This is a genomic window from Kitasatospora sp. NPDC101447 (assembly GCF_044767225.1).
Lineage (GTDB): Bacteria > Actinomycetota > Actinomycetes > Streptomycetales > Streptomycetaceae > Kitasatospora.
In genome coordinates this window covers 56,666-112,520 of sequence record NZ_JBIWNL010000027.1, presented here as the reverse complement: position 1 = coordinate 112,520, position 55,855 = coordinate 56,666, and the positions used below count along the sequence as shown (strand labels likewise).

The 55,855-nt window shown below is 75.0% G+C and carries 52 protein-coding genes, 1 tRNA gene and 1 riboswitch (2 of these 54 cut by a window edge); of the genes, 31 read left to right on the top strand and 22 right to left on the bottom strand.

What is annotated here, in order from left to right:
• On the top strand, positions 1-130 hold the end of the coding sequence (locus tag ACIRST_RS30300; RefSeq protein WP_350525368.1) for a helix-turn-helix domain-containing protein. Its footprint begins 761 nt before the window's first position; the window shows 130 of its 891 coding nt (coding positions 762-891); its start codon lies off the left edge, out of view; the stop codon is at positions 128-130.
• Between the two features lie 338 nt (positions 131-468).
• On the top strand, positions 469-2,808 hold the full coding sequence (locus ACIRST_RS30295; RefSeq protein WP_402805980.1) for a sigma-70 family RNA polymerase sigma factor: 2,340 nt from the start codon (positions 469-471) through the stop codon (positions 2,806-2,808).
• Between the two features lie 55 nt (positions 2,809-2,863).
• On the opposite strand, the gene ACIRST_RS30290 is transcribed toward ACIRST_RS30295, so the two are convergent.
• The 3 genes from ACIRST_RS30290 to ACIRST_RS30280 all read right to left on the bottom strand — a co-directional run bounded on the left by ACIRST_RS30290 (position 2,864) and on the right by ACIRST_RS30280 (position 6,526).
• Positions 2,864-3,568 carry a DsbA family oxidoreductase gene (locus ACIRST_RS30290; RefSeq protein WP_350525370.1) on the bottom strand — a complete coding sequence of 235 codons (705 nt, stop codon included), beginning with the start codon at positions 3,566-3,568 and terminating at the stop codon, positions 2,864-2,866.
• Between the two features lie 95 nt (positions 3,569-3,663).
• On the bottom strand, positions 3,664-4,185 hold the full coding sequence (locus tag ACIRST_RS30285) for a universal stress protein (protein ID WP_396552910.1): 522 nt from the start codon (positions 4,183-4,185) through the stop codon (positions 3,664-3,666).
• Between the two features lie 169 nt (positions 4,186-4,354).
• On the bottom strand, positions 4,355-6,526 hold the full coding sequence (locus tag ACIRST_RS30280) for an asparagine synthase-related protein (protein ID WP_402805975.1): 2,172 nt from the start codon (positions 6,524-6,526) through the stop codon (positions 4,355-4,357).
• A 741-nt stretch (positions 6,527-7,267) separates the two neighbouring features.
• On the opposite strand from ACIRST_RS30280, the gene ACIRST_RS30275 reads away from it, so the two are divergent.
• From ACIRST_RS30275 to ACIRST_RS30240, 8 genes are all read left to right on the top strand, one after another.
• Complete coding sequence (locus tag ACIRST_RS30275; protein ID WP_350525373.1) at positions 7,268-8,695, top strand: MFS transporter; 1,428 nt, start codon at positions 7,268-7,270, stop codon at positions 8,693-8,695.
• 654 nt (positions 8,696-9,349) lie between these two features.
• On the top strand, positions 9,350-10,927 hold the full coding sequence (locus tag ACIRST_RS30270) for a TROVE domain-containing protein (protein WP_402805972.1): 1,578 nt from the start codon (positions 9,350-9,352) through the stop codon (positions 10,925-10,927).
• A 265-nt stretch (positions 10,928-11,192) separates the two neighbouring features.
• On the top strand, positions 11,193-12,431 hold the full coding sequence (lhgO, locus tag ACIRST_RS30265; protein ID WP_402805969.1) for an L-2-hydroxyglutarate oxidase: 1,239 nt from the start codon (positions 11,193-11,195) through the stop codon (positions 12,429-12,431).
• Positions 12,432-12,486: 55 nt separating this feature from the next.
• Entirely contained in the window at positions 12,487-13,317 is an 831-nt protein-coding gene (gene trmB / locus ACIRST_RS30260; protein WP_350525376.1) for a tRNA (guanosine(46)-N7)-methyltransferase TrmB, read from the top strand.
• A 301-nt stretch (positions 13,318-13,618) separates the two neighbouring features.
• Positions 13,619-14,800, top strand: coding sequence for a PrsW family intramembrane metalloprotease (locus ACIRST_RS30255; RefSeq protein ID WP_402805965.1), 1,182 nt, complete (start codon positions 13,619-13,621; stop codon positions 14,798-14,800).
• A gap of 94 nt (positions 14,801-14,894) precedes the next feature.
• Positions 14,895-14,968, top strand: a tRNA-Met gene (locus tag ACIRST_RS30250).
• Between the two features lie 196 nt (positions 14,969-15,164).
• The gene (locus ACIRST_RS30245) at positions 15,165-15,956 is read left to right on the top strand and encodes a hypothetical protein (RefSeq protein ID WP_402805962.1); all 792 of its coding nucleotides are present in this window, start codon (positions 15,165-15,167) and stop codon (positions 15,954-15,956) included.
• A 468-nt stretch (positions 15,957-16,424) separates the two neighbouring features.
• The gene (locus ACIRST_RS30240) at positions 16,425-17,558 is read left to right on the top strand and encodes a hypothetical protein (RefSeq protein ID WP_402805959.1); all 1,134 of its coding nucleotides are present in this window, start codon (positions 16,425-16,427) and stop codon (positions 17,556-17,558) included.
• A 229-nt stretch (positions 17,559-17,787) separates the two neighbouring features.
• On the opposite strand, the gene ACIRST_RS30235 is transcribed toward ACIRST_RS30240, so the two are convergent.
• The 4 genes from ACIRST_RS30235 to ACIRST_RS30220 form a co-directional block, all read right to left on the bottom strand.
• Positions 17,788-18,234 carry a GNAT family N-acetyltransferase gene (locus ACIRST_RS30235; protein ID WP_402805956.1) on the bottom strand — a complete coding sequence of 149 codons (447 nt, stop codon included), beginning with the start codon at positions 18,232-18,234 and terminating at the stop codon, positions 17,788-17,790.
• Positions 18,235-18,281: 47 nt separating this feature from the next.
• Positions 18,282-19,070, bottom strand: a complete 789-nt coding sequence (locus tag ACIRST_RS30230) for a hypothetical protein (RefSeq protein ID WP_402805953.1) — start codon at positions 19,068-19,070, stop codon at positions 18,282-18,284.
• A gap of 123 nt (positions 19,071-19,193) precedes the next feature.
• Positions 19,194-19,934, bottom strand: coding sequence for a sensor domain-containing protein (locus ACIRST_RS30225; protein WP_402805950.1), 741 nt, complete (start codon positions 19,932-19,934; stop codon positions 19,194-19,196).
• 114 nt (positions 19,935-20,048) lie between these two features.
• A complete protein-coding gene (locus ACIRST_RS30220; RefSeq protein ID WP_402805947.1) occupies positions 20,049-20,660 on the bottom strand; it encodes a GNAT family N-acetyltransferase in 612 nt (203 codons plus the stop codon).
• A gap of 42 nt (positions 20,661-20,702) precedes the next feature.
• Here ACIRST_RS30220 and ACIRST_RS30215 point away from each other — a divergent pair, with 42 nt between their 5' ends.
• Positions 20,703-21,578, top strand: a complete 876-nt coding sequence (locus ACIRST_RS30215) for a hypothetical protein (RefSeq protein ID WP_350525384.1) — start codon at positions 20,703-20,705, stop codon at positions 21,576-21,578.
• Positions 21,579-21,656: 78 nt separating this feature from the next.
• Here ACIRST_RS30215 and ACIRST_RS30210 read toward each other — a convergent pair whose 3' ends face one another.
• Positions 21,657-22,490 carry a M23 family metallopeptidase gene (locus tag ACIRST_RS30210; protein WP_350525385.1) on the bottom strand — a complete coding sequence of 278 codons (834 nt, stop codon included), beginning with the start codon at positions 22,488-22,490 and terminating at the stop codon, positions 21,657-21,659.
• A gap of 12 nt (positions 22,491-22,502) precedes the next feature.
• Positions 22,503-22,661: riboswitch (cyclic di-AMP (ydaO/yuaA leader) on the bottom strand.
• 197 nt (positions 22,662-22,858) lie between these two features.
• Between ACIRST_RS30210 and ACIRST_RS30205 the strand changes: the two genes are divergently transcribed.
• The 10 genes from ACIRST_RS30205 to ACIRST_RS30160 all read left to right on the top strand — a co-directional run bounded on the left by ACIRST_RS30205 (position 22,859) and on the right by ACIRST_RS30160 (position 30,776).
• Positions 22,859-23,149 (top strand): YiaA/YiaB family inner membrane protein, encoded by a 291-nt coding sequence (locus ACIRST_RS30205; RefSeq protein WP_350525386.1) that lies wholly within the window; start codon positions 22,859-22,861, stop codon positions 23,147-23,149.
• A 130-nt stretch (positions 23,150-23,279) separates the two neighbouring features.
• On the top strand, positions 23,280-24,107 hold the full coding sequence (locus ACIRST_RS30200; RefSeq protein ID WP_402805942.1) for an alpha/beta fold hydrolase: 828 nt from the start codon (positions 23,280-23,282) through the stop codon (positions 24,105-24,107).
• Between the two features lie 140 nt (positions 24,108-24,247).
• Positions 24,248-24,814 (top strand): TetR-like C-terminal domain-containing protein, encoded by a 567-nt coding sequence (locus ACIRST_RS30195; RefSeq protein WP_350525388.1) that lies wholly within the window; start codon positions 24,248-24,250, stop codon positions 24,812-24,814.
• Positions 24,815-25,228: 414 nt separating this feature from the next.
• A complete protein-coding gene (locus ACIRST_RS30190) occupies positions 25,229-26,440 on the top strand; it encodes an ATP-binding protein (RefSeq protein ID WP_402805989.1) in 1,212 nt (403 codons plus the stop codon).
• Between the two features lie 57 nt (positions 26,441-26,497).
• Positions 26,498-26,911, top strand: a complete 414-nt coding sequence (locus ACIRST_RS30185; protein WP_350525389.1) for a roadblock/LC7 domain-containing protein — start codon at positions 26,498-26,500, stop codon at positions 26,909-26,911.
• The gene (locus ACIRST_RS30180; protein WP_350525390.1) at positions 26,908-27,255 is read left to right on the top strand and encodes a DUF742 domain-containing protein; all 348 of its coding nucleotides are present in this window, start codon (positions 26,908-26,910) and stop codon (positions 27,253-27,255) included. The genes ACIRST_RS30185 and ACIRST_RS30180 overlap by 4 nt, the downstream gene beginning before the upstream one ends.
• On the top strand, positions 27,233-27,868 hold the full coding sequence (locus tag ACIRST_RS30175; protein WP_350525391.1) for an ATP/GTP-binding protein: 636 nt from the start codon (positions 27,233-27,235) through the stop codon (positions 27,866-27,868). Before ACIRST_RS30180 ends, ACIRST_RS30175 begins: the two co-directional genes overlap by 23 nt.
• Positions 27,865-29,337, top strand: coding sequence for a cytochrome P450 (locus ACIRST_RS30170; protein WP_402805937.1), 1,473 nt, complete (start codon positions 27,865-27,867; stop codon positions 29,335-29,337). The genes ACIRST_RS30175 and ACIRST_RS30170 overlap by 4 nt, the downstream gene beginning before the upstream one ends.
• Positions 29,301-30,434, top strand: coding sequence for a cytochrome P450 (locus ACIRST_RS30165; protein ID WP_402805935.1), 1,134 nt, complete (start codon positions 29,301-29,303; stop codon positions 30,432-30,434). The genes ACIRST_RS30170 and ACIRST_RS30165 overlap by 37 nt, the downstream gene beginning before the upstream one ends.
• An 84-nt stretch (positions 30,435-30,518) precedes the next feature.
• Positions 30,519-30,776 (top strand): hypothetical protein, encoded by a 258-nt coding sequence (locus ACIRST_RS30160; RefSeq protein WP_396552924.1) that lies wholly within the window; start codon positions 30,519-30,521, stop codon positions 30,774-30,776.
• Positions 30,777-30,897: 121 nt separating this feature from the next.
• Here ACIRST_RS30160 and ACIRST_RS30155 read toward each other — a convergent pair whose 3' ends face one another.
• Both ACIRST_RS30155 and ACIRST_RS30150 read right to left on the bottom strand, forming a co-directional pair.
• The gene (locus ACIRST_RS30155) at positions 30,898-31,707 is read right to left on the bottom strand and encodes an isocitrate lyase/phosphoenolpyruvate mutase family protein (RefSeq protein ID WP_402805932.1); all 810 of its coding nucleotides are present in this window, start codon (positions 31,705-31,707) and stop codon (positions 30,898-30,900) included.
• Between the two features lie 11 nt (positions 31,708-31,718).
• Positions 31,719-32,219 carry a carboxymuconolactone decarboxylase family protein gene (locus ACIRST_RS30150; RefSeq protein ID WP_350525396.1) on the bottom strand — a complete coding sequence of 167 codons (501 nt, stop codon included), beginning with the start codon at positions 32,217-32,219 and terminating at the stop codon, positions 31,719-31,721.
• A 128-nt stretch (positions 32,220-32,347) separates the two neighbouring features.
• Between ACIRST_RS30150 and ACIRST_RS30145 the strand changes: the two genes are divergently transcribed.
• From ACIRST_RS30145 to ACIRST_RS30135, 3 genes are all read left to right on the top strand, one after another.
• A complete protein-coding gene (locus tag ACIRST_RS30145; protein WP_402805930.1) occupies positions 32,348-33,148 on the top strand; it encodes an NRDE family protein in 801 nt (266 codons plus the stop codon).
• 152 nt (positions 33,149-33,300) lie between these two features.
• Complete coding sequence (locus tag ACIRST_RS30140; RefSeq protein ID WP_350525398.1) at positions 33,301-33,474, top strand: hypothetical protein; 174 nt, start codon at positions 33,301-33,303, stop codon at positions 33,472-33,474.
• Between the two features lie 116 nt (positions 33,475-33,590).
• A complete protein-coding gene (locus ACIRST_RS30135) occupies positions 33,591-34,508 on the top strand; it encodes an undecaprenyl-diphosphate phosphatase (RefSeq protein WP_350525399.1) in 918 nt (305 codons plus the stop codon).
• Here ACIRST_RS30135 and ACIRST_RS30130 read toward each other — a convergent pair.
• Positions 34,493-35,257 carry an alpha/beta fold hydrolase gene (locus tag ACIRST_RS30130; RefSeq protein ID WP_402805926.1) on the bottom strand — a complete coding sequence of 255 codons (765 nt, stop codon included), beginning with the start codon at positions 35,255-35,257 and terminating at the stop codon, positions 34,493-34,495. The genes ACIRST_RS30135 and ACIRST_RS30130 overlap by 16 nt on opposite strands.
• Before the next feature lie 57 nt (positions 35,258-35,314).
• Between ACIRST_RS30130 and ACIRST_RS30125 the strand changes: the two genes are divergently transcribed.
• Entirely contained in the window at positions 35,315-36,067 is a 753-nt protein-coding gene (locus tag ACIRST_RS30125) for a glucose 1-dehydrogenase (protein WP_402805923.1), read from the top strand.
• 64 nt (positions 36,068-36,131) lie between these two features.
• Here ACIRST_RS30125 and ACIRST_RS30120 read toward each other — a convergent pair whose 3' ends face one another.
• On the bottom strand, positions 36,132-37,070 hold the full coding sequence (locus tag ACIRST_RS30120) for a sigma-70 family RNA polymerase sigma factor (RefSeq protein WP_402805920.1): 939 nt from the start codon (positions 37,068-37,070) through the stop codon (positions 36,132-36,134).
• Between the two features lie 81 nt (positions 37,071-37,151).
• Between ACIRST_RS30120 and ACIRST_RS30115 the strand changes: the two genes are divergently transcribed.
• Complete coding sequence (locus ACIRST_RS30115) at positions 37,152-37,598, top strand: carboxymuconolactone decarboxylase family protein (protein WP_350525437.1); 447 nt, start codon at positions 37,152-37,154, stop codon at positions 37,596-37,598.
• A 36-nt stretch (positions 37,599-37,634) separates the two neighbouring features.
• Positions 37,635-39,068 (top strand): PLP-dependent aminotransferase family protein, encoded by a 1,434-nt coding sequence (locus tag ACIRST_RS30110; protein ID WP_402805918.1) that lies wholly within the window; start codon positions 37,635-37,637, stop codon positions 39,066-39,068.
• A gap of 167 nt (positions 39,069-39,235) precedes the next feature.
• On the opposite strand, the gene ACIRST_RS30105 is transcribed toward ACIRST_RS30110, so the two are convergent.
• The 9 genes from ACIRST_RS30105 to ACIRST_RS30065 all read right to left on the bottom strand — a co-directional run bounded on the left by ACIRST_RS30105 (position 39,236) and on the right by ACIRST_RS30065 (position 50,072).
• Complete coding sequence (locus ACIRST_RS30105; RefSeq protein ID WP_350525404.1) at positions 39,236-39,439, bottom strand: DUF6126 family protein; 204 nt, start codon at positions 39,437-39,439, stop codon at positions 39,236-39,238.
• A 32-nt stretch (positions 39,440-39,471) separates the two neighbouring features.
• Positions 39,472-40,107 carry an XRE family transcriptional regulator gene (locus tag ACIRST_RS30100; RefSeq protein ID WP_350525405.1) on the bottom strand — a complete coding sequence of 212 codons (636 nt, stop codon included), beginning with the start codon at positions 40,105-40,107 and terminating at the stop codon, positions 39,472-39,474.
• 105 nt (positions 40,108-40,212) lie between these two features.
• The gene (locus tag ACIRST_RS30095) at positions 40,213-41,946 is read right to left on the bottom strand and encodes a pyruvate dehydrogenase (RefSeq protein WP_402805914.1); all 1,734 of its coding nucleotides are present in this window, start codon (positions 41,944-41,946) and stop codon (positions 40,213-40,215) included.
• A 30-nt stretch (positions 41,947-41,976) separates the two neighbouring features.
• A complete protein-coding gene (locus ACIRST_RS30090; RefSeq protein ID WP_402805913.1) occupies positions 41,977-44,535 on the bottom strand; it encodes a glycoside hydrolase family 65 protein in 2,559 nt (852 codons plus the stop codon).
• Positions 44,536-44,611: 76 nt separating this feature from the next.
• Positions 44,612-45,358, bottom strand: a complete 747-nt coding sequence (locus tag ACIRST_RS30085; protein ID WP_402805911.1) for an HAD family hydrolase — start codon at positions 45,356-45,358, stop codon at positions 44,612-44,614.
• Between the two features lie 98 nt (positions 45,359-45,456).
• On the bottom strand, positions 45,457-46,257 hold the full coding sequence (locus tag ACIRST_RS30080; protein ID WP_402805909.1) for a VOC family protein: 801 nt from the start codon (positions 46,255-46,257) through the stop codon (positions 45,457-45,459).
• 188 nt (positions 46,258-46,445) lie between these two features.
• Positions 46,446-46,895, bottom strand: a complete 450-nt coding sequence (locus ACIRST_RS30075) for an SRPBCC domain-containing protein (RefSeq protein ID WP_402805906.1) — start codon at positions 46,893-46,895, stop codon at positions 46,446-46,448.
• 126 nt (positions 46,896-47,021) lie between these two features.
• On the bottom strand, positions 47,022-48,773 hold the full coding sequence (locus ACIRST_RS30070) for an LCP family protein (RefSeq protein WP_350525411.1): 1,752 nt from the start codon (positions 48,771-48,773) through the stop codon (positions 47,022-47,024).
• Between the two features lie 312 nt (positions 48,774-49,085).
• Positions 49,086-50,072 (bottom strand): LuxR C-terminal-related transcriptional regulator, encoded by a 987-nt coding sequence (locus tag ACIRST_RS30065; RefSeq protein WP_350525412.1) that lies wholly within the window; start codon positions 50,070-50,072, stop codon positions 49,086-49,088.
• 368 nt (positions 50,073-50,440) lie between these two features.
• Between ACIRST_RS30065 and ACIRST_RS30060 the strand changes: the two genes are divergently transcribed.
• The 3 genes from ACIRST_RS30060 (at position 50,441) to ACIRST_RS30050 (ending at position 52,519) form a co-directional block, all read left to right on the top strand.
• Positions 50,441-50,683, top strand: a complete 243-nt coding sequence (locus ACIRST_RS30060; protein ID WP_402805903.1) for a hypothetical protein — start codon at positions 50,441-50,443, stop codon at positions 50,681-50,683.
• 301 nt (positions 50,684-50,984) lie between these two features.
• Positions 50,985-51,854, top strand: coding sequence for a hypothetical protein (locus tag ACIRST_RS30055; protein WP_350525414.1), 870 nt, complete (start codon positions 50,985-50,987; stop codon positions 51,852-51,854).
• On the top strand, positions 51,788-52,519 hold the full coding sequence (locus tag ACIRST_RS30050; RefSeq protein ID WP_402805900.1) for a VOC family protein: 732 nt from the start codon (positions 51,788-51,790) through the stop codon (positions 52,517-52,519). The genes ACIRST_RS30055 and ACIRST_RS30050 overlap by 67 nt, the downstream gene beginning before the upstream one ends.
• 147 nt (positions 52,520-52,666) lie before the next feature.
• Here ACIRST_RS30050 and ACIRST_RS30045 read toward each other — a convergent pair whose 3' ends face one another.
• Complete coding sequence (locus ACIRST_RS30045) at positions 52,667-55,162, bottom strand: AAA family ATPase (protein ID WP_402805897.1); 2,496 nt, start codon at positions 55,160-55,162, stop codon at positions 52,667-52,669.
• Positions 55,163-55,401: 239 nt separating this feature from the next.
• Between ACIRST_RS30045 and ACIRST_RS30040 the strand changes: the two genes are divergently transcribed.
• Positions 55,402-55,855, top strand: the 5' end (the start) of a protein-coding gene (locus tag ACIRST_RS30040) for a TOMM precursor leader peptide-binding protein (protein WP_402805895.1). 1,823 nt of this gene lie beyond the right edge of the window; 454 of the gene's 2,277 nt are visible here — the first part of the coding sequence; its start codon is at positions 55,402-55,404; its stop codon lies beyond the right edge, outside the window.

Below are 55,855 nucleotides of genomic sequence, written 5' to 3'. Positions count from 1 at the left end.
CCGCCCGTCGGTCTCGACGCCGGCGGCGGGCGGCTTCTCGCCGGTTGCTCCGCAGACGGACGGTCAGGCGCTCACCGGTCCCGCGGACCGGCTGCTGCAGATCCTGCTGGACGGTCTGCGGGCGCGCTGACTTCCGGCGGCGGGTGTGGCCGCCACGCTTGGCGGGCAGGGCAGTTGGACGGATCACCGGCGCGCGGGGCAGGCGCGCGCGCCGGGTGCGGGTGTCGCGCGACCGGGCGCCGCACGCTGGGCGAACACATCCGCGACGGCCCCACGGAAGAGTGGGGAACGGCCGGTCCGGCTACCGCGCGTCCCTGCGCTATGCCATCCTTTGCCCGTGGTTGGAGCCAATGTCCGAATGCGCGCCCTTCGCGCGCCGTCGGCGCCGCACGCCGGGGAACCGTGCGCCTACGCACGTCCGCGCGCCCTGCCACACTACGGGGGCTGTCGTGGAATCTGGGGTCCGTTGTGAGCGCCGAGGAACAGAACGACTACGGGTACGGCCTCGACTTCGGAGGCCTCTCGGGTAGTACCGCCGAAGGGTCCGCCGCAGGCTCCGGCGGGCTCGGCGGTACGGGCGGGCTCGGCAGCCCGGGCGCGGCCGGCGGACCGGCCCAAGGCCCGGGCGCCGCACCGGGTTCCGCGGCCGGACACGTCCCCGACCAGGCCGGGATGCCCAGCCGTGAGTCGCTCTCCGCATCGGCCGCCGCGCTGCCCTCCGGCCGGGTGCCCGGCCAGGCCCCGGCGGGCCGCGGCGGCGTCGCCCCCGAGGCGTTCGTCGGCGAGCAGTTCGGCGGCGGCCGGCCCGTGCGCCCGACCGTGCCCGCGCCCGCCGACCCGGTGGACGGTGAGCGCCCGCCCTCCGACGCCGAGTTGACCGCCCGGGTGCGGGCCGGCGACGACACCGCGTACGAGGAGATCTACCGCCGGCACGCCGAATCGGTCCGCCGCTACGCGCGCACCTGCTGCCGGGACAACTTCACCGCCGAGGACCTCGCGGGCGAGGTCTTCGCCCGCACCCTGCAGGCGCTGCGGGCGGGCAAGGGACCGGAGTTCGCCGTCCGCGCCTACCTGCTGACCGCCGTGCGCAACGTCGCCGCCGCCTGGCACCGCAGCGAACGGCGCGAGCAACTCGTGGACGACTTCGCCGTCTTCGCGCAGACCTCGGCCGCCGTGGCCGACCCCGACCTGGCCGACCCGGGCGCCGACGCCTGGGCGATGGCGATGGCCGACCAGCGGATGGTCATGCAGGCCTACGCCGAACTGCCCGAGGACGACCGGGTGGTGCTCTGGCACACCGAGGTCGAGCGGGAGTCCCCCAAGACCGTCGCGGTGATGCTCGGCAAGACCGCCAACGCCACCGCCGTCCAGGCCCACCGGGCCCGTGACCGGCTCGCCGCCGCGTTCCTGCAGGCACACGTCTCCGGCAGCCAGGACCGGGCGTGCGAGGGGTACGCCAACCGGCTCGGCGCGTACGCGCGCGGCTCGCTGCGCAAGCGGGCCTCGGCGGAGGTCGGACGGCACCTCAAGGAGTGCGACCGCTGCACGGCGGCCTGCCTGGAACTGACCGAGATCAACACCGGCCTGCGCGCGCTGCTGCCCGGCGGCGTGCTCGTCTGGGTCGGGGTCGGCGGGTTCGGTGCCGCCGCGGCCGCCGTCGGCGGTGTCGCCGCGGTCGGCGGAGCGGCCGCGGGGACGGCGGCGGCGACCGCCGGGTCCTCGGGCGCGGCGGCCGGCTCGGCTGCGGGCGGTACGGCGGGTGCGGCCGGGTCCGTCGGTGCCGCGGGCTCGGGCGGTGCCGCGGGCGGAGGGGCCGCGGGGGCCGGTGCGGCCTCCGGCGGGCACGCGGCCGCCCTGGCCGGCGAGGGCCTGGGCGCGGCCGCCAAGGCCGGGATCGCCGCCGCCGTCGCGGTGGCCGCGGCCGCCGTCGCCGCCTACGCGCTGACCGGTTCGTCCGAGCCGACTCCCCCGGCGGCCGCTCCCCCCGCCATCAGTGCCCCGGCCGCGCCGTCCCCGGCGGCCCCGTCGCCGGCGGCTCCCCCTCCGGCACCGGCGCCCCCCGCGCCCGCCCCGGCACCCGCGCCCAGCAGCGCCGCGCCGGCCCCGGAGCAGCCCGCGCCGAGCCCCAGTGCGCAGCCGCCCGTCAAACCCGCTCCGGCACCGCCCGCGGCCAAGGCGCCGAAGCCCGCCCCGGCCGCGCCCAGCAGCCCGGCGGCCCCGAAGCCGACCTTCGTGCCCCCGGTCGTGCCCGCGCCGACGCTGCCGCCGGTGCCCGTGCCCGAGCCGCCCGTCGTCCCGACGCCCACCCCGCCGCGGGTGCCGACCCCGACCGTCACACCGCCCACCCCGCCGCTGCCCACCGACTTCTGGGCCGACGCACTGCCCGTGATCAAGCCCGGCCACAACCGGGTGCCGCCGCCCCAGCCGAGCATCCGGCAGAAGGGCAGCGACGACTTCTGGCAGCGCGTCGGCGGCTGGATCGGCGGTGACCACCACGCGCACGTCCTCACCGTGCGCGCCCCGGCGACCACCCTGATCGACCTCAACCGCAGCTGCACGTCCTTCGACGCGGTGGCCGGAGTGGACGACGCCACGCTCTCGCCCGGCGGGGTGGTCTTCTCCGTCGAGGGCGGCGACGGCCGCACCCTGTGGCGCTCCCGGGCGCTCGCCGTCGGTGACGACGCCGTGCCGGTGCACGTGCCGCTGGCCGGGCAGAAGTCCATCCGGCTGGTGGTCACGCCGGCGAACGGGATCTGGTCGGCGCTGAACGTCGCGGACTGGGCCGAGGCCCGCTTCCGGTGCTCCTGAGGCAGGTGCACCGGAAACGGGCCTCGGGCTCCGGGCCGCCGGGGCCCGGAGGGGGTCAGATGGCGCAGGCGCCGTCCGCGCAGGCCTCCCCGGCCGGGGCGACCTGCACCGGGGCGGGCCGGCGCTCGCCGATCTCGGTGGCGACCTGGTCCAGCACCTTGCGGAAGGTCTCGGCGTCCTGGCCGCCCTGGACCGCCCACTTGCCCTCGAACACGAAGGTGGGAACGGCGGAGATCCCCAGCTCCCGGCCCTCGGCCAGCTGGGCGTCGACCTCGGCGGTGCCCTCGTCGCCCGCCAGGTAGGCGGTCACCCGCTCCCGGTCCAGGCCCACCGCCACGGCGACGTCGACCAGCGCGGCGCGGTCGCCGACGTCGACGCCGTCGGTGAAGTGCGCCTTGAGCAGCGCCTCCTTCAACCGGCCCTGGGCCTCAGGGCCGTACTCGGACTCGGCGAGGTGCAGCAGGCGGTGGCCGAGGAAGGTGTTGGCGTGCAGCGCGGCGTCGAAGTCGTACGCGATGCCCTCGGCGAGGCCCAGCTCGGCCACCCGGGCGTCCATCGCCACGGACTGCGGCCCGTAGCGCTCGGCCAGCCAGGCGCGGTGCGGGCTCGCCGTCGCGGGGGCGTCCGGCACCAGCTGGTACGGGCGGTAGACGACCTCGACCTGCTCCTTGCCCGGGAAGTCCGCGAGGGCCTGCTCGAAGCGGCGCTTGCCGATGTAGCACCAGGGGCAGGCGATGTCGGACCAGATCTCGACCTTCATGCGGGGTCTCCAGGGGGCGTCTTGTCAGATGTGTACGAGATGGGTGAACGATGAACCATCTCGGTACATTCCCGACAACTCCCTGACCTGCCGGTTCAGCCGGCCGGCGGCGCCGGGACCACCAGCACCGGGCACGCCGCGTGGTGCACCATCGCCGAACTGACCGACCCCAGCAGCAGCCGGGCGAACCCGCCGTTGCCCCGGGTGCCGACCACCATCGTGTGCTGCCGGGGCGCCGCCTCCAGCAGCACCTCGATGACGTTGCCCAGCACCACGTGCAGCGACATCTCCCCGGCGTACGGCGTCGGGCGCTGCCGCTGGACGGCGACCACCGAGCGGCGCAGCCCGTCCGCGGTGCTCTCGACCAGCGTCTCCACGCTCTCCTGCACCAGCTCCGCCATCCCCGGCGGATAGCCGGCCGGCGCCGGGTTCACCACCGCCAGCACGTACAGCGGCAGGCCGAACAGCTCCGCCTCCGTCATCGCCCGGTCCAGCGCCCACAGCGACCCGTCCGACCCGTCGCACGCCGCCAGCACCCCGGCCGGTCGGCCGGCCGGCGGCCGCCCGAGCACCGACAGCACCACGGGCACGTCCCGCCCCGCGCTCCCACCGGCCACCGCACACCCTCCTCGCCCCGGATCCACAACCCCGCCATCATGGGCGCCCGGACGACGCCGCCGCCGCAACCGCGCCGAGAGAAGGGGGCGGGTCGGTGGGTGCGGCCCGGTCGACGGGCGGAGGAGCGCGGAGGCGGCCCACCGCGCGGCACGGCCGTCCTGCGTCGGGTCAGGGGGTGAGGGCGGGGGGCTGGGGGTGCGGGAGGCCGGTCCAGCAGGCGCCGTGGCGGCGGGCGCGGACGCGGCGCAGCCAGAGTTCGGCGGAGACGAGCTCGGCCAGGCCGGCGAGCGCACCGGGAGAGATCGGGGAGGCGGGGTCCGCGGAGTCGGCGAGGCCGGCGCGGACGGCGGGGAGGTCGATGAGGCCGGCTTCGGCGAGAAGGGGGGCGTCGAAGAGTTCGGCGAGGCCGTCGGCGGCCAGGCGCAGTCCGGCGCGGGCGGGGGCGGTGCGGTCGGGGCGGGGGCCGCGGCCCCAGTCGGGGGGCAGGTCGGTGCGGCCGGCACCGGTGAGGACGGCGTGCAGGAGGGCGTGCCGGGCGCCGGGCTGGAGGCGGACGTCGTCGGGGAGGAGGCGGGCGGCGCGGACGACCTGGTTGTCGAGGAAGGGCGCGTGCAGCCGTTGGCCGGGCTGTTCGGCAGCGTGCACGAGCGTGCGGAAGGAGCGTGCCTGCCGGTAGAGGGCGTGCCGGGCGCGGTGCGCGCCGGGGCGTTCGTCGGGCGCCGGTTTGCGCGCCGCCAGGCGGAGCCGCAGGGCCACGGAGGAGAGCGCCTCGTCGGAGAGCCAGCGGGCGGCCGGCCCGGGAACGCACCAGGCGAGGTCGACGGCCGAGCGGCTCCCCGCCGTCCCGCCGCCGTCCGGGACGTGGCGGGCGGTCAGTTTGGCGGCGGCCTCGTCCAGCGCCTCGGCGTAGCCGACCCGGGAGAGCCGGTGGGCGGCCCGGACCACGGTGAGCGGTGTGCGCAGCGCGCCGGTCAGGACGCCCGCGACGGCCCGGTCGGCCCCGGCCAGCGCGGCGACCGGGGGCAGGAGTTCGCGCGGGCGGCCGGCCCGGATGAGGTCGGCGAGGCGGGCCGGGTGGCCGTCGAGGACCTGGCGGGCCCCGTAGCCGGTGAGGTGGTCGGTGCCGCCGGCGTCGAAGCGGGCCTCGGCGCGGGCGGCGGCGACGAGTTCGGGCCCGGGCTCGTCGGTGAGCCGGCCGGCCTGCGGGTCGGTGCGCAGCCCGGCGTACGGGAGGGTGTCGGGGCCGGGGTCGAGCACGGTGTGCCGCAGTCGCGGGGTGTCGGGGGCGAGTGCGAGGGTGGCCGGCGGCTCGGTCTCGCCGAGCGTGACGGCGGCCAACTGCTCGGGCGCGGCGGGCTCCCGGACGGCGGCCCGGGCCCAGGAACCCTTGACGGCGCCGTTCCTGGCCCCCGGTGCGACTCCGGGAAGCCCCGCGGTCCCTGCGGCCCCCGGTGCCCTCGGGGCCGGGACGGTCGCCGCGGGCACCGGCGGCAGCGGTACGGCCGCGGCGAGCAGCGCGACGGTGGCGGAGGCGGTGCCGTACGAGAGGTCGACGCCGAGCCGGGCCCGCCCGGCGGGGTCGAGGACCGGCGCGGTGGTGCGGACCCGGGAGCGGACGGATTCCAGCAGGGCGCGGGTGAGTTCGCGGACGGCGGGCGCCTCGTCGCGGGGCTGCTCGGCGGAGACCGGGTCGTCGTAGCCGGACAGGTACGGGCGGCCGCCGCGGATCCCGAGCACGTGGCCGGGCGGCACCTGCTGGACGCCCAGGTACGGCGTTCCGGTGCCGAGCGCCTCGGGGGACTCGGGGCAGGCGAGCCGGGCGGCGAGGTGGCCGGTGTCCAGGGCGGCGCCGACCAGGTCGGCCAGCGGGAGGGCGGCGGTGGCGTACGCCGTGCCGCCGGCCCAGGGGGTGTGGAAGACCGGCTGGGCGCCGGCGAGGTCGGTGAGCAGCAGGGTGGAGCGGGTGCCGGCGCGCAGCACGACGGTGTAGCTGCCGGGCCAGGCGGTGAGGTGGCGGACCGCGCCGCCGCGGGCGGCCGCGAGGCCGGCGGCGAGCTCGGCGTCGGTGGCGCCGCAGTGGCCGAGGACGGCGAGCCGGGTGGTGGCGGGGGTGTCCTCGACCGGGTCGGGGGCGGTGGGGCCGGTGCTGACCGCGGCGGGGGCGCCGGGGCGGAGGGTGACCAGGCGGATCTCCTCGGGGCGCCAGTCGCCGACGGCCCAGAGCGGGTCGGGTCCGGTCCACAGCGGGCGCGCGGCGATCGGCGCGACCGTGCCAGGCGTCCCGTGCACGGGCGTGCCCGCCCGGGGCCCGCCCGTGCACCAGCCCGTCAGCCACCGCATCGCGCCTCCACCGGACGAGGACCTGCATCCGCGCGGCGTGCCGAACGCCGGGTGGGTGTGCCGTGGCGGCCCGTGCGCGTCCCGACGTGCCCCCGCAGCTCGATGCGCCGTCAGGGACATCGTGCCACCGCTCGGCGTCGCTGTGGCCGGTGTTGCGGGTTCCGCTTCGGTGGCGGCCTTTCGGCGGCGGGACGGAACCGGGGCTGAACTCCCCGCCGCGGCGGGGCGGAACGGGGGCGGAGTGCGCCCACGGCGGTGGGACGGGGCCGGGCGGGCCGGGCCTCCCCCTCCTTGGCCCGGACCGCCCGCGGGCCGCCTTGGCATGGGCATCGCGAGATGGCCGAAAGGCGTCGCCCAGCCCGGGAGGGCATCCGCATGCCCTCCCGGACTTCACCGCCGCCCGCGGGGATTGAGGCGGCGGCATCCCCCGGCCCGCCGGGTCCTCGACGGCGGGCCGACCCACGACCACCAGCGAATCGCCGACCAGCCGGTGCGGCCAGGGGGCACGGCCGGGCGCACGTGAACACGGGACCGGAGCACGACGCTCCGGCGCGCGGCGCGATCGGCCGGATCCGAGTGGTCCGGACCAACCCCCGTGCGGCGCCGCCGAGTGCGCGATCCCGCCATCCGGAATGCGACCTCTTAACCGTCGGAACGCGTCCGACTACTCTAGGTACAGCAGCTACGGCCCGGTGCCGCCCGGGCCCCGCGCACAAGGCCGCAGGAGGTGCCGCCGCCACCATGACCGTCAGCCCACGTGGACCGAACGAACGGCTCGGCACGCTCCTGACCCTCGCCCAGATCAGCAACGCCGGACTGGCCCGCCGGGTCAACGACCTGGGCGCCCAGCGGGGGTTGACCCTGCGGTACGACAAGACCTCGGTGGCCCGGTGGGTCAGCAAGGGCATGGTCCCGCAGGGGCCCGTCCCGCACCTGATCGCCACCGCGATCGGCGGCAAGCTCGGCCGGCCCGTCCCGCTGGAGGAGATCGGCCTGGGCGATACCGACCCGGCGCCCGAACTCGGCCTGGCCTTCCCGCGCGACGTCGCCGAGGCCGTCCGCTCCGCCACCGACCTGTGGCGGGTCGACCTCGACCTGCGCCGGGGCCCCGGCGGCGGCCGGTGGAGCGACAGCCTGGCCGGCACCTTCTCGGTCGCCGCCTACGCGACGCCCGTCTCCCGCTGGCTGATCACCCCGGCGGACGGCTCGGTGGCCCGCGAGGTGCCGCGCTCCCCCAGCGACACGTCCTCCTACCGGGTCGGCCACTCGGACGCCGCCAAGCTCCGCGAGGCCGCCCAGGAGGCCCGCCGTTGGGACTCCAAGTACGGCGGCGGGGACTGGCGTTCGTCGATGGTGCCGGAGTGTCTGCGGGTGGAGGCGGCGCCGCTGCTGCTGGCCTCGTACAGCGACGCGGTCGGCCGGGCGCTGTTCGGGGCGACGGCCGAACTGACCAGGCTGGCCGGGTGGATGGCCTTCGACACCGGGCAGCACGAGGCCGCCCAGCGGTACTACATCCAGGCCCTTCGGCTCGCCCGGGCCGCCGCCGACGTGCCGCTCGGCGGCTACGTGCTGGCCTCGATGAGCCTGCAGGCCGGCTACCGGGGCTTCGCCGAGGAGGCGGTGGACCTGGCGCAGGCCGCCCTGGAGCGCAACCGGGGCCTGGCCACCGCCCGCACCATGAGCTTCTTCCACCTGGTGGAGGCGCGGGCCCAGGCCAAGGCCCGCAACGCGGCGGCGTGTGCGACGGCGCTCGGGGCGGCGGAGAGCGCACTCGAACGAGCGCGCGCCGGGGATCCCGATCCGGCGTGGATCGACTTCTACGCCTACGACCGGCTCGCCGCCGACGCCGCCGAGTGCTTCCGCGACCTCGGAGTGCCCTCCAAGGTGCGGCAGTTCACCCGCGAGGCACTGGCCAAGCCCACCGAGGGCTTCGTCCGCTCGCACGGCCTGCGGCTGGTGGTCTCGGCGATGGCCGAGGCGGAGGCGGGCAACCTGGACGCCGCGGTCGCCGCCGGCGAACGCGCCGTCGAGGTGGCCGGCCGGATCTCCTCACAGCGCAGCCGGGAGTACGTGGTGGAGATGCTGCGGCGCCTGGAGCCGTTCCAGGGCGAGCGCCGGGTGCGGGAGCTGACCGAGCGGGCGCGGGCGGTGATCGTCGCTCCGGCTTGAGGAGCGCCGGGCGGGCCCGCCACCGAGCCGGGCGGGCCTCCCACTCCGCCGGGCGGGCCTCCCCCTGCACCGGACGGGCCGGCCGCCGCACCGGCTGATACCTGACGGTAAATGAGGTGCGCCTGCGAGAGGGGCCTGGCTAAGGTCTCTCTCGTCCAGGTGCGCAGGCAGAGGTTACTTCCAACTCCCAATTGGGCAGGTCGCGGGTTCAAATCCCGTCATCGGCTTCGGGCCGGTGTAGCTCAGTGGCCAGAGCAGCTTCGTCACCTCAGCCGTCCTCGAACTCTGGACACCCATACGTGAATAGTTCGTCCGCACCTCCCGGTGCGACGGCAGCGGTTACTTCGGTCGAGTGCCCCCCGTGGGCGCGGTGAAGCTGAGTTCCATCGACCGCGGCCACCTTTGATCTCGGGAGGCAGTGCGCTTCGGAGTGCCCGGTGCGCAGGCGGGGGTTACTTCGGATCTTGTGGTTCCGGGTTCGAGTCCCGGGCGTGCCGTGCGCGAGCGCGGGCGCTAGCTCAAATGGACAGAGCACAAGGCATACAAACCTCCGCCGACGCCGGCCGTCCTCGCGACGGTCGGCACGATCTCGGGCACCCCGGACGCAGCACGCCTCCCTCCCACTGACACCGACACGCCGAGGGGGGCTGTCCCATGTCCAGGTTCAACATCCGCAGGGCGAAGGCGGGCCCGAGCTCGCCGGTGACCACCACCGGACGGCTCACCCGCAACCACAACGGCGGCACCGGCCACGTCCGGGACGCCCGGTCCGAGCTGTTCCTGCTCGCGGTGGCCGACATGGTCGGCAAGGACACCTACTACGAGCGCGGCGGCGAGCGCGACGACCGCTACACCGCGCTGGTGCGCGAACTCGCCGTCTCCGATCCCGAGTGGACCGTCGGGCTACTGCGCTGGCTGCGCTACGGCGCCCACATGCGCACCGCCGCCCTGGTCGGCGCCGCCGAGTTCACCCGGGCCCGGCTCGACGCGGGTGCCCACGGGCACTCCCGGCAGGCCGTCGCGGCGGTGCTGCGGCGCGCCGACGAGCCCGGGGAGCTGCTCGCCTACTGGACCTCGCGCTACGGCCGGGCGCTGCCCAAGCCGCTCAAGCGCGGTGTCGCGGACGGTGTCCGGCGTCTCTACGACGCCCGTTCGCTGCTCAAGTACGACACGGCGGGCAAGGGTTACCGCTTCGGTGACGTGATCGAGCTGACCCACCCCTCGCCGGACCCGGACAAGCCGTGGCAGGGCGCCCTGTTCGCGTACGCGCTGGACCGCCGGCACCGGCCGGACGCGGCCGTCCCGCCCGCGTCCGAGCCGCTGCTGACCGCCAACCGCGAGCTGCTCGCGCTGCCCGTGGAGGAGCGGCGGGCAGCGGTGACCGCCGAGGACGGCGCCGAGCGGCTGGCCGCCGCCGGGCTGACCTGGGAGGCGCTGGCCGGGTGGCTGCAGGGGCCGTTGGACGCGCCGGTCTGGGAGGCGGTCATCCCGTCGATGGGGCCGATGGCGCTGGTGCGGAACCTGCGCAACTTCGACCAGGCGGGGGTGTCGGACGCGGTCGCGGCCGACGTGGCCCGGCGGATCTCCGACAAGGGCGAGGTGCGGCGCTCGCGCCAGTTCCCGTTCCGCTACCTGTCGGCGCACCGGCACGCGCCCTCGCTGCGCTGGGGGCACGCGCTGGAGACCGCGCTCGGCCACTCACTGGCCAACGTGCCGGAGCTGCCGGGCCGGACGCTGGTCCTGGTGGACCGCTCGGGCTCGATGTTCGACCGTTCCGGCGGCCCGACCGAGCTCAACCGGGCCGATTCGGCGGCGATCTTCGGCACCGCGCTGAAGGTCCGTGCCGCCGACGCGGACCTGGTCGAGTTCGGCACCACCAGCCGGGTGGTCGAGGTCGGCCGGGGCGAGGCGGTGCTGCGGGTGCTGGATCGTTTCTCCAGCCTCGGCGGCACCAACACCGCCGACGCCGTGCGCGCCCACTACCGCGGCCACGACCGGGTGGTGATCGTCACCGACGAGCAGACCGGCCCGAACCACTGGGGCGGCGACCCCCTCGCCGCCGTGCCCGCCCACGTCCCCGTCTACACCTGGAACCTGGCCGGCTACGCGCCGGCCCACGGCCCCAGCGGCGGCGCCCACCGCCACACCTTCGGCGGCCTGAGCGACGCCGCCTTCCGCCTCATCCCGCTCCTGGAGGCCGGGGCGAACGCCCACTGGCCCTGGGAGGAGTGAGGGGGCCGGCGGCCCGCGCGGTCGCCGGCCGTCCCGCAGCACCGGTCGTGGGGGCCGGGGCTGCGGGACGGGACCGCACCGGACACCCGGCGGGGCCGTGCCCGGCATCGGGCACCGCCGGGGGCGGGCGGCCGGGAAGGGACCCACGGGGGTGGTTCCTTCCCGGCCGCTCGCCGTTCCCGCGCGGGCCGTTCGCACTCTCGACCCGGCCCGGCCGCCGTGGCAGCATCGGCGGTGGGGGCGGGCCGGGCGAGGCGAGGAGCCTGTGGTGGCGGACGAGATCGATGTGCTGGTGGTGGGCGGCGGGATCGTCGGGCTGGCCACGGCGTACGCGCTGACCGGGGCGCGGCCGGGGCTGCGGGTCGCGGTGCTGGAGAAGGAGACCGGCTTCGCGGCGCACCAGACCGGGCGCAACAGCGGGGTGATCCACAGCGGCGTCTACTACAAACCGGGTTCGTACAAGGCCCGGTTCGCCGTCGAGGGCGCCGCCGAGCTGGTGGCGTTCTGCCGCGAGCAGGACATCCCGTACGAGGTGACCGGCAAGCTGATCGTGGCCACCGGCGCCGCCGAGCTGCCCCGGCTGGCGGCCCTGGCGGAGCGCGGACGGGCCAACGGCATCCCGGTCACCGAGCTGGACCGGGCCGGGATCGCCCGGTACGAGCCGGAGGTGTCCGGGCTCGCCGGGCTGCACGTCGGCACCACCGGCATCTGTGACTTCCCGGCCGTCGCCACCGCCTACGCCCGGCTGGCCCGGGAGGCCGGGGCCGAGCTGCGGCCCGGCAGCGAGGTCCGGACGGTGGCGCGGCGCAGGGACGGGGTGACGGTGGGCACCGCCACCGGCGAGCTGCGGTGCCGGGTGCTGGTGAACTGCGCCGGGCTGCACAGCGACCGGATCGCCCGGATGGCCGGGGACGAGACCGGGGTGCGGATCGTGCCGTTCCGCGGCGAGTACTACGAACTGGCCGAGCACCGGAGGGACTTGGTGCGCGGCCTGGTCTACCCGGTGCCCGACCCGGCGTTCCCGTTCCTCGGCGTGCACCTCACCCGGGGGATCCACGGGGACGTCCACGTCGGCCCGAACGCGGTGCCCGCACTGGCCCGCGAGGGCTACGACTGGCGCACCGTCCGCCCGCGCGACCTGGCCGGGACCCTGGCCTTCCCCGGCACCTGGCGGATCGCCCGCCGGCACTGGCGGTACGAGCTGGGCGAACTGCACCGCTCGCTGTCCAAGCGGGCGTTCACCACGGCCGTCCGACGGCTGCTGCCCGCCGTCTCCGCCGAGGACCTGGTGCCGGCCACCGCCGGGGTGCGGGCCCAGGCGGTGGCCCGGGACGGCTCGCTGCTGGACGACTTCGCCTTCGCCGGCTTCGACCCGCAGGACCCGCGCTCCCCGCGCCGCGCGGTGCACGTGCTGAACGCGCCCTCCCCGGCCGCGACGGCCTCGCTGCCGATCGGCCGGGAGGTGGCCCGGCGGGCCCTGGCCGCGCTGGAGGCGGGTGGATGAGCCCCGTCACACACCCCGCCGGGGGCCCCGCACGGCCCCGTAGACTCGGGGGATTGTGACTGCCACCGCCCCGATCCCCCAGCCCTCGCCGTCCGCCCGGCTCTCCGCCGCGCCGGCCGGCTACCCCGCGCCGATGTACCCGCACAAGGCCACCGAGGAGCAGCACCGGGAGCGTCGCATCCGCAGCTTCCAGCCGCGCCGGGGCCGGATGACCAACGCCCAGGCCGGTGCGCTGGACCGCGGCTGGGAGACGTACGGCATCCCGATCGACGGCACCCCGCTCGACCTGCGGGAGCTGTTCGGCGAGCTGCCGGTGACGCTGGAGATCGGCTTCGGCATGGGCGAGACCACCGCCGCGATGGCCGCCGCCGACCCGGGCACGGGCATCCTCGCCGCGGACGTGCACACCCCGGGCCACGGCAACCTGCTCGGCCTGCTGGAGCGCGACGGCTCGGACAACGTCCGGCTGGCCGCCGGCGACGCGGTGATCCTGCTGCGCGACATGCTCCCGGACGCCTCGCTGGCCGGCCTGCGGGTCTTCTTCGCCGACCCGTGGCCCAAGCCCAAGCACCACAAGCGCCGGCTGGTCCAGGAGTCCTTCCTCGACCTGGTGCTGCCCCGGCTCGCCCCCGGCGCCCTGGTGCACTGCGCCACCGACTGGGAGCCGTACGCGGAGCAGATGCTGGCGGTGCTGTCCGCCTCGCCGGAGCTGGAGAACCTGCACCCCGAGGGTGACGGGACCGGCTGGCTGGAGCCCGCGGACCACCCGGACGGCAGCATCCCGGGCTACGCACCGCGACCGGAGTGGCGGCCGGTCACCAAGTTCGAACGGGCCGGGATCGCCAAGGGCCACGTGGTCCACGACCTGCTGTTCCGCCGGCGCTGACCCACCGGCCGCCGTTCGAACGGCGGCCGCGCGGCGGCCGTACGGACGTGCCCCGAACGGACGTTTCGTCCCGAGTCCTCCCGACGGGCGGCTGCCGTGGCCTACCCTGTGCCGCATGGGCAGCCCGTCCGGCGGCGGGTCCCGGCCGACCGCCCTGACGACGGTTCGGACGGCTGTTCGGGTCGCCGCCGACGCACCGGAGACGGTCCCGAGCACCGGCGACACCCGGACGATCCCGGGGCCCCGGTGGCGCCGGGACCGACGGCTGCTGCCCCGGCCGGGGGGCTCGTCACCGCCGACCGTGAGGGTCCCCGCCACCGCTTCCGCCGCCGTCGGCGCAGCCGACGCCCCCGGAGGACCGCCGGGCCGCAGCCGCTCGACGGTGCTCTCCTCGGTCACCGCGACCGCCGTCCTGGTCCTGCTCGGCTGCGGCGTGCTGATCCTGCACCTCGTCCAGCGGCAGACCGGCACCGTCGGACTGCTGGTCGGCCTGGGGCTGGCGATGGTGCCGCTGCCCTTCGTGCTGGGCGGCCTGGCCTGGCTCAACCTCACCGCCCGGGTGCCGCTGCGGCACACCGCGTTCTGCCTCGCCTGGGGCGCCTGCGCCGCCACCACCGTCGCCATCCTCGCCAACAACTGGACGGCCAGCTACCTGACCAGGCACCGGGGCCCGCTCGGCGCGCTGCTCGGCGCCGGGATCGCCACCCCGGTGATCGAGGAGACCGCCAAGGCCACCGCCCTGCTGGTGCTGCTGCTGCCGCTCGGCCGACGCCTGCGCTGCCGGGGCCTCCGCACCGGGCGCCCCTGCGCGCCGCTGCTGCACCGGTCGCCCGCGCCCCGGCGCCCCCGCCCGTACCCGCGCCGCGAGGTCGGGCCGCACGCCCGGGGCCGGCTGCGACTGCGCCCCTACCTGCGGCCGCTGCCCTACCTCTGCCCCGCCCCGCCGTCCGGCGGCGCGGCGCACCGCCGCTCCCGGCCCCGCACCCTGGCCGCCGGGGTGGTGCTCGGCGGGACGACCGCCTGCGGCTTCGCCTTCACCGAGAACGCCCTCTACCTGGGACGGGCCTTCACCAGCGACCAGCGGCAGCGGCTGGACAGCCTGGGCCTCGGCGATCCGCCCAGCCTGCGCGACTTCGACAGCACCGTGCAGACCTTCGTGCTGCGCGCCCTGCTCTCGCCCTTCGCCCACCCGCTGTTCACCGCGCTCACCGGGATCGGCCTGGCCGTCGCCCTGACCACCGGGCGGCGCTGGCTCGCCCGGCTGGCCGCACCGACCGGGCTGCTGCTGGCGATGGTGCTGCACGGCACCTGGAACGCCGCCGCCGACCTCGGCACGCACGGCTTCCTGGTGGTGTACGCGGCGCTGATGGTGCCCTGCTTCGTCGCGCTGGTCTGCTTCGCGGCCTGGGCGAGGGCCCGCTCGGCCCGGCACGGGGTACGGGGTGCCCGGCGGGCCGCCGGGCACCCCGCCGGGGGCGGCTGAGGCCCGCCGCGGGGGTGCGCCGGGCCGGCGGCGGGGGTGCTCGCAGAACCGATTTCCCATCTCGGCGACTTCCACGTATTGTTGTGTTCACCGACGCGGGGTGGAGCAGCTCGGTAGCTCGCTGGGCTCATAACCCAGAGGTCGCAGGTTCAAATCCTGTCCCCGCTACTCAGTAGCACGAAAGGCCCGGAGGACTCGTCCTCCGGGCCTTTCGCGTTCCCGGGTACACGGAGAGCACGGTCCTGCCACGAAGCTGTAACAGCGGCGGATTGCAAGATCCCCCGTCCGGCGTCTGACCCATACTGAGGAAAAATTCATCCAGTTGGGGGCGGCCCGGGGCCACCCCCGGGACAAGGAAGCACCAATGCTCTCGAAGCGCCTGGTCAGCACCGCCGCGATCTGCCTCGTCCTGGCAGCCGGCACCGCCGCGTGCGGCGACACCAAGGGCGACAGCAAGGGTGGCGGCGACTCCAAGGCGGCCGCCTCGCAGAAGCTCGACACCGACAAGCTCAGCGCGCAGGACATCGAGAAGCAGGCCAAGGACGCGCTGGCCGGCGCCACCGCCCTCAAGATCAGCGGCAACATGGTCGACGAGGACGGGAAGATGGAGCTGAACCTGTCCCTGGACAACAAGAGCCAGTGCACCGGCACCATGTCGATGCCCGGCATGGGCAAGTTCGAGATCATCAGCGACGGCAAGACCTCGTACGTCAAGCCGGACGCCGACTTCTGGACCAACCTCGGCGGCCCGAACGGCGCCCAGGCGGCCGAGCTGTTCAAGGGCCGCTACCTGACCGGCTTCGACACCGACCCGGAGATGAAGTCCCTCTCCAGCGTCTGCAACCTGGCCGACTTCAGCAAGAAGATCACCGAGGACGACGGCACCGAGAACAAGGTCGAGAAGGGCTCCGCCGGCAACGTCAACGGCGTGAAGACCTTCAGCCTCAAGTCCACCGACTCCAAGGGCGGCGTGTCGACCATCTCCGTCGCCACCGAGGGCAAGCCGTACCCGGTCCGGATCGAGCACACCGGCGGCACGGACGGCAGCGGCCAGATCGACTTCTCCGACTTCGACAAGCCGCTGACCATCCAGGCCCCGTCGGCCGACAACGTCATCGACTTCGCCAAGTTCAAGAGCCAGTTCAAGACCGCCTGAGCGACGCGCCCGGATAAATCCGTTGCCCTCCCGACAGTGGCCTGCCTATGGTGGCGGCACACTGAAAGGAGGTGATCCTGAGTTGAGTACGACCAGGATGCGTGAGGTGGCTGCTCGCTAGAGCGCACCTGCCTGCGCAGGGTGAGGCCCCTGGCCTCCGGCAGGCGAAATCCATAGCAGTCACCCGGCCCGCAGGCTCACCGGTACATCCCCGGTGCCTCGGCGCCAGGCCAGTGCACGGGCCGGCGTCGAAGGAGCAGCCTGCGGGCCGTCTGCGTTTTCGGGCGCCGCCGGACTTTCGGGTGCCGCCGGTCTTTCGGGCGCCTTCGTGTCGTAGCCGGGGCGCGCCCGGGGCGTTTCCGTGGTGGGGCCGCAGCGCTAGAGTCGGCGCGGGGTTCCGGAGCGGAGCGGCACGGACACAGGGGGTGGGCGATGGCGGGGTCGCGGCGGCCGGGCGGCAGGTCGGCGATGCGCACGGCGCAGTGGGGTGCCGCCGGCGCACTGGCCGGGACGGGACTGATCGGACTGCTGCTGTTCGCGCTCGGCCGGGACGAGACCTGGCAGGCGCTCGGCGGCGGCCTGGTGGTGACCGGGGCCTCGACGGTGCTCGGCGGCGCGCTGGGCTTCCTGTTCGGGGTGCCCCGGGTGCGCGGCGGCTCGGACCAGCCGCAGGGCTCGTACGCGCCGAACACCAATCTGGAGCAGGTCTCGGACTGGCTGACCAAGGTGCTCTTGGGCGTCGGACTGACCCAGCTCGGCTCGCTCGGCGAACGGCTGCACGAACTCGGGTCGGCGCTGGCGCCGGTGCTCGGCGGGGGCGACTCCGCGGTGCCGTTCGCGGCGGCGCTGGTGCTCTACTTCCTGGTCCTCGGCTTCCTCGCCGGCTGGCTGGTGACCAGGCTCGCGCTGCCCCGCGTGCTGAACGACGCCGACCGGGCGCTGGACCTCTTCCTCGCCGGGCAGGACCGCGACCGGCACGGCGACAAGGTCGGCGCCGACGACCTGCGGGTCCGCGCGATGCAGCAGCTCGGGCTGCTGGGCGGCAGCGCCGAGCACCCCGCCGCGCTGGCCGGGCAGCTGCCGCCGGCCTCGGGCTCGCCGGCCGGGCCGGAGGGCGTGGTGGCCGAGGTCCGTTCGACCGCGCGGCGCTCGGCACTGACCGCCGACCAGGTGCGGGGCCTCTTCACGGACGGCTCCGAGGGACGGCGGATCCAGGCGCTCGCGCTGATGCAGGGCGACCCCGCCCTGGCGGACCTGACGAGCGTGCTGGACGCGATCGAGCACCCGCGCTCGGGCTTCGAGCAGTACCACGCGCTGCTGGCCGCCCGGGGACTGCTCTCCCGGCTGCCGGCCGCCGAGGCGCAGCGACTGCGGGACGCGGTGGCGGCGCAACTGGTCGACCCGCGGGGCATTCCGTACGGGTCGGACCGCAGCTGGCTGGCGGAGAAGATCCTGTCCCGGCTGCAGGTGACGGCCTTCGTGCCGACGCAGCCGGTGGGGCCGGCACCGGCGGCTGTGCCCGCGGCGGCGACCTCCCCGGCCTCCCCGGACGCGGCGGCGCCTTCGGCTCCGTCGTCCTCCGGTGCTGCGGGCGAGTCCTAGGGCCCGTCTTCAAACCCCCGCCGTCCGCCCGAAGGGCGGGCGGGGCGGCGTTGGGGTGCGTGCATCGCAAGGCGGAGGATGGAGTCCATGCGGTGGGGGCACCTCCCGGCCGAAGGCTGGGGGCCATCGGCGACTGACGACAACGCGGCGAGGTGCGTGCCCTGGGGGCACCTCCCGGCCGCCAGGCTGGGGGAGCGTCGGCCCGCAGGCGGGGGTTTGAAGACGGGTCCTAGACCGTGAAGCGCAGTTCGGGCTGCTCCCACGGGGTCCTGGGCTGCGGCGGCCGGGTGCCGGTGCGCTCGGCGCCCATCCGGAGGTAGAAGCGCTCGGCGGGCGGGTGCGACACGACCTTGACCGAGGTGATCCCGGCCGCCCGGGCACGGTCCAGCATGTCCGCGATCAACTGCCGCCCGACGCCGAGCCCCTGGGCCTCGTCCGCGACGAACATCAGGTCCAGCTCGGCCGGTTCGCGGATCAGCGCGTAGAAGCCGAGCAGGCGGTCGTCGGTGCTGTCCACGGCCATCCGCACCTCGTGCCGCGCGAGGTAGTCGGGCGTCACCTGGTAGCCGTCGATCATCGCGAAGTACTCGCCGCGGTAGGCGCCGGAGGCCCGGATCAGCCCGGTGAGCCGGGCGGCGTCGGCCGCTTCGGCACGCCGGATCGTCATGTCGGTCATGCGGCGAGTATAGGCGGCCGTATAGGGGCGCAGGCCGCCAGTGGCCATTACATGCTGAGGGCCCCCGCCCGACGGCGGCGGTCGGCGGCCCGCAGCACCAGGACGCGGCGGGTGCGGCCCCCCTCGGCCGGGGGGACGCGGTGGACCTCGCTGGCGATGCGGCGCTCGCCGAGCGCGTGGCGCAGGGGGTCGAGGTGGGGGCAGCGGCGGCCCCGGGCGTCGCACAGCGGTTGGACGCGGACCTCGCCGTCCGGGGAGGTGACCCGGACCAGCTCGGTCAGGGCGGCCAACTGGAGCTCGGGGCCGAAGAGTTCGGGGTAGGCGAAGAGCAGGTAGCCGCTCAGGGTGAGGACGAAGGTGCCGTCGGCGAAGGGCAGTCGGGGCAGCGCGGCGGCGACGTACCGCTGCGGGTGCGCGGCCGAGTCGGCGGCGAACAGCCGCCGGGCGCGGTCCCAGCTGCGCAGGTAGCGCTCGGGCCGGTGGGGGTGGGGCGGGGGGTAGAGGTACGGGCGGTCGGCCATCGCGGTGGCCATCGCCGCCCGGGCGGCCCGGGCGCGGGCCGCGACCACCGGCAGCGGCAGCGCGTACGCCGGGTCGGCGGCGATCACCCGGCAGCCCAGCTCGCGCGCCTCGGCGGCCAGGCCGGCCGCGCCGCCGGGGCAGTCCAGCAGCGGCCCGGACAGCGCGGCGAGCCGGGCCCGGGTGAGGCCGAACAGCGCGCAGTACTCGTCCAGCGGACGGGAGGTGACCAGGACGTCCGGGGGTTCGGAGGGAGCCCGTTCGAGGGGGAACCGCTCCTCGGGGAACCGTTCGGTGGGAAAGCCTTCGGCGGCCACCCGGCCATCCGAACACGCGTCGGCCCCGCCCGCACCCGGAGGGCGGACGGGGCCGGACGGAGCGGAACGGGGCCCGACGGCCGGGGCCCGACGGGCCCCACAAGCCCGACGGCCGGTACCGGCTCAGCGGCCGAGCAGACCCTGGGCGGCGGCCCGGTTGACGTTGGTCAGACCGCGGACCAGCTGCGCGGTGAGGAACACCAGCACCACCCCGACCAGCGAGACCGCGGCGATCTGCCACACCCCCTCGATGTAGTAGACGTGCCGCACGTGGTGGCTGTCGGTGTAGTCGAACACCTGGTACCCGCGCCAGTCGGTGAAGGTCGGGAAGACCCAGTGGTAGACGGGGTAGAGCGCCATCGCCCAGCCGACCAGCAGGAACACCACTGTCATGGTGAAGCTGAAGATCGCCCAGGGGAACATCACCACCTGGTGCAGCGCGGCCTTCCAGCCCGCCGGGTCCGCCAGCCGCGCGGTGATCGCCCCCCAGCTGCCCGGGCGGACCCGGCGCGCCGGCTTCGGGCCGGGGACGTCCAGGGCCAGCATGCCGCGCACCCGGGCCCGCTCCAGCCGGCCGAAGCCCCGGCCGGCGACGGTCAGGGCGGCCAGGACGGGCAGGCCGAGGGCGGTGACGAAGGTGCCGAGACCGAGGCAGAACAGGGTGATCGCGACGGCGAACCCGGCGATCGCCACCGGCAGGCCGGTGAGCACGTACCCGATCTCGCGGTAGTAGTGCGCGGAGAACGGCGCCGCCAGGAAGGCCGGCGGCTGTTCCGTCCGGTGGGCCCGGTCGGGACGCGGGTCGGCGTCGTACCCGCCCAGGACGTCGAACTCGTGGTCCAGTGTGCTTCGGCTGCTGCTCATCTCCCGGCCCCCGGCCCTTCGTTGTGACGGTCGTTCGCGTTCCCTGACGTCGTCCAGTCTGGTCGAACGGCCGGGGCCCGGGGCATCCGGAGGCCTGGCGGATCGGAGGTGGGGTTAACCCCCCGCTCCTTCGGGCCGCCGCTCGGCCGGACGGCGGTCGGCCGGGCCCGGCCACGCGTCGGCGAGCAGCACGTAGTGGTCCGAGCCGGACCGCTCGCCGCCCGGGAGCCGGTCCTGCCGCGCCCGCTCCTCCGGCCGGAACCCGAGCCCGGTGAGCACCGTGGCGGCGGCCGCGTTGGCCGCCTCGGCCCGGGCCGTCAACCGGTGCAGGCCCAGGACGCCGAAGCCGAGGTCGCAGAGCAGGGCGGTGACCTCGCGCCCGTGGCCGCTCCCCTGGAACTCGCGGCCGAGGACGCAGCCGAGGTCGGCGGCGCCGTGTTCCCCGAGGGTGAGCGAGGCCTGGCCGATCGGGGTCGCGTCCCGCGGGTCCTCGGCGTCGGCGAGCCTGGTGACGGCGAGCCGGTAGGTGTCCCGCTGCTCGGCCATCGCCTCCTCCAGGTAGAGCTCGATCTGGTCGGCGCAGGTCTCGCGGTCGTGCGGCTCGAACGGCAGGTGCCGGGTGACCTCCGGGTCGCCGAACAGCGCGTGCAGGGCGTCCACGTCGCCGTCGGTGTGGTGGTACTCGCGGATGGCCAGCCGGGGGCCGGTGAGTCGTACGGGGACCATGGCTGCCGACCCTACCCGCCCCCGGCGGCTACCGTTCGGACTATGAACGACGAAGACCTGCGGCTCGCCCCGCGCACCAGGGCCGCCGACCTGCTCGCCTGGGCGGCCGAGCAGGGCCGCACGCCGGTGGCCGAGGGGCCGCTGCACGCGGTGCTGGCGCTGCTGGAGCTGGGCGAGAGCAGGATGCACGACGGCTGGCCCGAACTGACCTCCGACGCGGTGGAGCACCTGCTGTACGAGCGCCTCCACCTGTACGTCCAACCCGCGCCCGAGGAGGACCCGCTCGCGTACGGCGAGGCGGTCCGGCTGCTGATCGACCACCAGCGGGCGGCCCGGCGGCTCAACGCCAAGCGCCAGGAGCGGCTGCACGCCGAGGCCGAGTGGCAGGGCGAGGTCGCGGCCGGGCTGCTGCGCCGCGCCGACCTGGTGACCTGGCCCCGGCTGTACGCGCTGCTGCTGCACGCGCACGGGGTGGACGTCGCGGACGGGGCGGCGGTGCGGGACTGGCTGACCGGCTTCGCCGGGCTGGCGGAGGAGGAGCGGCTGGCCGCGTACGAGGCGCTGGTGCCCACCGGCTGGCTGGACGAGCCGGACGAGCAGGGCTGGGGACCGGGACGGGTGCTGTCGGTCGGCATGGCCACGGACGGCGCCCGGCGGCTGCTGGAGCAGGGCCTGATGCGGCGCAGCTACCGCAACCTGGCCGAGCTGACCGCGCTCGGGCGCCCGATGCCGGACGAACTGGCCGGGGACTTCGGGCACTTCGAGGACGCGGCGGTCGACGCGGCGCTCGACCTGTTCGGGGAGTGGACGGTGCCCGGGCTGCCGCGGCTGCTGGTGGCGGAGTTCCCGGAGCTGGCGCCGGAGCCGGGCCAGGAGGAGATCGACGCCTACCTGGCGCAGCTGCCCGCCGAGGAGTAGCCGCCGTGGCACCCGGAAGCCCCCGGCCGCGTGCGGCCGGGGGCTTCCGGGAGGCCGCTACGGGCCTCCGGGTGTCCGTTACGGGTTGAGGCCGTGCTGCTGGAGCCAGGGCTCCGGGTCGACCGGGGCGCCGCCGCCGGGGCGGACCTCCAGGTGCAGGTGCGGGCCGGTGACGTTGCCGGTCGCGCCGACCTTGCCGATCTGCTGGCCGGAGGTGACCTTGCCGGAGCCCGCGATGATCGAGGAGAGGTGGCAGTACCAGATCTCGGTGCCGTCGGGCAGGGTCTCGACGATCCGGTAGCCGTAGGAGCCGGACCAGCCGGCCGAGGTGATGGTGCCCTGGCCGAGCGCGTAGACCGGGGTGCCGGTGTCGGCGGCGAAGTCCAGGCCGGTGTGCAGGTTGGCCCAGTAGCGGGCGCTCTGGCCGTAGTGGGCGGAGAGCCGGTAGTCCTTCACCGGGAGGGTGAGGGCGGCGGCCCGCTTGGCCTCCGCCTCCTCGGCGGCGCGCTTGGCCTCGGCCTCCTTGGCGGCGGCCTTGGCCTCGGCCTCCTGCGCGGCCTGCACGCGGGCGGTCTCCTCGGCGGCGGTGCGCTGGCTGTCGGCCTGCTGCTGGATGCGGGCGGCGAGCGCGAGGCCGGGGTCGGCGGAGAGGGCGACCGGCGTCTCGTCCGGGGCCTCGACGGCGGGTGCGGCGGCCGGGGTGGCCGAGGCGAAGCCGGTGGCGCCCAGGGTGGCGGCGACGGCGGTGACGCCGAGCAGCGGGGAGGTGCCGCGGACCTGACGCGGCATCCGGTGCCGGTTGGTCTCGGCCTCCGGGCCGAGGGCCTCGGGGCCGTCCGCACCGGGGTGGTCGAGGAGCTGGGTACCGGCTGCGGGGCCGGCCGGGTGTGCCGGAGTGTGCGTCGACGCCACGGAGGCGCGCTCCTTTCCTTCCTTCGCGCCTACCGGGTTAGCTGACGGGTTCGGAGCAGGAAGGTCTCCTACGGCCGGGCCGGGGCCCCGCCGATTCACCCCAAGGAACGTGGTTCCCCGGCTCCCTGACCTGCCCGGAGGCCGGCCGGCGGGATTAGGCGACGGCGCACGGTGCCGTCTGGGTACGGCGTTGACAACCGCGCTGCGTTATCAAACGTTAATCCTAGGACGCTCTGATTCCAAGCCATCCGTCCGGGACGGCCGTGGAACGAGTGATAGGACGTCAACGAACGACCCTTCGACACGAGCACTTCATCTGAGTACTCCTACTCATGTGCGGCCCGGCCGGACGGCCGCATCCTGACGCCATGAGCGCACCGATGCAGAACCGCACGACGGCCGCCTACTACATCCAGGCCATCCTCTCCTTCGCCCTGTCGGGCACGGCCCTCGCCGTCGGGATCGCCTACCTGCCGGTCGGCGGGTGGACCCGGGCGTTCCTCGGGATCGGCCTCCTCTACACCGTCAGCTCCGCGTTCACCCTGGCGAAGGTGGTCCGGGACCGGCAGGAGACGAACGAGATCGTCAGCCGGGTCGACCAGGCCCGGCTGGAGAAGCTGCTCAGCGAGCACGACCCGTTCAAGGTCGAGGGGGTCTGAGGCGGGCCGCCCGACACCCCCCTCTCCCTCCGCCGCGGTCGAGCACTTGACGGCTAAGGCTATTAGCCTTAGCTTTATGGCTATCGGCAGCACCGCCGATGCCCGCAGCGGAGGACCGAGGAGGCCCACCATGAACGCCACCATCACCCCGGACACCCAGTACCTGACCCTCCCCGGCGGGCGGATCGCCTTCGACGACACCCGGCAGGGCGACGGCACCCCCGTCGTCCTGCTGCCCGGCATGCTCGACAGCCGCGCCGCGTACCGGCACCTCCGCCCGCTGCTCGTCGCCGCCGGCCACCGGGTCGTCACCATGGACCTGCGCGGCTTCGGCGAGTCGTCCATCGCCTGGGACGACTACGGCCCCGCCGCCATCGCCGACGACGTCCTCGCCCTGCTCGACCACCTCGGCATCGAGCGCGCCGTCCTCGCCGGGAACTCCTACACCGGCGCGACGGTCGTCAAGGTCGCCGGGGACGCGCCGGAGCGGGTCGCCGGGATCGTCCTGATCGACGCCTTCGTCGAGAACCCGCAGCCCGGCGCCCTGATGCGCGGCGTCCTCGGCCTGATGGGCGCGGCGCTCGTCCACTGGCCCGCCTTCTGGGGCTTCTACCTGCGCCGGATGGCCTTCCCCGGCGCCAAGCCCGCCGACTTCGACGCCTACGTGGACGGGCTGGTCGCCGCGCTGCGCACCCCGGGCCGCAAGACCGCCACCCGCGGGTACGTCACCGGGAACTCCTCGCCGGTCGGCTGGACGGCCGCCGTGCGGTGCCCGGCGCTGGTGGTCATGGGCAGCAAGGACCCCGACTTCCCGAAGCCGGAGCTCGTCGCCGACCGGCAGGTCGCGGCACTGGGCGCGCGGAAGGCGATGATCGAAGGGTCCGGGCACTACCCGATGGCCGACGACCCGCAGGCCACCGCGGACGCCCTGCTGCCCTTCCTCGCCGAACTCGCCTGACCGCCCGACCGCCGGTCCACCCGGCCCGCCACGGCCCGCCACGGCCCGCCACCGGCCCACCACCGGCCGGCCACCAGGCCGACCACGGCGGGACCACCGCCCGACCACCGCCGACTCCCGCACGAGAGAAGCCCGAAACCATGCCCCGCATAGGACTGACCCCCGACCAGGTCGTCGACCACGCCATCGCCCTCCTGGACGAACAGGGCACCGAAGCCCTCACCCTCGCCGCGGTCGCCGCCCGGGCCGGCGTCGCCACCCCCTCGCTGTACAAGCACGTCAGCGGTGGCCTCGCCGAACTGCGGCGGCTGATCGCCGTCCGGGTCACCGGGGAACTGGCCGACTGCCTCGCCGCCGCCGCGGTCGGCCGCAGCGGGGACGACGCCGTCGCGGCCGTCCTGCGCGCCTACCACGCGTACGCCACCGAGCACCCGCACCGCTACAACGCCCTCCCCCAGGCCCCGCAGCCCGACGACGACCTCGCCGAGGCGGCCGCGCGACTCGTCGGCGTGATCATCGCCGTCCTGCGGGAGTACGGGCTCGACGGCTCCGAGGCGATCCACGCCGCCCGGACCGTCCGCTCCCTGGCCCACGGCTTCGCCTCGCTCAGCACCGCCGGTGCCTTCCGGCTCGCCGAGGACCTCACCACCACCCAGGACCGCCTCATCGCCACCCTCACCACCGGCCTCCGCGCCTGGCCCGCCTGACGGGCCGCCCACGCACCCGGCGAACCGGCGGACACGGGGGCGTCGAGCCGGCCGACCCCCGCGGCGCCCCGACGGAGGACGGGTGGACGCCGAGAGAAAACGCCGGGGGAAACGTCGGAGGAAACGCCGGAGGGAGGCGTCGAGGGAAGACGCCGCCGGCCCCGAGGATCCGCTTTCGCGACACCCTGCACACAGGCCCCACACATCCCAGGGCGCGAACCGGCCATCGGGCGGGTTCGGGACGGGTGGCGGCCGACCCGACAGAGCCGCCCCGAGGGCTTGCCCCAGAGGGCGATCGGGGACGAACGAGTCCGGAATGCGGGCGGATTGACTTGATTTTGACGAGATCCGGTCACTTGGCGAGATCCGTTCACACCTTCGTAGGATCATCACCCTAGAATTCGCCGCGTGACGATGACTCAGTGGTCAGTAACGGCAACCGGCGTGCTCGCCGTCCTCGCCCTCGTGGCCGCCGCGCGCTACCACGCCGTGTCCGTCACCCAGCGCGGCCGCGCCGACCGGCTGCAGCACGAACTCGCCCGGCTCCAGGAACAGCTCACCGCCGAACTCTCCCGCCGGGGCGTGGACCTGGCCGCCGTCCAGCACGAGCAGGAACTCACCGCCTCCACCCAGCGCGCCTTCCTCAGCGTGGCCCGCCGGATCCTGGTGATGGCCCACGACCAGCAGGCGCTGCTGGACGAGATGGAACGCACCCACGACGACCCGGCGCTGCTGGAGGGCCTGCTCAAGGCCGACCATGCGGCCGCCCAACAGGCCAGGCTGGCCCAGACCCTGGCCGTGCTGTGCGGCGCCCGGGCCGGCCGGCACTGGCCGGAGCCGGTCACCCTGGAGGACGTCGTCCGCGGCGCCCAGTCGCGCATCCTGCCGTTCCAGCGGGTGGTGGTCCGCAGCCGGATCGAGACCGCGGTGGTCGGCGCCGCGGCCGAGGCGCTGATCCACGCGATCGCCGAGCTGCTGGACAACGCCACCCGCTACTCCCCGCCCAGCACCCAGGTGTTCGTCACCCTGATGCCGGTGCACAACGGCGCCGTCATCGAGATCGACGACGGCGGCGTCGGCATGCCCGAGCAGGCCGTCGCCAAGGCCGCCGCCGCGCTCGCCGGCGGCAGCACCCTGGAGGTCTCCCGCCTCGGCGAGGTCCCGCAGCTGGGCCTGGCCGCGGTCGGCCGGCTCGCCGAGCAGTACGGCTTCCGGGTCACCCTCAGCTCGGCGCCCTCCCCGTACGGCGGTGTCCGCGTCGTCATCCTGCTGCCGAACGCGCTGCTCACCGAGCCGCTGCCGCCCACCGTCCCCGGCTTCGGGCCGGGCGACCCGGCGTTCAGCCCCGGCCCCGGGCCGGCCTCCCCGGCCGACCACCCCCTGCTGGAGACCCCGCCACCCGGCCGGGCCCCGGTCGGCGGCGACACCCCACCGCCGCTGCCCCGCCGCAGCCACCGGCGCGACCGCGCCAGCCGGCCCGCCCAGCACGCCGCTCCCCCGCCGCCCGCCCCGCCGTACCGCTCGGCCCGGGACGCGCAGACGTTCATGGCGATGTTCCAGGCCGGGACCGCCAGCGGCCGGTCGGCCGCCCGGGGCCAGGGCCGGAACGCACCCGGCCCCTCCTGACCACTCCCGCACGCTTCCCCCGACTCCCCCCGACTCCCCAGCGCTCCGGAGAACTCCATGACCACCACGCCTGATCTCGGTTGGCTGCTCGCCGACATCATCAATGTCCCGCAGGTCCAGCACGCCGTCGTCGTCTCCAACGACGGCCTGGAGATCGGCCGCAGCGCGGGCATCGCGCGCGAGGACGCCGAACGGCTCGCCGCCGCCTGCTCCGGCCTGCAGTCCCTGGCCCGCGGCGTCGCGACGGGCTTCGGCGGACCGGGCAGCGCCACCCGCCAGATCATCATCGAGTACGGCGGCGGCTACCTCTTCATCGTCGCCGCCGGGGCCGGTGCGCACCTGGCCGTGGTGACCAGCGAGGCGGTGGACGCCGGCCTGGTCGCCTACCAGATGCAGGTCCTGGTCGAGCGGATCGGAGCCCACCTCACCAGCCCGCCGCGCGTCGACCACGCGGCGGGGGGCCACCGGTGAGCGGGCCGGTCCGGCCGTACGTCATCACCGGTGGACGCAGCCGCTCCACCCGCCCCGAGCTGGCCCTGGAGAGCCTGGTCAGCGCGTTACCCGAGCCCCCGGAACTGCCCGAGCACGTGCTGCTGAACCGTGAGCACCGGCGCATCCTCGGGCTCTGCCACAGCCTGCTGTCCATCGCCGAGGTGGCGGCCCACCTGGGGCTGCCGCTCGGCGTCGTCAAGGTACTGGTCGGGGACCTGTGGGACCTCGGCGCCGTGCAGGTGCTCCCACCCGTCCCGCAGGCCGAACGCCTGCCCACAACCCTTCTGGAAGAGGTGCTCGTTGGCCTCCGCCAACTCCGCTGAAGCCGCCCCCGGGGCCGCCGGGTCCGCCGACGGGCCGCAGTACCTGCCGTCCTCGGTGCAGGGCGCGGTCAAGATCCTCGTCACCGGCCCGTTCGGGGTCGGCAAGACCACCCTGGTCGGCTCGCTGAGCGAGATCACCCCGCTGCGCACCGAGGAGACCATGACCGCCGCCAGCAGCGGCGTCGACGACCTCACCGGGCGCGGCGGCAAGACGACCACCACGGTCGCGCTGGACTTCGGCCGGATCACGCTCAACCCCCGGCTCGCGCTGTACCTGTTCGGCACCCCCGGGCAGCAGCGGTTCTGGCCGCTCTGGGACGACCTGTCGCGCGGCGCGCTCGGCGCCATCGCGATGGTCGACCTGCGCCGGCCGGACGAGAGCTTCGACGTCCTCGGCCGGCTGGAGGAGCAGCGCATCCCGTTCGCGGTGGCGGTCAACACCTTCCCGGACACGCCGAGTTACCCGGAGGAGGAACTGCGCACGGCGCTGGACCTGCTGCCGGACGTACCGATCCTGTTCTGCGACGCACGCGACCGGCGGCAGTCCTACGACCTGCTGATCGACTTCGTCGACCACCTGCACCGCAACTCGATCCTGGAGCTGCAGGGATGAACGCCTCCGACCCCGGGGCCGCGGGCGCCCACGGCTGCCCCGTCGCCCACGGCGGCAGCCTGCCCGGCGGCCTGCCGGTGGGCGTGCCGCTGACCCCGCTGCACGGCACGGCAGTCGCCGAGGACCCGCACGGCCTGTACGCCCGGCTGCGCGCTCACTACGGCCCGGTCGCACCGATCGAGCTGGAGCCCGGCGTCGAGGCCTGGCTCGTCCTCGGCTACGCCGAACTGCTCGAACTCACCCGCAACGAGGCGCTGTTCTCCAAGGACTCGCGCCGCTGGCGGGTGCCTGCCGAGGGCCGGCTGGCCGCCGACTCCCGGCTGCTGACGATGACCGCCTGGCGCCCGACGCTGCTCAACCTGGACGGCGCCGAGCACCAGCGGCTGCGCTCCGCCGTCTCGGACACCCTCGCCCAGATCGACCACCACCAGCTGCGCGGCACCACCGAGGCCGCTGCCAACGGCCTGATCGACAGCTGGGGGCCGGACGGCACCGCCGACCTGATCGCCCAGTACGCGCGGCGGCTGCCGCTACTGGTCTTCACCCAGCTGATCGGCCTGTCCGCCGAGGCCGGGCCCCGACTGGTCGAACTGATCAGCCACTTCGTGGACAGCAGCGCCGAGTCCCAGCGGGCCGGCGCCGAGTTCCAGGCGATCCTGGTCGACCTGGTCCGGCGCCGCCGGGCCGCGCCCAGCGCCGACCTCACCTCCTGGCTGCTCGCCCACCCGGCCGGGCTGACCGACGAGGAGGCGGTGCACCACCTGGTGGTGCTGATGGTCGCGGGCAACGAGACCTCGATCAACTGGATCGGCAACACCCTGCGGCTGCTGCTCACCGACCGGCGGTTCCGGGCCACCCTCACCGGCGGCCGGCTCACCGTGTCCGACGCGCTGGAGGAGGTGCTCTGGCGCGACCCGCCGACGCAGAACTTCCCCGGCCGCTGGGCCGCCGGCGACACCGTGCTCGGCGGCCAGTACATCAGCGCCGGCGACATGCTGGTCCTCGGTCTGGCCGCGGCCAACGCCGACCCGGCCGCCCAGGGCGTCTCCGCCGCCGCCCAGGGCTCGCTCGGCGGCAACCGGGCGCACCTCGCCTGGGGCGCGGGCCGGCACGTCTGCCCGGCCCAGCACCCGGCCCGGATCATCGTCGAGACCGCCGTCGAGACCCTGCTGCACCGGCTGCCCGACCTCCAACTCGCCGTCCCGCCGGGCGAGCTGTCCTGGCGCCCGTCCCCGTGGTCGCGGGCCCTGACCGCCCTGCCGGTGCTGTACAGCGCCTTCACCCCGCCCCGCCCGCCAGCCCCCGAGAGGCCCGCATGGACACCGCCGTCGATCCCGCAGGAGCCCGACCCGAGCCCGTCCGACTCGACCCCTTCGGAGGCGACCAGCACGGAGAGAACGCCCGACTCCGCGCGGCCGGCCCCGCGGTCCTGGTGGAACTCCCTGGCGGGGTGGTGGTCTGGGCGATAACCCACCACGACACCCTCCAGACGCTGCTCGCCGACCCCCGCGTCGGCAAGAACCCCCGGCTGTGGACGACCTTCCGGGAGGGGCGGCTCCCGGAGGGCTGGCCGCTGACCAACTTCGTCTCCGTGCCCGGCATGGTCACCGCCGACGGGGACGACCACCGGCGGCTGCGCGGACTGGTCTCCCAGGCGTTCACCCCGCGCCGGATAGCCGCCCTGGCACCGGCGATCGAGGCCAGGACCATCGCGCTGCTCGACCGGGTCGCCGAGCTGGAGGGCGAGTTCGACCTCCGCGAGCACTTCGCCTACCCGCTGCCGATGCAGGTGATCGGCGAACTGCTCGGCCTCGCGCTGGAGCAGCAGGACCGGCTGCACGAGCTGTCCGACACCCTGGTCTCCAGCTCGGCCACCCCGGCGGCGGCCGTCGCCGCGCAGCGGGACCTGAACGCGCTGCTGGCCTCCGTGGTGGCCGCCAAGCGGGCCGCGCCCGGCGACGACCTGACCACCGACCTGATCGCCGCCCGCGAGGCCGGCCCGAGCACGGACCGGCAGCAGCTCAGCGAGGCCGAACTGGTCGGCACGCTGCTGCTGATGCTGGTCGCCGGGCACGAGACCACGCTCAACCTGATCACCAACGCCGTCCGCGCCCTGCTCGCCCACCCGGACCAGCTGCAGCTCGTCCTGGACGGCGCGCAGCCGTGGTCGGCGGTGGTCGAGGAGACGCTGCGCTACGACTCGCCGGTCGGGCAGTTCCCGCTGCGCTACGCGGTCGAGGACATCGAGGTCGGCGACGTGGTCATCCGGCGTGGCGAGGCGCTGCTGGCCTCGTACGCGGCGGCCGGGCGCGACGCCGGGCACCACCCCGACGCCGACCGCTTCGACCTCACCCGGCAGCCCGCCCGGCACCTGTCGCTCGGCCACGGCCCGCACTTCTGCCTCGGCTCCGGGCTGGCCCGGCTGGAGGCCGAGACGGCGCTGCGGCACCTGTTCGGGCGCTTCCCCGGGCTGGCCCTGGCGGAGGGCCGGACGAACGAGCCGATCGCGTCGTTCGTCAGCAACAGCGTGCGGACCCTGTGGGTGACCGTCCGGCCCGCCGGGTGACCTGAGGGCGGCCCGGTCGTTCGGCAGTGCATGACGAACCACGGCACCAAGAACGACGGCACGCACGGCACGAGGAGCCACGGCATGAAGAAGCTCGCCACCCTGGCCGCCCTCACCATGGCGGGCCTGGCCCTCGCCGCCCCGGTGGCCTCCGCCACCACCCAGACCGCCGCCTCGCCGGACGCCACCGGGGGCCTGACCGACGGCCTCAACCTCTCCCCCGCCGACCTCGCCCTGCAGACCGCGGGCAAGCTCCCGGTGGTCGGGCACGCCGCCAACGAGGTCGAGGCCGTCGGCACCAACCAGATGAGCCACCCGGGGCTCAGCGGGCAGATCGGCTGACGGGCGTCGGCGGCGCCCCGGGCCGACCGGCCGGTGCCGGGCGGCCGGCCGTCCCCCGAACGGTCGGCCGCCCCCGGTACGGTGCCGGGCCCGGTGCCGGAATCCGGCCCGGTCCCGGGATTCAGTCGGAGAAGAGCCCGTTGAGCTCCGGGTACGTCAGCCCGCCGTCGAGAGCGCCGTACGTGCCGCTCGTGTACAGCTCCTCGGCGGCCCGGCGGACCGCCGCGTACGCCGCCTTGGCCAGGCCCGGGCCGAGGCTGATCCGGGCCACGCCGAGCTTCGCCAGGTCGGCGACCGACGGGGAGCCCGGGCCGGCCAGCACGTTCAGCGGCGCCGGGACGGCCGCGACCAGGGCGGCGATGGTCTCCGGGTCGGTTACGCCGGGGACGAACACGGTGTCCGCGCCCGCCTCGACGTACGCCCGCAGCCGGCGGACGGCCTCGTCCAGCCGGCCCTCCGGGGCTCCCGTGCCGTGCAGGAACACGTCGGTGCGGCCGTTGACGACGAGCGGGACACCGGCTTCGTCCGCCGCCGCCCGGGCCGCCGCGATCCGCTCGGCGGCCTCCTCCAGGGGGCGTCCGCCGTCCTCCAGGTTCACCCCGACGGCGCCGGTGGCGAGCAGCGCGGCGACGGTCTCGCCGACCCCGGCGGCGGTGTCCGCGTAGCCGCTCTCCAGGTCCGCGGTGACCGGCAGGTCGACCGCCCGGACCACCTGGGCGGTCCGGGCCAGCACCTGCTCGCGGTCGGCGCCGCCGCCGTCCGGGCTGCCGAGCGACCAGCACACGCTGGCGCTGGCCGTCGCCACCGCGCGCGCCCCGGCGACGGCCACCAGACGGGCGCTCGCCGCGTCCCACACGTTCGCCAGCACCAGCGGCTCGCCCGGGCGGTGCAGCTCCCGGAGCAGCCGGGCCTTCTCCTGCTGGGTCGTCACGTCGTCGGCCCTCACTTCGCGGCCGGGCTCAGGCGGGTGCTCACGCCGATCCGGTTCCAGGCGTTGATGGTGGCGATCAGCGCGACCAGCTGGGCCAGCTCCGTCTCGTCGAACTGCTCGGCGGCCTCGGCCCACACGGCGTCCGGCACGTGGCCCTGGGTCAGCAGGGTGACCGACTCGGTGAGGGCCAGGGCGGCGCGCTCGCGGGCGGTGAACCAGGGGGTCTCGCGCCAGGCCGGGAGGGAGAGCAGGCGGTGCTGCTGCTCGCCCTGCTTCACGGCGTCGGTCGAGTGCATGTCGATGCAGAAGGCGCAGCCGTTGACCATCGAGGCGTGCAGCTTGACCAGCTCGACGATGACCGGGTCGAGGCCGGTGCGGGCGGCCTGGTCCACGGCGACCATCGCCTGGTAGTAGGCGGGGGCGAGCTTCGGGAGCGCGAGGCGCTGGGCCGGGGCGGGCACGTGCGCACCGGCCGCCGCGTCGGGGGTCGGCAGGCTGTCGTTCGTCGTCATGATCACCAGCCTAGGAGCGTGGTGGCCCGTCGCCGTGGTGCATTCGGCACCGGGTTCCTTGGGCCATTTCCGGCGTACGAACAGCCGTGCGAGGATCGCTGACAGGACGAGGTCAGGGGGCCAGGGTCGTGTGCACGGCGTTCGTCAGCATCGAACCGGGGGCGGCGGTACCGGTACTGCTGCTGTCCGTCCGGGACGAGTACCTGGGACGCGCCTGGCTGCCGCCGGACCACCACTGGCCGGACCGGCCGGAGCTGCTCGGCGGGCTCGACCTCGCGGCCGGCGGCACCTGGCTGGCCGTCGACCCCGCCCGGCGGACCGCCGCCTGCCTGCTGAACGGCTTCGGCCCGCTCGCCCCCGCCGACTCCCGGCGCACCCGGGGCCGGCTGCCGCTCACCGCCGTCACGGAGGGCGGGATCGGCCACCTCGACCTGACCCCGTACGACCCCTTCCACCTCGTCCTGGTCCGGCCGGACGGCGCCCGGGTCGCCAGTTGGGGCGGCGGCCGGCTCACGGAGCACGAACTGCCCGCCGGCCTCAGCGTGGTGCTCAACGACGGACTGGAGGGCCTGGCCGCCAACCGCGCCGCCTCCGAGCGGATCAGCGCGCTGATGGCCGCGCGCGCCGCCCACTTCCGGGCCCGCTTCAGCGCCGCGCCCCGCCCCGAGCCGACCGGCGCCGGGCCCGCCGCGCGGGCCTGGGGGGCGTGGCTGCCGATCGTCAGCGGCGACGGGCTGGCGCCGGACGAGGACGCGGCGCTCGTCCAGCGCCGGGACTTCGGTGACGGGCGGGTCTGGGGCTCCTCGTCGATCTCGCTGCTCGCGCTCGGACCGGACCGGCTGCGGTACGACTTCGCGGCCGCGCCGGTGGCGCCGGACGGGCCGGACGGCTCGGGCGGCTCGGGCTGGCGGCGGATCGCGACGGACTGACCCGGGCCCGGTCGGCCCCCGCCGGGCCCGACCGGACGGGAGCAGCCCGGCCCGGCACTCCGGCCGCCGGGGCGAAAAGGACTTGAACCTGACGCAGCGGGAGGCGCCATCGTGGCGTGCGTCGAGCCCGAAGCCGAGTCCGGGGAGCCACGATGCACCGCCTGTCCGCCGTCCTGACCGTCGCCCTGCCGCTGGCGGGCGCACCGCTCGTCGTGAGCGCCTTCGTCCTGCTCGGCCACCCCGTGCACCGGGCCGTCCCGAGCACCACCCTGCTGGCCGCCGTGGCAGGGGCGCTGATCCACCACCTGGGCGCCGGTTTCCCGTAGACGTACGGTCGGTGAACTTCTGGCGGCGGGGCTGCCCGGCGTCTACATGGGCGTAGTAGCTTCGCGGGGGCCACCGGACCAAGGCCGGCCACCGACCCCCCGATCGAAGGTGCGCGATGTCCACCCTGACCTACCCGGAAGCGATAGGCGTCGGCCTGCTGCAGGGCGTCACGGAACTCTTCCCGGTCTCCAGCCTCGGCCACAGCATCCTGCTGCCCGCCCTGATCGGCGGGAAGATCCAGCACGACCTCGACATGACCGCCGAGGGCTCGTCCTACCTCGCCGCCCTGGTCGCCCTGCACCTGGCGACCGCGCTCGCGCTGGTCGTGTACTTCTGGCAGGACTGGGTCCGCGTCGTCAGCGGGCTGATCACCTCGATCCGCCACCGCCGGGTGGAGAGCCGCAACGAGAAGCTCGCCTGGCTGCTCATCCTCTCCACCATCCCGGTCGGCGTGGCCGGCCTCGTGCTGGAGAAGGCGCTGCGCAACGCGCTCGGCAAGCCCCTGCCGGCCGCCGTCTTCCTCGCCCTCAACGGGCTGGTGCTGCTCGGCGCCGAGCGGCTCAAGCGCGGCGGCTCCGGCCGCCGCCGGGCCGGGCACGCCGCCCCCGTCGACGAGCCGGGCCTGGACCCGGCGGTCGCCTCCGACCACCGGCTCACCAAGCTGGGTTACGGGCAGGGCGCCTGGATCGGCGCCGCGCAGATCCTCGCGCTGTTCCCCGGCATCAGCCGCTCCGGCGTCACCATGAGCGCCGGCATCCTGCGCGGGCTGCACCACGAGGACGCCGCCCGGTTCTCCTTCCTGCTCGCCACCCCGGTCATCCTGGCCGCCTCGGTGCTGAAGGTCCCCGAGCTGTTCAAGCCGGAGAACTCCCCCGTGCTCGGCCCGGTCCTCGCGGGCAGCGTCGCCGCCTTCGCCGCCGGGTACGTCTCGGTGCGGTTCCTCACCAAGTACTTCGAGACCCGCAGCCTGACGCCGTTCGCGATCTACTGCTTCCTGGCCGGCCTCGGCAGCGCGGTCTACCTGTCGGTCTGAGCCGGGCCGTCCGCCCGGGCCGGGCCGTCGCTCCGAGCAGGCCCGCCCGGCCGGACCGGCCGGACCGACTCCAGCAGGATCCGGGCCAGTTCGGCCGGCCGGGAGAACATCGGCCAGTGCCCGGTGTCCAGCTCGACCAGCCGCCAGTGGCCGTCCGCGACCAGCGCGGCGACCACCGGCGGCGGCTCCGGCCAGTCCAGCAGGCACTTCACGTACACCGCCGGGAGGGCGCTCAACGGCCCCTCCAGCACGGCCGGTTCGGTCAGCGAGGCGCCCGGGTGCGGGGTGGCCCGCTCGGCGATCCGGGCGATCTGCCCGGTCGTCAGCCCCTGTCCGGCGAAGTCGGCGGGCGGCAGCGGCGGCCACCAGCCCCCGTGCGCGGCGAGGTCGGCCCGCAGCCCGGCCGGCTCCGGTATCCCGTCGGCGAAGGACTCCCCCGTCACCGGCACGTCGGCGTCCACCAGGACCAGCCGGGCCAGCCGGTCGCCGATCCGCTCGGCGGCCTGGCCCACCGGGACGCCCGAGTAGCTGTGCCCGACCAGCACGACCTCCCGCAGGTCGTGCTCCTCCACCGCGGCCACGACGTCCGCCACGTGCTCCCGCTGCCCGGCCGGCACCGCCCGCTGCCCGGCGAGCCCGGACAGCGTCAGCGGGTACGCCCCGTGCCCGGCCGCGCGCAGCTCCGGCACCACGTCGTCCCACGCCCAGGAACCGAGCCACGCGCCCGCCACGAGTACGAAGTTCGCCATGCGCGGCACGGTAGCGCGAGAGGGTGAAAACTCACCCCTCGAACACGTGGAGGAAGCATGACGGAACCACTGCTGCCGGCCGGGAAGGCCGCGGTCGTCACGGGCGGCTCACGGGGCATCGGGCGGGCCGTCGTCCGGCGGCTGGCACGCGACGGCGCGCAGGTCGTCCTCGGCTACGCCCGCGACGAGGCGGCCGCCGCCGAGACGGTCCGCGCCGTGGAGGCCGAGGGCGGCCGCGCGTGGGCCGTACGGGCCGACCTCGCCGAGCCGGACGCCGCCGAGCGGCTGATGGCCGAGGCCGAGGAGCGGCTCGGCGGGCTCGACGTCCTGGTGAACAACGCCGCCGCGTCCTTCGTCCCCACCCCGCTCGCCGAACTCGACGACGCGGCCCTCGACGCCGTCCTGGCCGTCAACACCCGCGCCGCCTTCACCACCGTCCGCTACGCCGCCCGCCGGATGCGCGACGGCGGGCGGATCATCAACGTCTCCACCGCGAACACCGTCCGGCCCGTCCCCGGCATCGCCGCGTACGCCGCCAGCAAGGGCGCCGTCGAACAGCTCACCGCGGTCGCCGCCGTCGAACTCGGCCCGCGCGGGATCACCGTCAACACCGTGTCCCCCGGGGCCACCGACACCGACCTGCTGCGCGGCACCAACCCGCCCGAGGCCCTCACCCGGGTGGCCGGCCTGACCCCGCTGCGCCGCCTCGGCCGACCCGAGGACATCGCCGACGTCATCGCCTTCCTGGCCGGCCCGGACGGCCGCTGGATCACCGGCCAGAACCTCCGCGCCACCGGCGGGCTGGCCTGAGAACCGGTCCCCGGGTCCGTCCGTCCGTCGAGCGGCCGGACGGGCCCGGGGAGCGGGTGCCCGGTCAGGCCGTGAGGCCCAGGGCGGCCAGGCGGGTCGGGTCGGTGAGGATGTCCATCGCGGTGATCCGGCCCTCGTGGATGGTGAACGACATGACCGACAGCGGACGGCCGTCGGCGAACGACACCACCCCGGGCGAGCCGTTGACCAGGACCAGGCGGCCGTCGGCGGCGAACCGGGCGAAGGTGATCGCCTGGGCGGCGACGTCCGCGGCGCCGCGGCGCAGCACGCTCGGCACCAGCGTGCCGCCGTCGGAACGCGCCACCACGTCCGGGTCCAGCACGGTCAGCAGGGCATCGAAGTCGCCGCCCCGGGAGGCCGTCAGGAACGCCTCCACCACCTCGCGCTTGCGGGCGACGTCGGTGTCCGCGGCCGGCGTGGCGCCCTGCACCCGGCGGCGGGCGCGACTGGCCAACTGCCGGGTGGACGCGGACGTGCGGCCCAGCACCTCGGCGATCCCGTCGAAGGGCACCTCGAACATGTCGTGCAGCACGAACGCCACCCGCTCCGCCGGGGACAGCGTCTCCAGGACCACCATCAGGGCGATCCCCACCGAGTCGGCGACCAGGATCTCGTGCACCGGGTCCAGCGCCGCCAGCCCGCTGACCACCGGGTCCGGCAGCCGCACCTGCCCGTCCTGCTCGGGCAGCGGATCCTCCCGGCGGGAAGCCCGGGACCGCAACTGGTCCAGGCAGACCCGGCCGACCACCGTGGTGAGCCACGCCGCCAGGTTGCGCACCCCGCCCACGTCGCTGCGGCTCAGCTTCAGCCACGCCTCCTGGACGGCGTCCTCGGCCTCGGCGACCGACCCGAGGATCCGGTAGGCCACCGCGCGCAGCTGCGGCCGCTCCGCCTCGAAACGCCCTGCCAGCTCGGCCGGTTCGGACTGCTCGGCCGGTTCGGACGGCCGGGCCGGCTCGGCCGGGGAAATCTCTTCGCTCATGCTGTCACATCCTCGCGTCGGGATCCGTCGGTCCAGTGACGGACGCTAACCGACGAGGAGATCACCGTGACCACCGCACGCATGAAGAACCCCGCCCTGGTCCTGCCCGACGCGATGAAGGGCGTCCAGGCCGTCTACAAGGCCATGTACCAGGGCGGCGTCTCCCCGCAGCTCCTCGAACTGGTCCACCTGCGGGCCAGCCAGATCAACGGCTGCAGCGCCTGCGTGTTCGCGGGCGTCCAGGGCGCCAAGAAGCACGGCGAGACCGACGAGCGGCTGCACGCCGTCGCCGCCTGGCGCGAAGCACCGTTCTTCACCGACGAGGAGCGCGCCGCCCTCGAACTCACCGAGGCCGCCACCCGGATCGCCGACCGCTCCGGCAAGGCCGTCCCGGACGAGGTCTGGGACGCCGCCGCCGACCACTTCAACGAGGAGCAGCTCTCCGCGATCATCCTGATGATCGCGCTGACCAACTTCTTCAACCGCATCAACACCACCATCGAGGAGCCCGCCGGCACCTCCTGGTAACCCCGGCGGGCCGCCCCTCCGCGCGAGAATGGGCCCGTGACCAGCTCCTGGACCTCCTTCGGCGGCGACCTGCACCTCGACCTCACCGAGCGGCGCGCCGCCGGGACCGGGCTGCGGGCCGCCCTGGAGGACGCCCTGCGCGAGGCCGTCCAGGACGGGCGGCTCGCGCCCGGCACCCGGCTGCCCTCCTCCCGGGCCCTCGGCGAGGACCTCGGGATCGCCCGCAACACCGTCGTCGAGGCGTACGGCCAGCTCACCGCGGAGGGCTGGCTCCACTCCCGCCAGGGCTCCGGCACCACCGTCGCCCGGCGGGCCGTACCCGAGGCCCCCGCCCACGGCAGGCGGGCCCCGGCCCGCCGGGTTCCGCAGCGACGGGCCGCCCGGCACGACCTGATGTCCGGACGGCCCGACCTCTCGCTCTTCCCCCGCACCGCCTGGCTCGCCGCCGCCCGCCGCGCCCTCGCCACCGCACCGCACGAGGCCCTCGACTACGGCAGCCCGCTCGGCCGGATCGAACTGCGGCAGGCCCTCACCCACTACCTGGCCCGGGTCCGCGGCGTCCGCACCGACCCCGACCACCTGCTCGTCTGCACCGGCGTCACCCAGGGCCTCGGCCTGCTCTGCACCGCCCTGCGGGAACGCGGCACCCGCACGCTCGCGGTAGAGGAGTACGGGCTGCCACCGCAGCACGACGTCGCCCGGGCCGCCGGACTCACCCTCGCCCCGCTGCCGCTGGACGAGGAGGGCGCCCGGGTCGACCGGCTCGACGCACGCCCCGGCGCCGTCCTGCTCACCCCGGCCCACCAGTTCCCCACCGGCGCCCCGCTCTCCGCCGAACGACGGGCGGAAGCGGTGCGGTGGGCGCGCGAACAGGACGGGTACGTCGTCGAGGACGACTACGACGGTGAGTTCCGCTACGACCGGCAGCCGCTGGGCGCCATGCAGGCGCTCGACCCCGAACGCGTGGTGTACGCCGGAACGGCCGCCAAGAGCCTCGCGCCCGGCCTGCGGCTGGCCTGGCTGGCCCTGCCGGACGCCCTGGTCGAACCGGTCGCCCGGCTGAAGGTCCTGGCCGACACGATGTCCCCGGTGCTCGACCAGCTGACGCTGGCGGAGCTGATCACCTCCGGCACGTACGACCGGCACGTACGGCGCTGCCGCCTGCACTACCGGCGCCGCCGCGACCACCTGGTCGCCGCGCTCGCCGAACACGCCCCGCACGTCCGGGTCACCGGGATCGCGGCCGGCCTGCACGCCGTCCTCCAGCTCCCGCCCGGCTCCACCCCGGAACCCGAACTCCTCAGCCGCGCCCAGGCCGCCGGCATCTCCCTCAACGGCCTCGCCTGGCACCGCGCCACCCCGGACCCCACCGACGCACCGCCCTCCCTCGTCATCGGCTACGCCACGCCACCGGAGCACGCCTTCCCGGCGGCGGTGCAGGCCCTCTGCGAGCTGCTGCGCAGGGCGTGAGGAGGGGAAGAGGAAAGGGCGGGGCGCGGTGCAGGCTCGCTGCGAGTTGCTGCGCGGCGCGGGGCGGCGGGGTGCTCGCGAACTGTCGGGCGGCACCGGCAGGTCGGCCGGACGGCGTTCCGCCCGCCTCCCTCGGGGGTGGAGGCGGGCGGACGGCGGAGGGGCGCCTACTTGTTGCGGCTGCCGAGTTCGAACAGGAGCATGATGAAGCCGGCGAAGACGTGGATGCCGGCGGTGTAGATCACCAGGCGCAGGTAGACCCGCTTGTTGGCCCACTTCCCGGCGTCCATGGTCTTCGGGCCGGTCGGGGTGTCGGCCGCGCCGACCAGGGGGGCTGGGGCGGTGGTGGCGGTGGTGGTGGGATCGGCCATGGTGATCTCCTCCGGATGGTTCTGACGGCAGGTCAGTGGGTCGCGGCGGGGCCGCCGCCGAGGCAGAGTTCGCCGCCGGGGCTCTGCAGCAGGGTGTGGATGAAGAGCAGTTCGACGCCGTTCTCGGACTCGGCGGCGATGCAGTGCGGGGTGAGCGAGTCGTAGTGGGCGGAGTCGCCCACGCGGAGGTGGTGGACGCGGTCGCCGAGGGTGAGCCGGAGTTCGCCGCGCAGGATGTACAGCCACTCCTCGCCGGGGTGGACCCGGACCACCGCGTCCTGGACGCCCGGCGGGACCTGCACGCGCAGGGCCTGCATGGCGCGGCCGGGGGCGCCGGCCCGGCGGTAGCCCCAGCCGCCGGCCCGGCCGGGCTCTATGGCGCCGCCGCGGACCACCGGGTCCGGTTCGGCCATGGTCTCGCCGAGCAGGCCGGACACCGAGGTGCCGTAGGCGCGGGCGAGGCCGAGCAGGACGGGCAGCGAGGGCTGGCGGCGGCCGGTTTCCAGCCGGGACAGATACGCTGGGGACAGTCCGATCCGCGCGGCGGCGACCTCCAGGGTGAGGCGGCTGCTGAGCCGGTGCTCGCGGAGGCGGGCGGCGAGGCCGACGACCTCCTGGTCGTCGAGCTGGTCGCCTGCGGCGGGGGCGCCGGTGGAGCTGGTGGTCATGTACCCAGTGGACACCCGGCGTGCCGGTCGGGCAAGAATCTTGCCTCAGAGGCAAAAGCCCCGGAGTGGGGGCTCACGACCGGGACCCGCGGGCCCTTCCCCGCCTCACGGCCGCGGGATGTTCCGCAGGTTGCTCCGGGCCAGGTCGATCATGCGTCCGACCCCGCCCGAGAGCACCGTCCGCCCGGCCGCCAGCGCGAAGCCCTTCAGCTGGGCGGCGGTGATGTGCGGCGGGACGGACAGCGCGTTGGGGTCGGTGACGACGTCGACCAGGGCCGGTCCCGGTCGCTCCAGCGCCTCGGCCAGCACCTCCCGCACCCGGGCCGGCTCGGTCACCCGCTTGGCCGGGATCCCCATCGCCCGGGCGATCCCCGCGTAGTCCACGTCCCCGTTGTCGATCTCCGACTCGGGGTACCCGGAGACCAGCATCTCCAGCTTGATCATGCCGAGCGCGCCGTTGTTGAACACCACCGTCTTCACCGGCAGCCGGTGCTTGGCCACGGTGAGCAGCTCGCCGAGCAGCATGCCGAGGCCGCCGTCGCCGGCCATCGCGATCACCTGGCGTCCGGGGTTGGCGAGCTGGGCGCCGATGGCGTGCGGGAGGGCGTTGGCCATCGAGCCGTGGAGGAAGGAGCCGATCACCCGCCGGTGGCCGTTGGGCTGCAGGTAGCGGGCGGCCCAGACGTTGTTCATGCCGGTGTCGACGGTGAACACCGCGTCCTGCGCGGCGACGTCGTCGAGGACGGCGGCGACGTACTCGGGGTGGATCGGCAGGTGCTTCTCGATGTCCCGGGTGTAGGCGCCGACCACGTCCTCCAGCGACCGGGCGTGCTTGCGCAGCATGCCGTCCAGGAAGGCGCGGTCGCCCTTGGCCTCCAGCAGCGGCAGCACGGCCCGCAGGGTGGCGGCGACGTCGCCGTGGACGGCCAGGTCGAGCGCGGTGCGCCGGCCGAGGCGGGTCGCGTCGTGGTCGACCTGGACGGTGTGCGCCTGCGGCAGGAAGGAGTCGTACGGGAAGTCGGTGCCGAGCAGCAGCACCAGGTCGGCGGAGTGCAGCGCCTCGTGGCAGGCGCCGTAGCCGAGCAGGCCGCTCATGCCGACGTCGTACGGGTTGTCGTACTGGATCCACTCCTTGCCGCGCAGGGAGTGGCCGATCGGCGCGTTCAGGGCCTGCGCCGCCTCCATCACCTCGGCGTGCGCACCGCGCACCCCGGCGCCGCAGAACAGCACCACCTTGCGCGCCTCGTTGAGCAGCCGGGCCAGCTCCTGCACCTGCGACCACGGCGGCGCGGCGACGGCCTGCTCGGTGAGGAAGTGGCTGGTGCCGGTGGGGCCGGCGGCGGGCAGAGCGGCGACGTCCCCGGGGAAGGCGAGCACCGAGACGCCGTGCGCGCCGAGCGCGTGCTGGACGGCGATCCGCAGCAGCCGGGGCAGCTGGGCGGGGGCGGAGAGCAGCTCGCACCAGCTGCTGCAGTCGGTGAACACCCGCTCGGGGTGGGTCTCCTGGAAGAAGCCGGTGCCGATCTGGCCGGACGGGATGTGCGAGGCGAGCGCGAGGACGGGCAGGCCGCTGCGCTGGGCGTCGTAGAGGCCCTGGATCAGGTGGGTGTTGCCGGGGCCGCAGGAGCCCGCGCACACGGCGAGCCGGCCGGTGAGTTCGGCCTCGGCGGCGGCCGCGAAGGCCCCGGCCTCCTCGTTGCGCACGTGCACCCAGCCGATGCCCTCGGCCCGGCGGATCGCGTCCACGACCGGGTTGAGGCTGTCCCCGACGACGCCGTAGACCCGCTCCACCCCGGCCTGCCGGAGCACCTCCACCATCTGTTCGGCCACGCTCGCCACGGGTGCACTCCTTCACTGGGGCGCCGGTTCTCACAGGCACCTGCACACTCCGACGGGCGGCGGGGCGGCGCAGCCGGGGTGGGCCGGACGGGTGAGCGCGCGCGGGTGCGGACGCCGCGGGGTGGGGGGGGGGGGGGGGGGGGGGGGGCCCCCCCCCCCCCCCCCCCCCCCCCCCCCCGCCCGCCCCCCCCCCCCCAGGTGGTCGTGCTGGCCGAGCTTGCCCGCGGCGAGGCCCGCCTGGGGCTGGCGGCGGGCGGGTTCGCGGCCGGGCGGCTGGGCGAAGCGCTCCTGCGCGGGCGGGGCGGTGGTGGGCAGGGTGACGGGCTTCCCGGACTTGAGCTGGACCGCCTCCCCGTCGTGCCGCAGGTGGAGCACGTCGCCGCGGCGCAGGGTGTACGTCGTCTCCTCGTGGCTGATCCGGACGTCGAGCAGGTGTCCGCGCACCAGCAGCGAGAAGCTGAGCCGCATCAGCCCGGACGGCAGCCGGGGGCGGAAGGACAGCGTCTCGCTGTGGTCGCGCAGCCCGCCGAACCCGGCCACCAGGGCGATGCAGGCCCCGGCGAGCGAGGCCATGTGCAGGCCGTCGCCGGTGTTGCCGCCGAGGTCGTGCAGGTCCATCAGGGCGGCTTCGGCGGTGTAGTCGTACGCGAGGTCGAGCTGGCCGACCTCGGCGGCGATGACCGCCTGGGTGCAGGCGGAGAGCGAGGAGTCGCGGACGGTGAGGCGCTCGTAGTAGGCGAAGTTGCGGGCCTTCTGCTCGTCGGTGAAGGCGTCGCCGCGGACCTGCATGGCGAGCACCAGGTCGGCCTGCTTGACCACCTGCTTGCGGTACAGGTCGAAGTACGGGAAGTGCAGCAGCAGCGGGTACTTCTCGGGCGGGGTGTTCTCGAAGTCCCAGACCTGGTGGTGGGTGAAGCCGTCGGCCTGCGGGTGGACGCCGAGGTCCTCGTCGTACGGGATGTACATCGCCGCGGCGGCGTCCCGCCAGGCGGCGGTCTCCTCGGTGTCGACGCCGAGGGCGGCGGCTTCGCGCGGGTGGCGGACGGCGGCCTCGGCGGCGGCGCGCAGGTTCGTCTGCGCCATCAGGTTGGTGAAGACGTTGTTGTCCGCGACGGCGCTGTACTCGTCGGGGCCGGTGACGCCCTCGATCCGGAACTTCCCGGCGACGTCGTGGTGGCCGAGCGAGCGCCACATCCGGGCGGTCTCCACGAGGAGTTCGAGCCCGTACTCGCGCTCGAACTCCTCGTCCCCGGTGGCCCGGACGTAGCGGGCGACGGCGGCCGCGATGTCGGCGCCGATGTGGAAGGCCGCGGTGCCGGCCGGCCAGTACCCGGAGCACTCCTCGCCGCGGATCGTCCGCCACGGGAACACCGCGCCGGACAGGCCGAGTTGGGCCGCGCGTTCGCGGGCCAGCGGGAGGGTGGTGTGCCGCCAGCGCAGGGCCTGGTTGACGGCGGCGGGCAGGCAGTAGGTCAGCACGGGCAGGACGAAGGTCTCGGTGTCCCAGAAGCTGTGCCCGTCGTAGCCGGGGCCGGTCAACCCCTTGGCGGGGATGGCCCGTTCCTCGCTGCGGGCGCCGGCCTGCAGGACGTGGAAGATGGCGAACCGGACGGCCTGCTGGAGTTCGACGTCGCCCTCGATCTCGATGTCGCTGGTCTCCCAGAACTCGCGCAGGAACGCGTTCTGTTCGGCGACCAGGCCGTCCCAGCCGGTGTACCGGGCGGCGGTGAGCGCGGCCTCCACCTGGTCCCGGACGGCGGGCAGCGAGCGGGTGCCGGACCAGCCGTAGGACATGAACTTGGTCAGCCGCAGCCGCTGTCCGGGCTTGAGCACGGTGGTGACGCTGATCCGGCAGTGGTCGGCCTCGGCCTCGGCGACGGTGTCGGACTTCTCCGGGCCCTCGATGATGTGGTCCATGCCGGCCGCGACCCGGATGCCGCTGTAGCGGGTGCGGTGCACCAGGACGGCCTTGGTGCCCCCGGCGTGGTGCACCTCGGGCTGCAGCGGCGCCTCCAGGACGGCCGCGGCGCGCGGGTCGCCCTCGGGGCCGCCGGGCAGCTGCTCGTTGGCGACCAGCTCGGACTGCAGCACGATCCGCACCGGGCCGTCCACCGCCTCGACGGCGTACTCGACGGCCGCGATGGCGCGCTGGGTGAGCGAGACCAGCCGGGAGGAGTGCACCCGGATCGTCCGCCCGGCCGGGGACGTCCACTCGGCCTCGCGGTGCAGCAGGCCCTCGCGGAAGTCCAACCAGCGCTTGTGGCTGACGAGTTCGCCGTACCGCAGGTCGAAGGGCTCGTCGTCCACCAGCAGCCGGATGATCTTGCCGTTGGTCACGTTGATGACGCTCTGGCTGGACTCCGGGTAGCCGTAGCCGCCCTCGCCGTAGGGCAGCGGACGCAGCTCGAAGACGCCGTTGAGGTAGGTGCCGGGCAGGCCGTGCGGCTCGCCCTCGTCCAGGTTGGCGCGCAGGCCGATGTGCCCGTTGGAGAGCGCGAAGACGGACTCGGCGCGGGCCATCGAGGCCAGGTCCAGGCCCTGTTCGGTGATCTGCCAGGGATCGATCGCGAAGTTGTCGGAGGGACTCATGCCGCCGCCTCCCTGCGGCCACCCAGGGGCCCCGCCTCGCCGCGCCCGCCCGGGGCCGTCGCCTCGCCGCGCCCGCTCATGCCTCGTCCCCCAGGAGCTCGGCGAGGTCGTCGACGACCACGGTGGCGCCGTCGTAGCGCAGTTCGGCGGCCTGTCCGGTGCGGTTCACGCCGACCACCGCGCCGAAGCCGCCGGCCCGGCCGGAGGCGACCCCGGCGAGCGCGTCCTCGAAGACGGCGGCGTGCACCGGCTCGACGCCGAGCGCGCGGGCGGCGTACAGATAGGTGTCGGGGGCGGGCTTGCCGGGCAGGCCCTCGGCCTTGGCGACGTTGCCGTCCACGATCACGTCGAACAGGTCCTCGATGCCCGCCGCCCGCAGCACGTCGCGGCAGTTGGCGCTGGAGGAGACCACCGCGCTGGGCAGCCCGGCCGCGCGCAGCCGGTGCACGTAGGCGACCGAGCCGTCGTACGGCTGGACGCCCTGTTCGCGGATCATCCGCAGCACGGTGTCGTTCTTGGCCCGGCTGATCCCTTGGACGGTACGGGAGTTGGGAGGGTCGTCGGGGGTGCCCTCGGGCAGGTCGACGTGCCGGCTGTGCAGGAAGGCCCGGGTGCCGTCGAGGCGCGGGCGGCCGTCCACGTAGGTGTCGTAGTCGACGACGGCGTCGAAGGGGACGAACGGCCCGCCGGTACGGGCGGCTTCGGCGCGCAGGAAGGCGTCGAAGGTGTCCTTCCAGGCCGCGGCGTGCACCTTCGCGGTCTGGGTGAGCACTCCGTCGAGGTCGAAGAGGAAAGCGCGGATGTCGTCCGGTAGCCCCAGCATGGGTGCAGTCTTACCCGGGAACGGGGGGAAGCCGCCCATTTCCCGGCGGCGCGTCGCGGGAAGGGCGGCTTCCGGATGCCCGGCCGTGCCGCGGGCGGCTACGGGGAGTCGGGCAGTTGCGCCTGGGCCGCCTGGACGACGGCGAATACCGCGCCCTGCGGATCCCGGACGACGGCCATCCGCCCGGCCTGCATGTCGAACGGCGGCTGGATCACCGAGCCGCCCGCCTTGACCAGGGCGTCCACCGTGGAGTCGGTGTCGTCCACCGAGAAGTACGTCATCCAGTGCGAGGGGGTGCCCGGGGCGAGGTAGCCGGGGATCGCCTGCATGCCGCCCACCGTGCGGTCGGCGACGTTGAGCGAGAAGTAGCCGTCCATGCCCTGGATGGTGGCCGGGCGCAGCCCGAGCGCCGCGCGGTAGAAGCGGCCGGCCGTGTCGCCGTCGGCGGTGTTGAGCTCGTTCCAGACCAGCGCGCCCGGTTCGTTGACCACGCCCGCGCCGATGAAGTCCATGGCCTGCCAGACGCCGAACACCGCACCGGTCGGGTCGGCGGCGACCAGCATCCGGCCGATCGTGCCGACGTCCATCGGCTGGTAGAGGATCGTGCCGCCGGCCGCGGCGATGGCCCGGTTGCTCTCGTCGGCGTCGTCCGAGGCGAGGTAGGTGGTCCAGGCGACGGGCGGCGCGGGCTGGCCCTCGGGCACGACCTGCCCCATGATCCCGGCGACCGGCCGGCCGTTGAGCGCGCACACGGCGTAGCCGCCGAACTCGGCCGGGCCGACCTCGCCCTGCCAGCCGAAGAGGTCGCGGTAGAAGTCCAGCGCGGCCTGCTGGTCGGCGGCCATCAGGTCGACCCAGCAGGGGGTGCCGGGCGGGTACGGATCGGTGACGACGGGCATGGCTGGGCCTCCCGGAGGCGGTGGGTGACCGGCGGTGGCGGTGACCGGCGGTGGCCGGTACGACGGGGGTACACCGCCACCATCGGCCCGCCGCCGCGATCCCGCCACCGGACCGCGGTGTCGCGGGGCGGCCTGGGCGCGGTGTCGCGGGGCGGCCCCGGCGGGTTCACGGGGCGGCCCCGGTGGGCTCACGGGGCGTCGTGGCGCCGGGCGGTGACGAAGTACGGCTGCACCTTGCCGCTCTGCGCGTAGTCCTTCAGCCGGACCAGCAGTTCGGCCCAGGTGCCGGCCACCGCCGGGACGCCCTCCTCGCTGCCCGGCTGCCAGCCCCCGTGGCGGAACAGCAGCCGGGTGCGGTCGGGCGCTCCGGGCTGCTCGGCGAGGTCCCAGCTGATCCAGGTACCGGCCCAGTGCGGCGGGAACGCCCCGGCGTTGGTCCACACCACCCGGTCCTGGTCGGCCCGCTCCACGCGGAGCCGGAACGGCTCGGGGACCTCGGGGAAGTCGAACAGCAGGACGTCCTCCTCCCGGTCCGCGGCGGTGGTCCACCAGGAGGTCAGCCCGTCGTGCGTGGTGAGCGCGGCGAGGACGACCTCACGGGGCGCGGCGATGTCGAACTGCAGGGCGATCTCGGGCATGGGCTCCGCCTTTCGAGACCTGGGTCGAGGCCCGTGGCGGGCCTACGGCCACCATGGCACGACCCCCGGGCCCACGCGCTCCGGGAGCGCTGGTCCGGGGGTCGTCCCGCCGTCCGGTGGCTGCGGTCAGCCGCCGCTGCCGTACGTGGTGTTGGCGCAGATGTCGTCGTCCGCCGAGCGGGCGTCGTTGGTGACGGTGGTGGGCAGCGGCTGCGGGGGGGAGCCCGGGGTGCCGGCCGTCCCGGCGGGCGCGGCGGAGCCGACTCCCGCGGTGGCGGCGAAGTCCTGGCCGACGATCACCGAGATGCCGCGCGAGCTGCCGGAGGACATTTCGGCGCCCGGGAACAGCGCGGCGACCTTCTCGGCGTTCGCCTTCTGCCCGGTGCCGTACTCGATCGTGGTGACCTTGTACTTGGTGCTGGCCGCCTGGCCCGCGGTGGAGGCGGTGAACTTGGCGGTCTTCAGCAGTTCGGTGCCCTTGCCGGCCAGGCCGTTGGCGGTGGTCCCGTTGTAGACCGCCACCTTGATCGCGGCGTTGGAGGCGTCCCCGGCCGGGGCGGCCGGGGTGGTGGGCCCGGGCTGCTGCGGGGCCGGGCTGGTGCCGGACGCGTCCGGCTGCTGGCCGGTGGCGTTCTGGCCGTCGATGGTCTGGTCGGCCTTGAGGGTCTCCCAGAGCTTGTTGGCGTCCGGCTGGACCAGGTCCAGGTCGGCGTCCTGGGTGCGGTAGCGCCAGGGCGCCGTCACGAACTTCAGGTCGTGCATGTCGATGTTCTTCATCGACAGCCCGAAGGAGAGCAGCTTGTCGGCGGAGTCCAGGCCCGGGTCGACGGTCAGCGACTTGGTGGCGGCGTCGGCGAGCGGCAGGAGGGTGGTGGGGCCCATCCCGTCCTTCTTGATCTTGCTGGCGAGGGAGCTCATGAAGGCCTGCTGGCGCTTCATCCGGCCGATGTCCGAACCGTCGCCGATGCCGTGCCGCAGTCGCACGTAGTCCAGTGCCTTCTGGCCGTCCACGGTCTGCTTGCCCTGCGGGAGGACGAGGGCGCCCTTCTTGTGCAGGTTGGGGTTGATGTCCCCCTCGTAGATCGGCTGCGGCAGGCAGATGTCCACGCCGTTGACGGCCTTGGTCATCGCGGCGAAGCCGTTGAAGTCGACCACGAGGGTGTGGTCGACCCGGATGCCGGTGAGCTTCTCCACGGTGTTCTGGGTGCAGGCCGGGTTGCCGTCGTCGCTGCCGCCGGTCGAGAAGGCCGCGTTGAACAGGTCGGTGTTGCCGCCCTTGGTCCACTTGCCGTTGGGCAGCTTGCAGGACGGCAGCTGGACCTTGGCGTTGCGCGGGATCGAGATGCCGACGGCGTGCTTGTGGTCGGCGTAGACGTGCAGCAGGATCGTGGTGTCCGAGCGGGCGCCGCCGTCCTCGCCGCCGCCGAGGTCGGCGTTGTTCTTGCCGCGGCTGTCCGAGCCGATCAGCAGCACGTTGACCGGCTTGTTGCCGTCCGCGTCGGCCTTCGCCTCGGGCGGGCGGTCGCCGGCTATCGCGTCGGCGTCGAAGGACTTGATGTTGGCGTTCAGCTTGTAGTAGATCGCGCCGCCGGTCCCGGCGATCAGCACCAGCACGCCCGCCGCCGACCAGGCGACGATCTTCTTCACGTTCTTCTTCGGCTTGGCGTTCTTGCGCGCCGCCGCCCGTCCGCCGGCTCCGGAGTCCGGTCCGCCGCCGGCGCGGCCGCCCTTGCCCTGACCGGCGGCACGCCGGGCCTCCGCGCGTCCGCCGCCGGAACGCGGCGACGGCACGGCAGCGCCGCCCCTCTTGCCCCCGGTCGTGAGCGCACCGGACTCGTCCCCGCCCCGGGCCGGGCCCTTGTCCCGCTGACCTGACATGCGCGTACCTTTCACCGACGGAAGCGACGCCCCGGACGATCTGGCGCACCGCACACAGAGAGACGGCCCCAACCGTTCCCAGGTTGCACATACGACCGTCTGCATCAACCGACGATCGTGGCTTCCGATCATATTTTGGCCCAACACGGTCATGGACCTCCGGTCGGTGGGCAAACCCCCCGACACCCGGGCAACCACCAGGCAGAACACCCGAAACCACCCGATTCCGACGTGACTTACGCCACTACGGCTCTCCGGTGGCGGGCGGTGCCGGGGGACGCGGCGGGCGGCGCCGGGGCCGCCGCGGTCGGCTCAGAGCCAGCCGCGGCGGCCGGCCAGCAGGCCCGCCTCGAACCGGCTGCGGGCGCCGAGCCGGTCCATCAGGTCGGCCATCATCCGGCGCACCGTCCGCAGGGAGAGGCCGAGGTGCTTTCCGGCCGCCTCGTCCGTGTAGCCCTGACCGAGCAGGCGCAGCAACTCCTGCTCCTGGCGGGTCAGGCCCTGCTCGTCGCGCTCGCGCGGGGCGCCGAAGGGGGTCGCGTCGGCCCAGGTCTGCTCGAACAGCGAGAGCAGCGCGGTGATCACGCCCGGCGAGGAGATCTGCACCGCGCCCTTGCGGGTGTTGGCAGGGTCGATCGGGACGAGCGCCACCCGCCGGTCGATGACCATCATCCGCAGCGGGAGCGCGGGCACCGTCCGGACCTCGCAGCCCAGTCCGGTCAGCCACTCGGCGTGCCGGACGGTGGCCCGGTCCTTGCGGACGCTGTCCAGGTAGACCGTCCGCATCGCCACGCCGCGGGCGAGCAGTTCCTCGTTGGCCGGGCGGCTGGCCTGGAGCGAGGCGGCGGACTGGGCTCCCCCGGGGTTGAAGGTGAGCAGTTCGCCGGAGACCGAGCGGATCAGCTCGTCCAGCCGGGCCTGCACGGTGGCGAGCCCGATCAGCCGCTCCAGCTGGCTGTCCTCCCGGGCCGACTCGTCCCGGTACTCGGCGAGCAGGTTGGTGATCGCCGCCTGGCGCCGCTCGAACTCCTGCTGGGTGCGCTGCTGGACGGACTCGTAGTGGCGCAGCAGGGCGGGCAGTCCGACCCTCGGGTCCACCGGCCGCAGGCCGCCCGGGAGCTCGCCCGGGAGTTCCTCGGACGGCCGGAGCAGCCGGAGGTCGGCGAGCTGGTCGAGCGCGTCGCGGACCTCCGCCTCGCTCAGGGCGAGCTTCTCGGCGAGCCCCTTGGCATCGAGGTGATGATCCGTCAGCATTAAGCGGTAGACCGCCTGTGCGGCGTTGTCGATCCCGTCCAGCATCGGCGCACCACCCCCGCAGTCCGTCCCCCTCCACCGGCAACTTCGACCGGGAAGTTGCCGCCTGATCATGCCAGGGCGGGCGGACCGGGACAACCGTCGAAAGCCCCACCGCTGCGGCTCGCGGAGAGGCCCGCGCGGCAAAGGTAATGGAATGGCAATGGCACCATCGTGCCAGGGCGATCTTCCTGCCGTCCCGAACACCTTCCGGTCCCCCTCGGCGTGCAGCAGACTTCCGGTTGTCGGGGGGCGGCGAGCTCCCCGGCCGGGCCCGCCGATGACCGCGGACCGCCCCCGCCGGCGGTCGACCGCCGCGGCTGCGGAAATGCCCGGCATCCGCTTCCGAAACTGCGCTCGTCCTGGGGGATTCCATGCTTTCCTGTCGCACGTTCGCCTGTACCGCCGCCGCCACTGCGGCCCTCGCCGTCGGCGTCCTGGCCGGAGCCGCGCAGGCCGCGACCGGCCACCCGCCGACCGCGCGTCCGGCGTCCGTCGCCTCGCCGTCCGCCACTCCCTCCGCCACGCCGGGCGACCCCACCGACCCGGCGCCCGCCACCACGGCGAAGCCCCGGGACCCGGGCATCAACACGCCGGGTGACTGGCGCTGGGAGTGATCGGCAACAGCGCCGACACGGACTGCACATGACGTCTCCTCACCGATCGCCGACCGCCGGGCAGCGCGGTCGGACGGTGCGGGACTCCCCGGTGGACGCACCCGGCCGCCGAGCCGGGCGGCGGAACCGACTCGCGTCGCACCCCACCCGTCCGCGCCACCGGTGCGCCACCCGCGGGCACCGGCCGGCCGCCGCCCGCCCCCACCCGGGGCGGACGCGGCGGGTCGCGCTCCGGACGCCCACACAAATTGAATGTGCAACAAAACCGTCAGGAGCGACAGTGCCGGTTATCGAGCCGATTGTGCTGAACTTCTTCGGCATCGAGGTCGGCCTGGTCCGCGCCGACCGCGACGAGATCTCGTTCCATTTCGGACCTCACCTCACCGGGATTTCCCAGGACCCCGACCAGCTGCGGGTGGAATTCTCCGGAATCACCGGAAAGGGCGATCCGGGCGATTTCCTGGTGCGGCGCAGCGACGGCACGCCGTTGCTGCGCCGCGCCTTCCGGGGCTGGGGCAACGTGCCGCCCGCCGTCCCGCCGTTCGCCGCACTGCAGGACCGGTTCTGCCTGGCCCCGGCCGTGGTGCTGGCCAAGGGCGGCGCCACCGTCGCCCTGCTCGGCGGCCCGTACTCGGAACAGGCGAACGTGGGGGCCGCGTTGGCGCAGCGCTCCTGGGAGTTCGTCTCCGGCCGGCTTCTGGTGCTGGACCGCCGCAGCGGCCACGTGCTGCCCTACCTCGCCCCGCTGGAGGCGCGCGGGCCCGCCGCGGCCTGGCTGCGCGGCGCCGGGCTGCCGGAGGGGATGTGGCGCACGGTGGCCTCGCCGATCGGCGGCGAGGTGCTGCTGGTGCGCCCGGAGTGCCTCGGCCCGGTCGTGCCGGTCCGGGCCCGGCTGGCGCCACCGGCGCTGGTCCGGCTGTGTCGCAGTGCGGACGAGGAAGTCCGGCTGGCACCATGGGAGTTCACGACCCAGACCTGGCCGGCCGGATCGGCCGGCCTGCTCGCCGGAGCGCCGACCCACTGCCTGCACCTCCCCGGTGTGGGCGGGGCGGAGGAGGCGGCGGGCCTGATCGATCACGCAATGACCAACGAGAAGGACGAGTCGTGCCTCGACGTACCCGCTATGCCCTCGGTGCACCGTGCTGGGCTGACTGCATCACTCCCGATCTGAGCGGCAGCCGGGACTTCTACTCGGCGCTGTTCGGCTGGGAGTTCGTCACCGAGTCCCCGGACTACCAACTGGCCCTCCTGGGCGGGGAGATCATCGGTGGCTTCGGCGCCGCACCGGCCGGGATGCCGCCGGGCGCGGTGTGGAACACCTACCTGGCGACCAAGGACGCGGACGACAGCTGCACGCAGGTCGGGCGGCACGGCGGCCGGGTGGTGATGCCGCCGGTGCCGGTCGGCGCGAACGGGCGGCTCTTCCTCGCCGTCGACCCCTCGGGCGTCGCGATCGGCTTCTGGGAGGGCCACCGCGCCGAGGGCGTGGTGCTCGCCGACGAGCCGGGCGCGATCTGCGGCCACGAGCTGCGGGTGCCGCTCGCCGCCACCGCCGAGGCGTTCTACGGCGCGCTCTTCGGCTACCGCCTCACCGGCGACGGGGAGTTCGAGCTGGACGGGGTCGGGCAGGCCCGGGTGGTGGAGAGCGACCAGGGCCGCCCGCAGTGGCTGCCCCACCTCGGCGCCCACGACCCGGCGGACACCGTGCACCGGGCCGTCGAGCTGGGTGCACGGCTGATCCGCCCGGGGCGCGAGGAGCCGCCGGTGCTGCGGGACCCGTGGGGCGCCGAGTTCGGCGTCGTCGCCGCGCCGGCGGGCGGCGGCGGCGGGGCGTGATGGCAGGGCCCGGCCGGGGGGATCGGGTCCTGCCGTCACGGCGCCTTGCTGTGACTGCGCCTTGCCGTCACGGCGCCTCGGAGTCACGGCGCCTCGGAGTCACGGCTCCTTGCCGTCACAGCACCTCGGAGTCACGGCCCCTTGCCGTCACAGCGCCTTGACGGCCGAGGCCAGTTCGGGCCGCCCCTTGATGGCCAGCTTGCGGTAGATCCGGCCCAGGTGGGTGTCCACCGTGCGCTTGCTGAGGCAGAGGCGCTCGGCGACCTCCAGGTTGCTCAGCCCCTGCAGCACCAGTTCGGTGACCCGCCGCTCGCTCGGGGTGAGCCGGACCGGCCCGGCGTCGCGGGTGCCGATGGCGGGGCCGCGGTCCTCCGCGGGGCGGGGTCGGGCGTCGCCGCCGGGGAGGGGATCGGCGGCGATGGTCCGGGCCGCGGCCGGTTCGCCGAGCGCCTGGTAGGCCTGGGCGGCGTGCGAACGCCACGGCACGCAGGCCGGGTTGGCGATCCCGCGGGCGGCCAGTTGGTGCCCGCACTCCAGGAACAGCCGCAGCGCCTGCTGGTGGTCACCGCGGTGGGCGGCGAGCAGGCCGCGGGCCTCCAGCACCACCGCGCGCAGCAGCGGGTGGGCCTCGGCCGGGAGGTCGACCGCGGCGAGTTCCGCGCCGTCCACCGGCAGGCCCCGGCGCAGCCTGGTCCGGATCGCCATCGCCCGGGCGGCGCCCGCGAGTTCGTCCGCCCGGACCCGGCCGGCCAGCTCCGCGGCGTGTTCGGCGTCGGTCAGGGCGGCGTCCAGCCGGCCCTGGCGGTGGGCGATGTCGGAGCGGGCCAGCAGCGCGAGGGCCAGTTCGCCGCGGTGGTTCCAGCGCTGGGCGGAGCGGACGGCCCGGCCGGCCCAGGCGGCGGCCTCGTCCAGCCGTCCGGTCCAGGCGTAGGCCATCGCCGCGCCGAGCACCTCGACACCGGCCTCGGCGGGCGAGACCGCGCGCACGCTGCGGGCGGCCAGCCGGACCGCCGTACGGGGCAGGCCCCCGGCGGCGGCCACTGCGGCCTGGGCGCCCAGCAGGGCGGGGGCGGACGCCTCGGCGGGTTCGGCGCGCAGGGCGGCGACGGCCGGTCGCAGGGCGGTGCGGCGGCCGGTCAGCAGCGCCTGGGCGGCGAGCGGCAGCAGGAGGTCGGCGGCCGGTTCGGCGGTGGCGGCGAGGGCGTGGGCGGCCTCGGTGAAGGGGACGGTCGCGGCACCGGAGGAGCTGAGCGCCAGCACCGGGCCGGTGAACGGCCGCAGCAGCCGGGCGCGTTCGACCGGGTCGGCGACGTCGGCCAGGCCGGCGGCGCAGCGGGCGGCGGCGGCGACGTCCCGGTGGAGTTCGACGGCGCCGAGCTGCGCGGTGAGCGAGCGGACGGTGTCCGGGTCGGTGGTGTCGGCGAGCGCGCGCTGCAGGTAGCGGGCGGCGTCGTCCCAGTGGCCGTCGGCGGCGGCGTCCCGGGCGGCGGTCCGCAGCACCGGGAGGGCCCAGTCGAGGCCGGTGGTGCCGGAGGACATCAGGTGTTCGGCGGTGCGGCCGGCCGGGGCGCCGAGCCGGACCAGCAGGGCGGCGGCCCGCTCGTGCAGGGCGACCAGGACCCGCGGGTCGGTGCGGGCCAGCACGGCGGTGCGGACCAGCTCGTGCCGGAAGGTCTCCGGCGGGCCGGGCTCGATCAGGTCGGTGCGGCGCAGCGCCTCGCGGGCCTCGTCGGCGAGCAGCTCGCCCTGGCCGGCCAGCAGGGCGGCGGTGGCGAGGTCGGCGTCGGCGCCGAGGACGGCGAGGCCGGTGAGCAGGTCGGCGGCCCGGGGGTGGCTCTGGCGCAGCCAGCTGAGCGTGGTGTCGGCGAGCGTGCCGGCGCCGATCCGGCGGACGGTGTCGAGGTCGGGCGAGCCGGGCGAGACCCGGGCGGCGACCAGCCGGGCGGTCAGCTCCTCCAGCACCAGCGGGTTGCCGCGGGAGAGGTTGTGGCAGACGGCGGCCAGTTCCGGGTCGACCGGGGCGTCGAACTCCTCGGCCACCCGCTCGGCGACGCAGCTGTCGCAGAGCGGGCCGGGGGTGACGGTGCGGGCGTGGCCGAGTGCGCCGAGTTCGGCGGCCAGCGGGTCGGCGGCCTCGTCGGCGGTGGTGGCGAGCAGCGCGACCGGCAGGCCGTCGAGCCGGCGGGCGAGATAGGAGAACCACTGCCGGGACTCCTCGTCGGCCAGGTGGAGATCGTCCACGGCCATGACGACGGGGGTCCGGGAGGTCAGTGAACGAGCGGCGTGGAAAAGACTGTTGAGTACCCGTTCGCGTCCGTTCCCGGGGCTTTCCGAACTCTCCGGGAGCGCGGTGGCGAGGAATTCGCCGCCGGGGAATTCCACTCCTTGCGGCGCACTGTTTGACATGCGCATGATGGGATCGAAGAGCTGGCGCACCACCCCGTACGGAAAGTCCCGCTCGTTGTCATGACACCGCGCCCGCAGCACCACCGCCTCACCCGGTATCCGGGCCAGCGCGGCGCGCAGCAGCGCACTCTTCCCGATCCCCCGCGGCCCTCTGACCAGCACCACCGCGGGCCGGCCCGCACCCGCCCCGGCCACCGCCCGGGCCAGCTCGGCCAACTCCTGTTCACGGTGCGGCAAAACTCCAGTCGGCAACGCAACCCCCCGTCGGCACCCTCACGCGACTCACCAGTATCGCCACCCCCACCCGGCTGTCAACGCGCGGGCCGAATACGTACGGCACTACGTACCGGCGCGCAGGAATACGCAATCGCCCGCGATGCGTAAGTCCGGCGCCCGGCCGAATATGCAGTATGTACAGCGGTTTTGACGGCGTGTTCAATATCGGCAACGCACTTGTGAACACAGGGGGATGACTTATGGAGCGTCCGCGGCTCAAGGCCCATTTCCTCACCGAGACGGTGGGCGAAAAGGTCTTCCTGCTCGGAGAGGGGCAGGACTACCTCGTCCCGGGGGCCGCCGCGGTGCGCCTCCTGCCCTACCTGGACGGACGGCGCACCGTCGCCGAGATCCTCCAGGAACTGGGCGGCACGGTGCCCCTCGGCCAGGCGCTCACCGCGCTGCGCCGCTACGAGGCGGCCGGACACCTCGCCGAGGGCCGGCCCGACCTGCCGGACCACGTGCTCGCGTACTGGGACGCCCAGGGCGTCGACCCGGCCGTCGCGCTGGAGACCGCGCAGGCCACCGAACTGCTGGTGCTGGCCCTCGGCGCCGCCGAGGCCGCGCCCCTGGTGGACGCGCTGACCGCGACCGGCCTGCGGGCCCGCCCGGTGACCGAGGACGAGGCCGTCACCGGCGGCCCCGACACCATGG

Excerpts from the sequence above, each read along its gene's own strand:
- ACIRST_RS30290 (WP_350525370.1), bottom strand. The coding sequence starts at position 3,568 with ATGAAGGTCGAGATCTGGTCCGACATCGCCTGCCCCTGGTGCTACATC.
- ACIRST_RS30280 (WP_402805975.1), bottom strand. The coding sequence starts at position 6,526 with ATGCGGTGGCTGACGGGCTGGTGCACGGGCGGGCCCCGGGCGGGCACG.
- ACIRST_RS30275 (WP_350525373.1), top strand. The coding sequence starts at position 7,268 with ATGACCGTCAGCCCACGTGGACCGAACGAACGGCTCGGCACGCTCCTG.
- ACIRST_RS30270 (WP_402805972.1), top strand. The coding sequence starts at position 9,350 with ATGTCCAGGTTCAACATCCGCAGGGCGAAGGCGGGCCCGAGCTCGCCG.
- ACIRST_RS30245 (WP_402805962.1), top strand. The coding sequence starts at position 15,165 with ATGCTCTCGAAGCGCCTGGTCAGCACCGCCGCGATCTGCCTCGTCCTG.
- ACIRST_RS30240 (WP_402805959.1), top strand. The coding sequence starts at position 16,425 with ATGCGCACGGCGCAGTGGGGTGCCGCCGGCGCACTGGCCGGGACGGGA.
- ACIRST_RS30235 (WP_402805956.1), bottom strand. The coding sequence starts at position 18,234 with ATGACCGACATGACGATCCGGCGTGCCGAAGCGGCCGACGCCGCCCGG.
- ACIRST_RS30225 (WP_402805950.1), bottom strand. The coding sequence starts at position 19,934 with ATGAGCAGCAGCCGAAGCACACTGGACCACGAGTTCGACGTCCTGGGC.
- ACIRST_RS30220 (WP_402805947.1), bottom strand. The coding sequence starts at position 20,660 with ATGGTCCCCGTACGACTCACCGGCCCCCGGCTGGCCATCCGCGAGTAC.
- ACIRST_RS30215 (WP_350525384.1), top strand. The coding sequence starts at position 20,703 with ATGAACGACGAAGACCTGCGGCTCGCCCCGCGCACCAGGGCCGCCGAC.
- ACIRST_RS30205 (WP_350525386.1), top strand. The coding sequence starts at position 22,859 with ATGAGCGCACCGATGCAGAACCGCACGACGGCCGCCTACTACATCCAG.
- ACIRST_RS30200 (WP_402805942.1), top strand. The coding sequence starts at position 23,280 with ATGAACGCCACCATCACCCCGGACACCCAGTACCTGACCCTCCCCGGC.
- ACIRST_RS30195 (WP_350525388.1), top strand. The coding sequence starts at position 24,248 with ATGCCCCGCATAGGACTGACCCCCGACCAGGTCGTCGACCACGCCATC.
- ACIRST_RS30190 (WP_402805989.1), top strand. The coding sequence starts at position 25,229 with ATGACTCAGTGGTCAGTAACGGCAACCGGCGTGCTCGCCGTCCTCGCC.
- ACIRST_RS30185 (WP_350525389.1), top strand. The coding sequence starts at position 26,498 with ATGACCACCACGCCTGATCTCGGTTGGCTGCTCGCCGACATCATCAAT.
- ACIRST_RS30170 (WP_402805937.1), top strand. The coding sequence starts at position 27,865 with ATGAACGCCTCCGACCCCGGGGCCGCGGGCGCCCACGGCTGCCCCGTC.
- ACIRST_RS30160 (WP_396552924.1), top strand. The coding sequence starts at position 30,519 with ATGAAGAAGCTCGCCACCCTGGCCGCCCTCACCATGGCGGGCCTGGCC.
- ACIRST_RS30150 (WP_350525396.1), bottom strand. The coding sequence starts at position 32,219 with ATGACGACGAACGACAGCCTGCCGACCCCCGACGCGGCGGCCGGTGCG.
- ACIRST_RS30140 (WP_350525398.1), top strand. The coding sequence starts at position 33,301 with ATGCACCGCCTGTCCGCCGTCCTGACCGTCGCCCTGCCGCTGGCGGGC.
- ACIRST_RS30135 (WP_350525399.1), top strand. The coding sequence starts at position 33,591 with ATGTCCACCCTGACCTACCCGGAAGCGATAGGCGTCGGCCTGCTGCAG.
- ACIRST_RS30130 (WP_402805926.1), bottom strand. The coding sequence starts at position 35,257 with ATGGCGAACTTCGTACTCGTGGCGGGCGCGTGGCTCGGTTCCTGGGCG.
- ACIRST_RS30125 (WP_402805923.1), top strand. The coding sequence starts at position 35,315 with ATGACGGAACCACTGCTGCCGGCCGGGAAGGCCGCGGTCGTCACGGGC.
- ACIRST_RS30120 (WP_402805920.1), bottom strand. The coding sequence starts at position 37,070 with ATGAGCGAAGAGATTTCCCCGGCCGAGCCGGCCCGGCCGTCCGAACCG.
- ACIRST_RS30115 (WP_350525437.1), top strand. The coding sequence starts at position 37,152 with ATGAAGAACCCCGCCCTGGTCCTGCCCGACGCGATGAAGGGCGTCCAG.
- ACIRST_RS30105 (WP_350525404.1), bottom strand. The coding sequence starts at position 39,439 with ATGGCCGATCCCACCACCACCGCCACCACCGCCCCAGCCCCCCTGGTC.
- ACIRST_RS30100 (WP_350525405.1), bottom strand. The coding sequence starts at position 40,107 with ATGACCACCAGCTCCACCGGCGCCCCCGCCGCAGGCGACCAGCTCGAC.
- ACIRST_RS30090 (WP_402805913.1), bottom strand. The coding sequence starts at position 44,535 with ATGAGTCCCTCCGACAACTTCGCGATCGATCCCTGGCAGATCACCGAA.
- ACIRST_RS30085 (WP_402805911.1), bottom strand. The coding sequence starts at position 45,358 with ATGCTGGGGCTACCGGACGACATCCGCGCTTTCCTCTTCGACCTCGAC.
- ACIRST_RS30080 (WP_402805909.1), bottom strand. The coding sequence starts at position 46,257 with ATGCCCGTCGTCACCGATCCGTACCCGCCCGGCACCCCCTGCTGGGTC.
- ACIRST_RS30075 (WP_402805906.1), bottom strand. The coding sequence starts at position 46,895 with ATGCCCGAGATCGCCCTGCAGTTCGACATCGCCGCGCCCCGTGAGGTC.
- ACIRST_RS30070 (WP_350525411.1), bottom strand. The coding sequence starts at position 48,773 with ATGTCAGGTCAGCGGGACAAGGGCCCGGCCCGGGGCGGGGACGAGTCC.
- ACIRST_RS30065 (WP_350525412.1), bottom strand. The coding sequence starts at position 50,072 with ATGCTGGACGGGATCGACAACGCCGCACAGGCGGTCTACCGCTTAATG.
- ACIRST_RS30060 (WP_402805903.1), top strand. The coding sequence starts at position 50,441 with ATGCTTTCCTGTCGCACGTTCGCCTGTACCGCCGCCGCCACTGCGGCC.